This is a genomic window from Klebsiella sp. GB_Kp056 (assembly GCF_040064755.1).
Lineage (GTDB): Bacteria > Pseudomonadota > Gammaproteobacteria > Enterobacterales > Enterobacteriaceae > Klebsiella > Klebsiella quasipneumoniae.
Window position 1 is genome coordinate 228350 of record NZ_JBEAJA010000041.1, and the last position, 40676, is coordinate 269025.

Annotated in this window: 43 protein-coding genes (1 of these 43 cut by a window edge); 16 read left to right on the plus strand and 27 right to left on the minus strand. The window is 59.6% G+C overall.

The genetic code is table 11. From position 1 onward, the window contains the following. The 6 genes in view from arnC to arnF are tightly spaced (each overlapping or abutting the next) and all read left to right on the plus strand, a layout consistent with a single transcriptional unit that may run on beyond the window. Nucleotides 1-568, plus strand: the 3' portion of a protein-coding gene (arnC, locus tag ABLV52_RS09330) for an undecaprenyl-phosphate 4-deoxy-4-formamido-L-arabinose transferase (protein WP_023291263.1). Its footprint begins 416 nt before the window's first position; only the last 568 of its 984 coding nucleotides appear in the window; the start codon falls outside the window, past its left edge; the stop codon is at nt 566-568. Beyond that, the gene (gene arnA / locus ABLV52_RS09335) at nt 565-2550 is read left to right on the plus strand and encodes a bifunctional UDP-4-amino-4-deoxy-L-arabinose formyltransferase/UDP-glucuronic acid oxidase ArnA (protein ID WP_065812650.1); all 1986 of its coding nucleotides are present in this window, start codon (nt 565-567) and stop codon (nt 2548-2550) included. The genes arnC and arnA overlap by 4 nt, the downstream gene beginning before the upstream one ends. Continuing rightward, nucleotides 2547-3449: a 4-deoxy-4-formamido-L-arabinose-phosphoundecaprenol deformylase gene (gene arnD, locus ABLV52_RS09340; protein WP_032454286.1), complete on the plus strand. Its 903-nt coding sequence runs from the start codon at nt 2547-2549 to the stop codon at nt 3447-3449. Before arnA ends, arnD begins: the two co-directional genes overlap by 4 nt. Beyond that, entirely contained in the window at nt 3449-5104 is a 1656-nt protein-coding gene (arnT, locus tag ABLV52_RS09345) for a lipid IV(A) 4-amino-4-deoxy-L-arabinosyltransferase (RefSeq protein ID WP_023291260.1), read from the plus strand. The genes arnD and arnT overlap by 1 nt, the downstream gene beginning before the upstream one ends. Continuing rightward, nucleotides 5101-5439, plus strand: coding sequence for a 4-amino-4-deoxy-L-arabinose-phosphoundecaprenol flippase subunit ArnE (gene arnE, locus ABLV52_RS09350; RefSeq protein WP_135732587.1), 339 nt, complete (start codon nt 5101-5103; stop codon nt 5437-5439). The genes arnT and arnE overlap by 4 nt, the downstream gene beginning before the upstream one ends. Beyond that, nucleotides 5439-5819, plus strand: coding sequence for a 4-amino-4-deoxy-L-arabinose-phosphoundecaprenol flippase subunit ArnF (gene arnF, locus ABLV52_RS09355; protein ID WP_032454284.1), 381 nt, complete (start codon nt 5439-5441; stop codon nt 5817-5819). The genes arnE and arnF overlap by 1 nt, the downstream gene beginning before the upstream one ends. On the opposite strand, the gene ABLV52_RS09360 is transcribed toward arnF, so the two are convergent. From ABLV52_RS09360 to ABLV52_RS09455, 20 genes are all read right to left on the minus strand, one after another. Further along, nucleotides 5816-6865 carry an AI-2E family transporter gene (locus tag ABLV52_RS09360; protein ID WP_004202085.1) on the minus strand — a complete coding sequence of 350 codons (1050 nt, stop codon included), beginning with the start codon at nt 6863-6865 and terminating at the stop codon, nt 5816-5818. The genes arnF and ABLV52_RS09360 overlap by 4 nt on opposite strands. Before the next feature lie 100 nt (nt 6866-6965). Then, entirely contained in the window at nt 6966-7553 is a 588-nt protein-coding gene (gene acpT / locus ABLV52_RS09365) for a 4'-phosphopantetheinyl transferase AcpT (RefSeq protein WP_348890303.1), read from the minus strand. 1 nt (nt 7554) lies between these two features. Further along, nucleotides 7555-8784 (minus strand): beta-ketoacyl-ACP synthase, encoded by a 1230-nt coding sequence (locus tag ABLV52_RS09370; RefSeq protein WP_023291256.1) that lies wholly within the window; start codon nt 8782-8784, stop codon nt 7555-7557. Beyond that, entirely contained in the window at nt 8781-9512 is a 732-nt protein-coding gene (locus ABLV52_RS09375; RefSeq protein WP_050534007.1) for a 3-ketoacyl-ACP reductase FabG2, read from the minus strand. Before ABLV52_RS09375 ends, ABLV52_RS09370 begins: the two co-directional genes overlap by 4 nt. Further along, on the minus strand, nt 9509-9985 hold the full coding sequence (locus tag ABLV52_RS09380; RefSeq protein WP_072413848.1) for a 3-hydroxy-fatty acyl-ACP dehydratase: 477 nt from the start codon (nt 9983-9985) through the stop codon (nt 9509-9511). Before ABLV52_RS09380 ends, ABLV52_RS09375 begins: the two co-directional genes overlap by 4 nt. Next, entirely contained in the window at nt 9982-11151 is a 1170-nt protein-coding gene (locus tag ABLV52_RS09385) for a beta-ketoacyl-[acyl-carrier-protein] synthase family protein (protein ID WP_048298523.1), read from the minus strand. The genes ABLV52_RS09380 and ABLV52_RS09385 overlap by 4 nt, the downstream gene beginning before the upstream one ends. A gap of 1 nt (nt 11152) precedes the next feature. Beyond that, nucleotides 11153-11737: a DUF3261 domain-containing protein gene (locus tag ABLV52_RS09390; RefSeq protein ID WP_348890304.1), complete on the minus strand. Its 585-nt coding sequence runs from the start codon at nt 11735-11737 to the stop codon at nt 11153-11155. Next, a complete protein-coding gene (locus tag ABLV52_RS09395; protein ID WP_348890305.1) occupies nt 11734-14052 on the minus strand; it encodes an MMPL family transporter in 2319 nt (772 codons plus the stop codon). The genes ABLV52_RS09390 and ABLV52_RS09395 overlap by 4 nt, the downstream gene beginning before the upstream one ends. Next, entirely contained in the window at nt 14021-14626 is a 606-nt protein-coding gene (locus ABLV52_RS09400; RefSeq protein ID WP_023291250.1) for an outer membrane lipoprotein carrier protein LolA, read from the minus strand. The genes ABLV52_RS09395 and ABLV52_RS09400 overlap by 32 nt, the downstream gene beginning before the upstream one ends. Continuing rightward, nucleotides 14623-15045: a thioesterase family protein gene (locus ABLV52_RS09405; protein WP_032454265.1), complete on the minus strand. Its 423-nt coding sequence runs from the start codon at nt 15043-15045 to the stop codon at nt 14623-14625. Before ABLV52_RS09405 ends, ABLV52_RS09400 begins: the two co-directional genes overlap by 4 nt. 3 nt (nt 15046-15048) lie before the next feature. Then, complete coding sequence (locus ABLV52_RS09410) at nt 15049-16740, minus strand: glycosyltransferase (RefSeq protein WP_348890306.1); 1692 nt, start codon at nt 16738-16740, stop codon at nt 15049-15051. Further along, nucleotides 16731-17084, minus strand: a complete 354-nt coding sequence (locus ABLV52_RS09415; protein WP_348890307.1) for a hydroxymyristoyl-ACP dehydratase — start codon at nt 17082-17084, stop codon at nt 16731-16733. Before ABLV52_RS09415 ends, ABLV52_RS09410 begins: the two co-directional genes overlap by 10 nt. Continuing rightward, entirely contained in the window at nt 17071-18420 is a 1350-nt protein-coding gene (locus ABLV52_RS09420; protein WP_085551458.1) for an AMP-binding protein, read from the minus strand. Before ABLV52_RS09420 ends, ABLV52_RS09415 begins: the two co-directional genes overlap by 14 nt. After that, nucleotides 18417-18998, minus strand: coding sequence for a hypothetical protein (locus ABLV52_RS09425; protein WP_032454262.1), 582 nt, complete (start codon nt 18996-18998; stop codon nt 18417-18419). The genes ABLV52_RS09420 and ABLV52_RS09425 overlap by 4 nt, the downstream gene beginning before the upstream one ends. A gap of 6 nt (nt 18999-19004) precedes the next feature. After that, the gene (locus ABLV52_RS09430; protein ID WP_023291244.1) at nt 19005-19256 is read right to left on the minus strand and encodes an acyl carrier protein; all 252 of its coding nucleotides are present in this window, start codon (nt 19254-19256) and stop codon (nt 19005-19007) included. 11 nt (nt 19257-19267) lie between these two features. Further along, entirely contained in the window at nt 19268-19525 is a 258-nt protein-coding gene (locus tag ABLV52_RS09435; protein WP_023291243.1) for a phosphopantetheine-binding protein, read from the minus strand. Beyond that, nucleotides 19506-20339, minus strand: coding sequence for a lysophospholipid acyltransferase family protein (locus tag ABLV52_RS09440; RefSeq protein WP_348890308.1), 834 nt, complete (start codon nt 20337-20339; stop codon nt 19506-19508). Before ABLV52_RS09440 ends, ABLV52_RS09435 begins: the two co-directional genes overlap by 20 nt. Then, a complete protein-coding gene (locus ABLV52_RS09445) occupies nt 20318-21040 on the minus strand; it encodes a beta-ketoacyl synthase chain length factor (RefSeq protein WP_023291241.1) in 723 nt (240 codons plus the stop codon). The genes ABLV52_RS09440 and ABLV52_RS09445 overlap by 22 nt, the downstream gene beginning before the upstream one ends. A 20-nt stretch (nt 21041-21060) precedes the next feature. Continuing rightward, nucleotides 21061-22122 carry a class I SAM-dependent methyltransferase gene (locus ABLV52_RS09450; RefSeq protein ID WP_348890309.1) on the minus strand — a complete coding sequence of 354 codons (1062 nt, stop codon included), beginning with the start codon at nt 22120-22122 and terminating at the stop codon, nt 21061-21063. Between the two features lie 62 nt (nt 22123-22184). After that, the gene (locus ABLV52_RS09455; RefSeq protein ID WP_023291239.1) at nt 22185-22580 is read right to left on the minus strand and encodes a hypothetical protein; all 396 of its coding nucleotides are present in this window, start codon (nt 22578-22580) and stop codon (nt 22185-22187) included. Between the two features lie 405 nt (nt 22581-22985). On the opposite strand from ABLV52_RS09455, the gene ABLV52_RS09460 reads away from it, so the two are divergent. Continuing rightward, complete coding sequence (locus tag ABLV52_RS09460) at nt 22986-24206, plus strand: MFS transporter (protein ID WP_065883181.1); 1221 nt, start codon at nt 22986-22988, stop codon at nt 24204-24206. Here ABLV52_RS09460 and ABLV52_RS09465 read toward each other — a convergent pair whose 3' ends face one another. Continuing rightward, complete coding sequence (locus tag ABLV52_RS09465) at nt 24207-24764, minus strand: DcrB family lipoprotein (RefSeq protein WP_023291237.1); 558 nt, start codon at nt 24762-24764, stop codon at nt 24207-24209. Between the two features lie 73 nt (nt 24765-24837). Then, nucleotides 24838-25503, minus strand: coding sequence for a 7-cyano-7-deazaguanine/7-aminomethyl-7-deazaguanine transporter (locus tag ABLV52_RS09470; protein WP_023291236.1), 666 nt, complete (start codon nt 25501-25503; stop codon nt 24838-24840). A 206-nt stretch (nt 25504-25709) separates the two neighbouring features. On the opposite strand from ABLV52_RS09470, the gene tusA reads away from it, so the two are divergent. Further along, the gene (tusA, locus tag ABLV52_RS09475) at nt 25710-25955 is read left to right on the plus strand and encodes a sulfurtransferase TusA (protein ID WP_044524980.1); all 246 of its coding nucleotides are present in this window, start codon (nt 25710-25712) and stop codon (nt 25953-25955) included. 103 nt (nt 25956-26058) lie between these two features. Here the strand turns inward: tusA and zntA are convergent, their stop codons facing one another. Together zntA and ABLV52_RS09485 are read right to left on the minus strand one after the other, a co-directional pair. Continuing rightward, entirely contained in the window at nt 26059-28269 is a 2211-nt protein-coding gene (gene zntA, locus ABLV52_RS09480; protein ID WP_348890310.1) for a Zn(II)/Cd(II)/Pb(II) translocating P-type ATPase ZntA, read from the minus strand. A gap of 78 nt (nt 28270-28347) precedes the next feature. Continuing rightward, entirely contained in the window at nt 28348-28974 is a 627-nt protein-coding gene (locus tag ABLV52_RS09485; protein WP_004173987.1) for a lysoplasmalogenase, read from the minus strand. A gap of 150 nt (nt 28975-29124) precedes the next feature. Between ABLV52_RS09485 and ABLV52_RS09490 the strand changes: the two genes are divergently transcribed. Then, complete coding sequence (locus ABLV52_RS09490) at nt 29125-29475, plus strand: DUF2500 domain-containing protein (protein WP_023291234.1); 351 nt, start codon at nt 29125-29127, stop codon at nt 29473-29475. 13 nt (nt 29476-29488) lie between these two features. Here the strand turns inward: ABLV52_RS09490 and ABLV52_RS09495 are convergent, their stop codons facing one another. After that, complete coding sequence (locus tag ABLV52_RS09495) at nt 29489-29764, minus strand: DUF1145 family protein (RefSeq protein ID WP_004202092.1); 276 nt, start codon at nt 29762-29764, stop codon at nt 29489-29491. Then, nucleotides 29754-30350, minus strand: coding sequence for a 16S rRNA (guanine(966)-N(2))-methyltransferase (rsmD, locus tag ABLV52_RS09500; RefSeq protein WP_023291233.1), 597 nt, complete (start codon nt 30348-30350; stop codon nt 29754-29756). Before rsmD ends, ABLV52_RS09495 begins: the two co-directional genes overlap by 11 nt. Before the next feature lie 182 nt (nt 30351-30532). Between rsmD and ftsY the strand changes: the two genes are divergently transcribed. The 4 genes from ftsY to rpoH all read left to right on the plus strand — a co-directional run bounded on the left by ftsY (nt 30533) and on the right by rpoH (nt 34908). Further along, nucleotides 30533-32065 carry a signal recognition particle-docking protein FtsY gene (gene ftsY, locus ABLV52_RS09505; protein WP_023291232.1) on the plus strand — a complete coding sequence of 511 codons (1533 nt, stop codon included), beginning with the start codon at nt 30533-30535 and terminating at the stop codon, nt 32063-32065. Nucleotides 32066-32067: 2 nt separating this feature from the next. Beyond that, nucleotides 32068-32736, plus strand: coding sequence for a cell division ATP-binding protein FtsE (ftsE, locus tag ABLV52_RS09510; protein WP_004202097.1), 669 nt, complete (start codon nt 32068-32070; stop codon nt 32734-32736). Further along, on the plus strand, nt 32729-33784 hold the full coding sequence (gene ftsX, locus ABLV52_RS09515) for a permease-like cell division protein FtsX (RefSeq protein WP_348890311.1): 1056 nt from the start codon (nt 32729-32731) through the stop codon (nt 33782-33784). Before ftsE ends, ftsX begins: the two co-directional genes overlap by 8 nt. A gap of 269 nt (nt 33785-34053) precedes the next feature. Next, nucleotides 34054-34908, plus strand: a complete 855-nt coding sequence (gene rpoH, locus ABLV52_RS09520; protein WP_002920815.1) for an RNA polymerase sigma factor RpoH — start codon at nt 34054-34056, stop codon at nt 34906-34908. A 45-nt stretch (nt 34909-34953) separates the two neighbouring features. Here rpoH and ABLV52_RS09525 read toward each other — a convergent pair whose 3' ends face one another. After that, a complete protein-coding gene (locus ABLV52_RS09525; protein WP_032454254.1) occupies nt 34954-36477 on the minus strand; it encodes a PLP-dependent aminotransferase family protein in 1524 nt (507 codons plus the stop codon). Between the two features lie 118 nt (nt 36478-36595). On the opposite strand from ABLV52_RS09525, the gene ABLV52_RS09530 reads away from it, so the two are divergent. The 3 genes from ABLV52_RS09530 (at nt 36596) to livJ (ending at nt 40614) form a co-directional block, all read left to right on the plus strand. Then, a complete protein-coding gene (locus ABLV52_RS09530) occupies nt 36596-37861 on the plus strand; it encodes a 4-aminobutyrate--2-oxoglutarate transaminase (protein ID WP_348890312.1) in 1266 nt (421 codons plus the stop codon). 147 nt (nt 37862-38008) lie between these two features. After that, entirely contained in the window at nt 38009-39253 is a 1245-nt protein-coding gene (locus ABLV52_RS09535) for an amino acid permease (protein ID WP_023291229.1), read from the plus strand. A 257-nt stretch (nt 39254-39510) separates the two neighbouring features. Continuing rightward, nucleotides 39511-40614 (plus strand): branched chain amino acid ABC transporter substrate-binding protein LivJ, encoded by a 1104-nt coding sequence (gene livJ / locus ABLV52_RS09540; protein WP_002920812.1) that lies wholly within the window; start codon nt 39511-39513, stop codon nt 40612-40614. The last annotated feature ends 62 nt before the right edge of the window (nt 40615-40676 follow it).

The following is a 40676-nucleotide window of genomic DNA, read 5'->3' on the forward strand; positions in this document are numbered from 1 at the left end:
CGCCTCGAAGATGATCAACCGCCTGATCCAGCGCACCACCGGCAAAGCGATGGGCGACTACGGCTGCATGCTGCGCGCCTACCGTCGCCACATTATCGACGCGATGCTCAACTGCCACGAGCGCAGCACCTTTATCCCGATTCTGGCGAATACCTTCGCCCGTCGCGCGGTGGAGATCCCGGTGATGCACGCCGAGCGTGAATTCGGCGACTCCAAATACAGCTTTATGCGCCTGATCAACCTGATGTACGACCTGGTGACCTGTCTGACCACCACGCCGCTGCGTCTGCTCAGCATTTTCGGCAGCGTGATAGCCCTGCTGGGCTTCGCCTTCGGCCTGCTGCTGGTGGTGCTGCGTCTGGCCTTCGGCCCGCAGTGGGCGGCGGAAGGGGTGTTTATGCTCTTCGCCGTGCTGTTTATGTTTATCGGCGCTCAGTTTATCGGTATGGGCCTGCTCGGGGAGTATATCGGACGCATCTATAACGACGTGCGCGCGCGTCCCCGCTACTTTATTCAACGTGTTGTTCGCCAGCCGGAAACGGCATCTAAAGAGGAAGATCGTTCATGAAAGCCGTAGTCTTCGCTTATCACGATATGGGCTGCACCGGTATCCAGGCTCTGCTGGACGCCGGGTATGATATCGCTGCTATTTTCACCCACCCGGATAACCCTGGCGAAAACCATTTCTTTGGCTCCGTGGCGCGCCTTGCTGCCGAGCAGGGCATTCCGGTGTGGGCGCCGGAAGACGTGAACCATCCGCTGTGGATTGAGCGTATCCGCGAGATGAAGCCGGACGTGCTGTTCTCCTTCTACTACCGCAATCTGCTGGGCGATGAGATCCTCCGTCTCGCGCCGAAAGGGGCGTTTAACCTGCACGGTTCGCTGCTGCCGAAATATCGCGGCCGCGCGCCGCTGAACTGGGTGCTGGTCAATGGCGAAAGCGAAACCGGCGTCACCCTGCACCGGATGGTGAACCGCGCCGACGCGGGGGATATCGTCGCCCAGCAGGCCGTGGCGATTGGCCCGGATGACGCCGCCCTGACGCTGCACCGCAAGCTGTGCGCCGCCGCCACTGGGCTGCTGGGCCAGGCGCTGCCGGCGATCCTCGCCGGAACCACCGATGAACGTCCGCAGGATCACAGCCAGGCGACCTATGTGGGGCGTCGTACCCCGGAAGATGGCCGCCTCGACTGGGAGCAGCCGGCGCAGACCCTGCACAATCTGGTGCGCGCGGTCTCCGATCCGTGGCCGGGCGCCTTCGGCTACGCCGGCGCGAACAAGTTTATCGTCTGGAAATCCCGCGTCCGTCATGATCTGCCGGCAGCTAAGCCGGGTACCGTTATCTCCGTTGCGCCGCTGATCGTGGCGTGCCAGGAGGGGGCGCTGGAGATTGTCACCGGCCAGACCGAACGCGGGGTGTACATGCAGGGCGCCCAGCTGGCGCAGGGGCTGGGCCTGGTGTCCGGGGCGGTGATCAGCAGCAAACCGGTGGTGGCGGTTAAGCGTCGCACCCGGGTGCTGATCCTCGGCGTCAATGGCTTTATCGGTAACCATCTGACCGAACGCCTGCTGCAGGACGACAACTATGAGATTTACGGCCTGGATATCGGCTCCGACGCCATCAGCCGTTTCCTCGACTGCCCGCGTTTCCACTTTGTGGAAGGCGATATCAGCATTCACTCCGAGTGGATCGAATATCACATTAAGAAATGCGACGTGGTGCTGCCGCTGGTGGCCATCGCCACCCCTATCGAGTACACCCGCAACCCGCTGCGCGTCTTCGAGCTGGATTTCGAAGAGAACCTGAAGATCATCCGCGACTGCGTGAAATATAATAAGCGCATCATCTTCCCGTCGACCTCGGAAGTGTACGGCATGTGCACAGATAAAAACTTCGACGAAGACACTTCCAATCTGGTGGTCGGGCCGATCAACAAACAGCGCTGGATCTACTCGGTCTCCAAGCAGCTGCTGGACCGCGTGATCTGGGCCTACGGCGATAAGAATGGCCTGAAGTTCACCCTGTTCCGTCCGTTCAACTGGATGGGGCCGCGTCTGGATAACCTCAACGCCGCGCGTATCGGCAGCTCCCGCGCCATCACCCAGCTGATCCTCAACCTGGTGGAAGGCTCGCCGATCAAGCTCATCGAAGGCGGTAAGCAGAAGCGCTGCTTCACCGACATCAGCGATGGTATCGAAGCGCTGTTCCGCATCATCGAGAACAAAGACGGCCGCTGCGACGGGCAGATCATCAACATCGGTAACCCGGATAACGAAGCGAGCATCAAAGAGCTGGCGGAGATGCTGCTGGCCTGCTTCGAACGCCATCCGCTGCGCGATCGCTTCCCGCCGTTTGCCGGCTTCCGCGAAGTGGAAAGCAGCGACTACTACGGCAAGGGCTATCAGGACGTTGAGCATCGCAAACCGAGCATCCGCAACGCCAAACGCTGCCTGAACTGGGAGCCGAAGGTGGAGATGGAAGAGACCGTTGAGCATACGCTGGACTTCTTCCTGCGCACGGTTGAACTGGTGGACGCTAAACATCCATGAAACAGGTCGGCTTACGCATAGATGTCGATACCTTTCGCGGCACGCGGGACGGCGTTCCGCGGCTGCTGGACCTGCTGGGTCAGCACGGGATCCAGGCAAGCTTCTTCTTCAGCGTCGGGCCGGACAATATGGGGCGCCACCTGTGGCGCCTGGTAAAACCGAAGTTTCTGTGGAAGATGCTGCGCTCCAGAGCGGCCTCGCTGTACGGCTGGGATATTCTGCTGGCCGGCACCGCCTGGCCGGGACGCCGCATCGGCGCGGGGAACGAGGCGGTGATCCGCGCTGCCGCCGAGTCTCATGAAGTGGGCCTGCACGCCTGGGACCACTACAGCTGGCAGGCGTGGAGCGGCGTCTGGCCGCAGGAACGGCTGACGCTGGAGGTTGAGCGCGGCCTGCTGGAGCTCGAACGCATTATCGGCCGGCCGGTCACCTGCTCGGCTGTCGCCGGCTGGCGCGCCGATCAGCGAGTGGTGAAAGCCAAAGAATCCTTCGATTTCCTCTACAACAGCGACTGTCGCGGCACGCGGCCGTTTCTGCCCCAGCTCGGCAGCGGCGTCTCCGGTACGGTGCAGATCCCGGTCACGCTGCCGACCTGGGACGAGGCGGTGGGCACGGCGGTGGAAATCGCCGGCTTTAACCGCTACCTGCTGGACTGCATCCATCGCGACCCGGGCGTGCCGGTCTATACCATTCACGCCGAAGTGGAAGGCATTGCCTACGCGGATCAGTTCAATGAACTGCTGACCATGGCGGCGGAAGAAGAAATTCAGTTTTGCCCACTGAGCCAGCTGTTGCCCGCTGACTTTAGCGAGCTGCCGTCTGGCAAAGTGGTTCGGGGTGAACTGGCTGGCCGGGAAGGCTGGCTCGGACGTGAACAATTACTGACTTCGGGTGTTTGATGAAAAGCATTCGCTATGGCGTCTCTCTGATTGCGCTGTTTGCGCTGTATTACCTGCTGCCGCTTAATTTCCGTTTGCTCTGGCAACCCGATGAAACCCGCTACGCGGAGATCAGCCGTGAAATGCTGGCCACCGGCGACTGGGTGGTGCCGCATTTTCTCGGATTGCGCTATTTCGAAAAGCCGATTGCCGGTTACTGGATCAACAGTATCGGTCAATGGCTGTTTGGCCATAATAACTTCGGCGTACGCTTTGGGTCGGTCTTCGCCATCACCATGACCGCCGTGCTGGTGGCCTGGCTGGCGTGGCGCGTCTTTCGCGACAAAAAGGTAGCTGTCCTGTCGCCGGTGATTTTTCTCACCGCGATGCTGGTGTATGCGATTGGCACCTATGCGGTGCTGGACCCGATGATCACCCTGTGGCTGGCGCTGGCGATGTGCAGTTTCTGGGGCGCGACGCAGGCGCAGAGCCGCAGCGGCAAAATACTGGGTTACGCGCTGCTGGGCGTCGCCTGCGGTATGGGGGTGATGACCAAAGGCTTCCTTGCGCTGGCGGTGCCGGTGGTGGGCGTTCTGCCGTGGGTGATCGCCCGTCGACGCTGGCGTGAAGTGCTGACCTACGGTTGGCTGGCGGTGGTCGTCTGTACGCTGGTGGTGCTGCCCTGGGGGCTGGCTATCGCCCAGCGCGAGCCGGACTTCTGGCGCTACTTCTTCTGGGTCGAGCATATTCAGCGTTTCGCCGAAAAAGACGCCCAGCACAAAGCGCCGTTCTGGTACTACATCCCGTTCCTGATCGCCGGCAGCCTGCCGTGGCTGGCCCTGCTGCCGGGGGCGCTGAAGCGCGGTTGGCTTGAGCGCGATGAGGCCCGCGGCGCGCTGTATCTGTTAGGCTGGGTGGCGATGCCGCTCCTGTTCTTCAGTATCGCCAAAGGCAAACTGCCGACCTATATCCTGCCGTGCTTTGCGCCGCTGTCGATCCTGATGGCGCGCTACGCGCTGGAGGCGGCGAAGACCGGCGCGAAAGCGTTACGGGTCAACGGGATGATCAACCTGGGCGTCGGCCTGCTGGGGCTGATCGCCGTGCTGGTGGTCTCGCCCTGGGGCGTGATGCATAAGCCGGTGTGGACCAAGATTGAGCTGTATAAATGTCTGCTGGCGGCGATCGCCTTCGCCGTCTGGGCGCTGATGGGCTGGCTGGCGATGAAAGACGCTGGCCGCCGCTGGAGCCTGGCGGCGCTCTGCCCGCTCGGCCTGGCGCTGCTGGTGGGCTTCGCCATCCCGGACCGGGTTATCGACAGCAAACAGCCGCAGTTCCTCGTGGATATCGTCAGCGAATCCCTGCAGCCCAGCCGCTACGTCCTGACCAACAACGTCGGGATCGCCGGCGGCCTGGCCTGGGAGCTGAAGCGAAGCGATATTATTATGTTCGACAAACAGGGTGAGCTGAAGTACGGTCTCGACTGGCCGGACGCTCAGGGAAGCTTTGTCAGCCAGGCCGGGTTTGCCGACTGGCTGGCCGCGCATCGTCAGCAGGGGCCGGTCTCGCTGGTGCTGTTGATGGATAAAGGAGAGAGTATGCTCGACTTACCGTTACCGAAACCCGATAACGCTTACGAGCTGGGGCGGGTCGTTTTCCTTCAGTATCTGCCGCAATGAGCGTCTGGATCTGTCTGGTGTTCGCCAGCCTGCTGAGCTGCGCCGGACAGCTGTGCCAGAAACAGGCGACCCGCCCGTCCCGTCGCGGACGGCGGAGTCGTCATATACTTTTCTGGCTGGGGATGGCGCTGTTATGCCTCGGCTGCGGCATGCTGCTGTGGCTGAGCGTCCTGCAGTCAATTCCGGTGAGCATCGCCTATCCGATGCTGAGTCTGAACTTCGTCTGGGTCACCCTCGCGGCTTGGGGCATCTGGCATGAGCCGGTCGCTCCCCGCCACTGGTTTGGCGTCGGGTTGATCGTCGTGGGCATTGTCATTCTGGGGACCAGCGTCTGATGGGCTTTCTCTGGGCATTATTCAGCGTCGGCCTCGTCAGCGGCGCGCAGCTGCTGCTGCGCAGCGCCATGGTGGTGTTGCCGCCGCTGACCGATATTCTGGCGTTTCTCCAGCATCTGTTGCATCTCCAGCCCGGCACCTTCGGCCTGTTTTTCGGCCTGCTGGGCTACCTGCTGTCGATGGTCTGCTGGTACTTTGCCCTCCACCGTCTGCCGCTGTCGAAAGCGTATGCGCTGCTGAGCCTGAGCTATATCCTCGTTTGGGCCGCCGCCATCTGGCTGCCCGGCTGGCATGAGCCGTTCCACTGGCAATCGCTGCTGGGCGTGGCGATTATCGTCGCCGGCGTATTGACCATCTTCTGGCCGGTGAAACGCCGCTAGCCGGGGAGCCGGCTTTTGGGGCGCCCCGGGCCGAGCAGGATCGCCAGCTTGCTGCCCCCGACGGTGGTCTCCATCCAGATTTTACAGACGCTGGTTAACGGCACCGAGAGCAGCATTCCCACCGGCCCCAGCAGCCAGCCCCAGACCAGCAGCGACAGGAACACCACCAGGGTCGACATCCCCAGCCGGTGGCCCATCATGCGCGGCTCCACCATGTTGCCCAACACCATATGCACCACCAGGAACAGCGCCCCGACCAGCAGGCACTCATAGATGCCGCTGAACAGCAGCGCCTGCAGCATGGGCGGGATGGCGGAGATGGCGGATCCGATATTCGGCACATAGTTCAACAGGAACGCCAGCACCCCCCACATCAGCGCGAACTGCACCCCCATCGCCAGCAGCCCCAGCCAGACAATCAGGCCGGTCCACAGGCTGATCAGCGTTTTCAGCGCCAGATAGTGGGTGACGCCTTTCAGCGCCCGGTGCAGCCCGGCGATATGCAGGCGAGGGTTATTGAGGGCAAAACGCAGTTTGTAGGGCAGGTGGCGAACCTCAAACAGCATAAAGATCACCGTCATCACCAGCAGCACAATGCTGGCCATCGCCCCGGAAAGCTGGGTCATCAGCGTTGTGGCCCAGGTCATCAGCCGTTCTGAATCCATACGTCGCAGCATGCGCTCCGGATTGATATGCAGGTTGAGAAAGGGGAGATACTCCTGGAGCTGGACGATCTTACGCGTCAGGGCGCGGTTGAAATCGGGCAGCATGGCGACAAAGTCATTGAGCGACGCCGCCAGCACGCCAAGCAGCGCGGTCAGCATGACCAGCATTGCCGTCACCACCAGCGTAATGGCGAACGGGCGCCGCACCCCGCGGCGAATGAACCAGGTGACCAGCGGGTTGAGGACGATAGCGAAAAACAGCGCCAGCAGGAGCTGCACCAGAATATCGGCGGCGGCGTGGATCCCGGCGAGGATAATCACCAGCGCCGCCAGCTTAAGTAAAATATGGAGCCCGGCTTTATCAGCCTGCGGAGGGGACATAGGTATTCCTTTTGTGAGTCGCGCCTGATAAGTGTAGCGGTTCGCTGGCTGCCAATATTCCGAAAGGCGAGCGGCTTTTCCGCCATCATCTTTTGATCGCTTAAACCACGCCGCTGAAATGTTGAATGCGCGCGTCCGTCAGCGTGAACGGCGTCGGCGTACAGACCGCAATACTTAACCCATCGTGCAGAATCTGGCTGAGCGACAGCGGGTCGTGACAGGCGCTGTCAACGGAGGCCATCTGCCAGGCGCTGCCGCCGCGCTGTTTCACCAGCGCCTCTTTGCGCGTCCAGATACGCCAGAAGACCGTGAGCTGCTGCGCCGGCGAAGCCTGCGCCAGTTCCTGGTGCTCGCTTTCGCTGAACAGGGCGTTAGCCAGGCGGCGCCAGCCTTCGCGCGGGCGAATCACTTCGATGTCGCAACCCACCTCGCCTTTATCGCTGAGCAGCAGGGCAATATCGTCGCCGCTGTGGCTAAGGTTAAACCACAGCCCGCGCGCGACGGGGAAGGCAGGCTTGCCCTGTTCGCCAAGCTGAATATCCGTCAGCGGGGCAGCCGCCTGCGCCAGCAGCGCGCGGCCGGCAAGCCAGCTGGCTCGTCGCGGTCCGTCCGGCGCCTGCGCCATCAACGCAGGCGGTAACGGCAGGGCGCTAAGGGCGGAGATCTTACCCAGAAAAAGCTGATACATTTCAAGGCCAGCGTCGAATAATGATTGAGGTGTTAATGCCGCCGAAGGCGAAGTTGTTGCTCTGCAGGAATTCACACTCCAGTTTGCGCTTTTCCCCCATGATGTAATCCAGTTCGCCACAGTTGGCGTCCGGTTTATGGAGATTCAGCGTTGGCGCAAACCAGCCTTCGCGCATCATCTGCAGGCTCATCCACGCTTCTAACGCCCCGCAAGCGCCAAGCGTATGGCCGAAATAGCTTTTCAGCGAAGAGATCGGCACGCTGTCGCCGTAAACGGCCGCCGTTGCCTGGCTTTCCGCGATATCGCCGCGATCGGTGGCGGTGCCGTGGGCCGAAATATAGCCGATATCCCGGGGGCTTAAGCCCGCCATGTTTAGCGATTGTTCCATGCAGATCTGCATGGTTTCGCGCTGCGGCTGGGTAATATGGGCCGCATCGCAGTTAGTGGCGAACCCGACGATTTCACCGTAGATGGTTGCGCCGCGCGCTTTGGCATGCTCGAGATCTTCAAGGATCAGCGTGCCGGCGCCTTCGCCAATCACCAGACCATCTCGCTGTTCATCGAACGGAGAGGGGGTGAGGGCCGGTTCGTCATTGCGTTGGCTGGTGGCGAAGAGGGTATCGAATACCGCGGCTTCCGAAGGGCAGAGCTCCTCGGCCCCGCCGGCCACCATCACCGTTTGGTAACCATGGCGAATGGCTTCCCAGGCGTAGCCAATCGCCTGGCTGCCGGAGGTGCAGGCGCTGGAGGTGGGGATCACGCGCCCCCGCAGACCGAAGAATAATCCGGTATTCACCGCGGTAGTATGCGGCATCATCTGCACATAGGTAGTGCCGGTGATATTGTTGGTATGTTTCTCCGTCAACATGGTGGCGAACTCGCTCACCGGACCGGTACTACCGGTTGACGAGCCGTAAGCGATGCCGGTTTGGCCGTTGGTCAGCACGGTGTCGCCGATAAGCCCGGCCTGCTCCAGCGCGAGCTCAGTGGCGCGGGTGGAGAGTCGCGATACCCGCCCCATCGCGCGGATACGCTTGCGGGTATAATGCTCCGGCAGGGTGAAATCGTCGATTGGCGCCCCCAGCAGCGTATGCAGTCCGTCATACGCCAGCCATTCCGGCATCTTACGCACCGCATTTTTATATTCCCGCAGCCTGGTGGCGACATCCTGCCAGTTTTCGCCAAACGCGGTCACCCCGCCCATCCCTGTAATGACCACCCGGCGTATCATAGCATCCCCCCGTTGATGGAAATGACCTGGCGGGTGACGTAGCCCGCGATATCCGACATTAAATAGCTGGCAAGCCCGGCCACCTCGTCGGCCTGACCCATGCGTTTCATCGGGATCATGGTCATCGCCTCTTTCAGCGCGTGCTCTTCCATGTCAATCATCCCGGTGTCGATAAGACCCGGCGCAATACAGTTAACGGTGATTTTGCGTTTTGCCAGTTCTATCGCCAGCGCTTTGGTGGCGCCGATAATGCCCGCCTTGGCGGCGCTGTAGTTGACCTGGCCGCGGTTGCCCATGACGCCGGAAACCGAGGAGAGGGTGATGATACGTCCGCCCTGGCGTGCGCTAATCATCGGCATGATGCAGGGATGAATGACGTTATAAAAACTGTCGAGGTTGGTGTGGATCACGGCGTCCCAGTCGTCATCGCCAAGCGCCGGGAAGGCGCCGTCGCGGGCGATGCCGGCGTTGCTGACAATGCCATACCATGCGCCATGGTCGGCCATATCCTGCTCCAGTACCTCGCGGCATTGCTGACGATCGGCGACGTCAAAACTCAGCAGCCGGCCGTCGCCGCCGGCGGCGGTTATCGCCTCCAGCGTCTGTTGCGCCCCCGCGCGGTCGCGATGAAAGTGGACGCCCACCACAAAACCGTCCGCTGCCAGCTGGCAGGCGATAGCGCGACCGATGCCTTTGCTGGCGCCGGTAACCAAAACTGAACGACTCATTCTGACGCTCCTTGTTGAAATAAAGTGCTAAGTTCTTCTGTTGTGGGCTGGAAGGTGTTGACCCGCCCGCTGGCCAGGACGTCATCGTCCACCATAATGGTGCCTTCGAAGCTGCCGAAACGTTCATCCTGCATCAAGAGCTTCACGCTGATGGACAGCGTCTTTCCGCCCGGCAGGCTCCCGGCCGCGCAAACCAGTTCGCGCGCGCCCAGCACCATGCCTAAAGCGAGCGATGTTTGTCCTTGCTGCTGGCGGTGCCAGCCGGACCAGACGCCGACGGTCTGCGCCATTAATTCAAGGGCGAACCAGCCGGGAAGATCGCCGTTGGTATCGAGAAATGGCTCCAGAACGCTGCCGGGTGAGACCGCGACGCGGCAGGTGGCGGTGTCGGCAGTCACCGCCTCGACCTCTTCCAGCAGCAGCATCGGCGCGTCGTGCGGCAGGTAACTGCCGGGTGATAAAAAGTGGCTCATGACATTCTCCCGAGCAGGATGCTGGTGTTATTGCCGCCAAAGGCAAAAGAGTTCGACAGGATAACTGGCCGCGACAGCGGCTGCGGATGTTCAATGAGCCCGCACGGCGGTAGCGTGTCATCCTGCGGAGACTGACTGAAATCCTGTGCCGGTAACAACAGATTGCGCTGCAGGATCAGCATGCCGATGGCGGCCTCGGTGATCCCCGCCGCACCCAGCGTATGTCCGGTCAGATGTTTGGTGGAACTACAGGGCACCCTTTCGCCAAACAGCGCGTTGATCACCCGGGCTTCTATCTGGTCGTTAAGCCGCGTAGCGGTGCCGTGCAGGTTAATGTAACCCACCTGCTCCGGCATGATGCCCGCGTCGTCCAGCGCCTGCTGAATGGCGCGCATCGCCCCTTCTCCTTGGGGGTGCGGGGCGGAAATATGCCAGGCGTCGCTGGATTCGCCGATACCCAGCAGCGCGATGGGCTGCGGCTCGCGGGTCAGCAGCATCAGCGCCGCCCCTTCGCCGATGGTGATCCCGCAGCGGTCGCGGCTAAACGGCTGGCACTGCGTCGTGGAGAGCGACTCCAGGCTGTGAAAGCCGTTGATGGGCATCCGGCTAAGGGTATCCGCGCCGCCGACGATCGCCACATCCGCCAGCCCCGCCTCAATGAGCCGCCGTCCGCTGATTATCGCCCGCGCGCTGGAGGAGCAGGCGGTTGACAGGGTATATGCCGGACCATCCAGCGCCAGCCAGCGGCTGAGAAAACGCGACGGGTCGCCCAGCTCCTGCTGTGGATAGCGCCAGGCCTCGCTCGCCTTGCCGTTAAGCGTCAAATTAACGTGTACGTCGCCTTCATCCAGCCCTGACGTACTGGTGCCCAACACCACGGCGACCCGAGCCCGGCCATAGCGGGCGATGGCGCGATCCACCTGCGGCTGGATCTGCGCCAGCGCCGCCAGCAGCAGCTGATTATTGCGCGAACGATGGTCGCGAAAGGTATCGGGAATGGCGGGTAGTTCGCCGTCCACCCCCGCGAAAATCGCCTGCGGATGCCCCTGTAACCACCCTTCACGCGGGCGCATGCCGGGCGCTATACCGCGGGCCAGATTGGCGGCGATTTCATCATTATCGCGTCCCAGGGCGTTAATCATGCCGACAGCAGAAATGAAGATCATCTCAGTCACCCAGGTATTGAATGGTGATGTGGTATTTAAAGACGTGCTGCTCGATGCTAATCGGCACGCGCTTGCCTTTGCGGTTGATATAGGTGATGTCGGTGACCAGTTTTCCGCGCGCGTTACGCAGTTCGCGTTTGTCGCCGCGGTCGGTTAGCGTCCAGCCTTTCGGCAGCTGCGGCAGCCATGCGCTAAGCGGCCAGTGGCTGAGCATCACATCGGCCAGCACCTGGCTGGCGGGCGGCAGTTGCGGGATCACCATCGACTGTTCCGCGCGCAGCCCTTGTTGATCATAGGTCACCAGGAACAGGCGGATACCGACGGACGACAGGCCCGCCAGCGTGAGCTTTTTATCATCGGCATTGAGCAGCACCAGCAGCGACTGGGTTTGGCCGTTGAAGCGGCCGGTCAATAACTGCTGGGAACTGATGGCCGGCGAGATGCCCGGCGGCGGCAACGTGACGCGCGTACCCGGCTCCAGCCACGCCTGCGGACGGCCTTGCGGCTCCGGCGGCGAATAACTGCAGCCGGCCAGCAATAAGGCGGCGAAGAGCGCGAAGGCGCGCCAGAATGATGGTCTTCTCATCGTCTTTTTTTCTCTTTTTTGCTCGGCATCGCCAGCGGCGACAGCAGGAAAGCGGTGAAAATACCGCTGACCAGGACAGTGCCAAAGCTGCTGATGGCCTGGGTGGCGCTAAACACCAGCATGCCAAGCGTTAATAAGGTGGTCATCATCGCCAGGGTAACCGCCAGCAGCGATGTCAGCGGCGTGCCGCGCGGGTTGCTGAAAAACAGGGTGTAGTTGATGCCAATCCCAAGTACCAGCACCAGCGCCAGTAAGGAGAACAGGTTAACGGCGTGGCCGGTGAGCGCCAACGCCCCCAGGCCGCATCCCAGCGACAATACCGACGGCACCAGGCTTATTAAGCCCTTGCGCCAGCCAAGGCGGATAGCGGCGCCGCAGGCAATCACCGCCAGCGCAACGCCCAGCAGCCCGGTTAAAATATGACGGTAGAGCGCGAAAAGCTGGTCGAAATCGCTTTTACGATCGACCCACGCCACGCCAGTCTGGGTTGTGCTGAGCGCCTTCAGCGCCGCGCTATCTTTCACCCCGCTCACTGGCACCAGTACGCCGCTTTCGCCATCCGGCAGCGTCAGCCATAGCAGCCGCCAGCCTTCGCTGGCCGGACTGGCAAGCCAGTCGCCGACTGTCACCGGCATCAGCCGCAGGTCGGGGTGAACAGCGGTGAGTCCGGCGTTATTCAGCGCCTGGCCGATGGCCGGCGCCGCCTGCTTCAGCAGGGCCAGATCCTGCTGCTGGCGGGCCAGTGAATTGAGCGGAATGGCGCGATACCCGCCAAGCATTCCGTCGGTTTGCGCTTTAGCCAGTGCGGGCATAAAGGCTTCAAGCCGCTGCAGCGTTTGTTGCGCCGTGTCGCCGTAAACCACGAACCACTTTTGATCGACGCTTTGGCCAGTGAGCGCGGTGATGGCATGCTCCTGGGAGAGGATATTCTGCGGCAGCGCCTGCAGCTGTGAGATATCGTCATCCACCCGCAGGAGAGCGAGCCCCGTCAGGGAGAAAATGGCCAGAACCACCGGCAGACCGATGGCGAGTTTTTTGTTACGCCGCCATGCCGCGAGCCAGCGCGACATCAGCACCATCGCTGGGACGGGACGCACCGGGAGCCCATGGCACAGCCATGGCTGCCAGAAAATCACCGTCAGGCATGAGGCGCTTAGCCCCACGGCCGCAAATAGCGCCATCTGGCGAATGGCCGGGAAGGGGGCCAGCATCATGATTAAATAAGCCGCCACGGTGGTAAGCAGCGCCAGCAGCAGCGCTTTCCGAACTTTAACAAGGCTTTGCCACGGTGAAGCCGCTGCGCCATGGACCATCCGTTCGGTCAGGTAATAGAGCGTGTAATCTGCGGAAATGCCAATAATGCTCATGCTCATCACCAGGGTCATCAGATGCAGCTCGCCAAACAGCAGCAGCGTGGCAACGGTGCCGGCCAGTGCGCCGATAGCGATAGAGATCGCGCATAACAGCAGCGGACGCAGCGAGCGGAACACGGCCACGATCAACAGGATGACGCCGAACAGGGTGGCCGCGCCGAGAGTGGAGATATCGCGCTTCGCCTGCTGGCTGGCGTAATCACTGTAAAATACGGTGCCGCGCGACAGCAGCTGCGCCTGCGGGTGGCGCGCTTTTAATTCCTTTTCAAGCTGCGCGAGGGTGGTCACCAGGCGGTGCGTCTGTCGCATATCGAACGACGAACCCGCCAGCTCGCCGTGCAGCAGATACCAGACGTTGCCTTGCGCGTCTTTGCTGGTCAGCCACCCGTCCTGCAGCTGCATCCGCTGGCCGCTATTCGCCATCGCCAGCTGTGAGCCGCGCATCAGCATCAGCGGGTCGTTTTGTAACTCTTTACCGCTGACCCCGGAAAACGCCGAATAGAGCTGCGAAAGGATCCACTGGGCCTGCGCTTCGCCGCCCTCCTGCAGACGCGCGCGGGTGGCGGGGTCGATTAACGCATTGCGATGCTGCCAGAAAAACGTTCCCCAGGCCTGCTGACTGGCGGCATCCATTGGGCCTTTGACCTCGGCCAGCGCGTCTGAGGTTTGCAGCAACCGCAGCCAGTCGCGAGCCACCTGCGGGTCGGCCTGTTTACCGGGGCTGACCAGCCAGACCAGCTGGCGATCCAGACGCTGCATAAAGCCGTCGTTCAGCGCGGGGGGGATCGCGCCGAGCGTCTGTTTGGGCAGCATCGCCAGCACGCTGCTGTTGAGCCGGGCCTGCGGCAACAGCGCCAGCAGCGCGCCCGCCAGTATCAGGCAGACGACGCCCCAGATCAGCGCAGGACGTTTACTGGGCGGCAAAGCGTTGGCGTTCGTCATCGGTCAGTTGCGCTGGCGTCAGTTGATGTTGGGAAAGGGCGATATCGGTGCGATCGCCTTGTTTATCGTTGAGTTGAATATGCTCCAGGTAGGTTTTTCCGGCGAGATCGATGCTGGCGAAAATCTTATCCAGCGGCGTGGTGACAGGCGTCAGGCGCAGCGTCCATCGCCCGTCGCCTTTATCGGCGAATTCCACGCGGAAGTTCTCCTCCAGCACGTTACGATCGGCCTGGAACAGCGCGCGCAGCAGATGGTTGAACTGGAACATCTGCGGGTTGTTTTCGGCGGTGACGGTCTGCGGCGGCTGGCCGTTAATCGCCTGCACCATCCGTTTGTCATCCAGCAGCAGTTGCATCGGGAACGGTGAGGTTTGATCCCACAGCAAGCCCTGGTCGCGGGCGATCAACATCCGCCCCTGGGATCGCAGCGGCTGCGGAAGATCCTTTATGGTGCGGGTTTGATCGAAGTGGGCGCGCACCACCGGCTGTTCGCTAAATTGTTTTTGCAGGTCATCGAGCGTCAGGGCGCTAACCAACGGACTGATGAACAGTCCCACCAACAGCAGCAATCTCATGGCGTGACCCCCATGCGTTCAAACAGAACTTGCGGGCTGACAAAACACATCTCGCCGCTTTTTTCGTCCACCGCGACCTGGATGGTGTAGCCGGTGGTGGTGCGTTTGCCGCTCTCGGCGGCAAAAATTTCATAGCCAATGCGCAGGCGGTTTTCGAACTCTTCCAGACGCGCGCGGACGCGAATACGCTGCTCGAAGGTGATAACGTCCCGGTACTTCACGCGGGTATCCACCACCGGCCACAGATAGCCGGAGGCTTTCATCTGCCGGTAGCCGTAGTTGAACTGGTTAAGCAGCGCCTCGCGGGCAATTTCGAAGTAGCGGAAATAGTTGCCATGCCAGACGACGCCCATCATATCGACGTCGTGAAAGGGAATGGTTAGCTCTACTTCAGCAGTAAAACGGGGATCGTTAAGCACCCTTTACTCCTTATCTTTGGGCTCCGGCAAACGCCAGAAATCGAAAAAGTTAAACCAGTCGAGCGGCGACTGCAGCGCGTAATATTCCAGCCGTTCGGCGTAGCGATCGATGATATGTTGCAGTGCCTGCTGGCGATTGGCGCGCGGCAGCGGCAGCGGGTCAGCGAACGGCTCACAGTAAATGCGCAGCTTGCCCTGCTGACGCAGAGCGAACATCAAATTGACCGGGCAGCGCAAAATAGCCGCGAGGATAAAGGGCCCCTGCGGGAAGGGGGCCGGTTGCCCCATAAAACGGCTCCAGCAGACGCGCCACTCGCCGCCGCGCTGCGGATTGACCGCAATACGATCGCCGACAATGGCGATCCATTCTCCGCGATCCAGTTTTTCCTGCAGCAGCATGGCGGTCTCCGGGCCGATATCGGTGACCGGCAGCAGGTTGAGCCCGGCCTGCGGGGCCATCTCCGCCATAATCTGCTTAAAGCGTTGGGCATTGTCGCTGAACACCAGCGCGTTGATGGTCTTGCTGCCCTGCAGCTGCGCCAGCGCACGGCAGGCTTCAACATCGCCGAGATGTGAGGCCAGCAGTAGTTTGCCGCGCGGATCGTCGATATTGAGCGTCTCTTCGGCTCCTGTGGCAAACACCACATCGCGACCAAACTGCAGTTCGCCGCGCCAGCTGGCGATTTTATCCAGCATCGCGTTGCCAAAGCGCAGGAAGTGACGATAGCTACTGAGTTCGCCCGGCTCCGGCAGCTGACGAGCGGCTAACTGGTCGCGCACGCGGGTAAGCCAGTTTTGTGAAGCGCGGCGCGCGGTGCTGGCCGTTAGCCAGTAGACGCCGACCACCGGGTAGAGCAGCAGCGAAAACGCGTGTCGTCCCAACAGCCGCCACACCAACAGCATCAGGCGCATGCCCCATAAGCCTTTGACCTCCTTCTGACGCGCCCAGTGCGGCGAAGCGCGGCGAAACAGCAGCGAGGGGATCCGCGGCAACATGCCGAGGAACAGTCGGGTATGCATCAGCGAGATGCGGCAGTTATCTCTGAGGGCATCGAAATGCGACAAACCGTCCGGCGGATAGGTCACGCGGGTCGGGACAAAGTAGCTGGTGTTCCCCTGCCAGTAGAGGCGCACCATCACTTCGGTATCAAAATCCATCCGCTTGCCGAGGGGCACGCGCTTAGCCAGCTGCAGCGTCGGCGCCAGCGGATAGACGCGAAAGCCGCACATGCTGTCTTTTAGCTGCAGCGATAGCGTTTCAATCCATACCCAGACGTGGGTGATCCAGCGTCCGTACAGGCGCGAGCGCGGGATTGAGTCGTCGTAAACCGGCTGGCCGGAGATCAGCGCCTCGGGATGCTTCTGCGCCAGCGCCAGCAGCTGCGGAATATCTTCGATGGCGTGCTGTCCATCGGCATCGACCTGCACCGCGTGGCTGAACCCGGCTTGCGCTGCGGCCTGTAATCCGCAGATGACCGCGGCGCCTTTTCCGGCGTTCTGCGGTAAGCGGATCAACGTCAGATCCGGGTTTTCCAGCGCCAGTCGCTCCAGCTCCAGCTGTGTGCGACTGTCGCTGCCGTCGTCCACCACGATACAGGGAAGATCAAACGGCTGCAGGCGCGCCAGCACCCGCGACATCATCGCGCCGTGGTTATAGCACGGGATCACCACGCAGGGGGAAAAGGTTAGCGACATAAGCGAATCTTCCCGCTGCTGGCGGTATGTCGTGTTTCGCCATCGTGGCGCTGATAGCTGAAGGTGATGAGCTGACGCGCCTCCTGCCAGCTAAGAATGAGCGTCACGATCGCCCCCGGCAGGAGCGGCGACTGGAATTTCACATTGTGAATATCGTGAAAGCGCCAGCCGGGCGCCAGCAAGGTGGTAGCGTAATGCATCGCCCAGTCAATCTGCGCGACGCCTGGCAACAAGGGCTGAACGGCAAAGTGGCCGCGAAACCAGAATAACGCCGGATCCACCGATAAAATGATTTCAACCCGATCGGCTTGTGGCTGACGGCGCTCAATTTCATGGGGCTGCATGAAATAACTCCTGTAACTGCGCGTAGACACGCTTGTTCATACTATTGACGGGGATCTCGTCGATAACCCGCCAGTAGCGGGGAATGGCGACCGGTTCCAGCAGAGGGCGCAGTGCTTTTCGCCAATGAGTCTCCTGGCTTTTTCCCCAGCGCTGGCGGGCATGGTTATCCAGCACCAGCAATACGCCAATACTCTGACGGCTGCCGCGGGTGATGGGTAACACGGCGGCATCAATGATGCCTTCAAGTTCCAGCAGGCGCTGCTCCACTTCGCTCAGCGATATGCGCTTCTCTTCAATTTTGACCACGCGATCCCGACGGCCTGCCAAATGGAAGTGGCCACTCTCGCGAAAATGCAAAATATCCTCGAGCAGCTGGCCGCGGTTATCGGTAATAAGCGGAGAAAAGAGGCGGAACGCATCGCCTTCTGGCTGAAAGCGGATGCCGGGAAACGGTTGCCATGGCGCCTCATCCTGCACGCGCTGGCGGCAGGCGATGACGCCGCTTTCCGTACTACCGTAAATTTCATCCGGCCAGGTATTGCACCAGCGGGCCGTTTGCACGGCATCCTGCCAAAGCAGCTTGCCGCCTGCGGACACGATCATTTCGATCGGCGGAGGGGTAAGCCGGTGGTCGAGACGTTTGAGGAAGGCCGGACTACTAATAAACAGATAGCGATGCTTCCGGCTTAACGCCGTTAACTGCTCGGTGTACTCCAGCATGTCCGCGTGAAGCGGTAAACCCAACGCCATTGGCAAGAACAGTCGAAACGTCAGGCCATAAAGATGCTGCGGCGCTACGGATGCCACCACCCGACAGCCTGCCAGACGCCCGGCATAGCAGGCGGATAACAGCGCCGCCTCGCGGTCGAGCGATCCGATCGGTTTGCAAATTCGCTTCGGTTGACCGGTGGAACCGGAGGTGAATAACTCAATGCAAGCCTCTTTGCCTGGCGCGGGAAAATGCATCTGGCCGCTCGTTACCGCCATCGTGGACTCGACAATCACCAGCGCGCCATCCCATGCCAGCGCTTTATCGCTGAGAATGCCGTCAAACAGCGCCTTCTGCTCATTTAACAGCGAAATACGGCCGTGGCCGGGAAGGACCGGCGTTTTGCCGGCATGCAGGGTTGCCAGCAGAGCGACGATAAACAAGTAGCTATTTTCAATGCACAACGCCCAGCGCATGGCTGGCTGCTGACGCAAGTGCGTGAGCAGGTGGGCGACATCATGGCGCAGATGTGCAAGCGTCCAGAGGTGCGTGTCATGCCAGGCGATCGGCGTTTCCGGCGAACGCGCGGCGCTGAGCCACTGGTCCAACGGGAGAGGCTGCTTCATGGTTTATCTCGTTTTATCACCCGCTGGCGCACCAGCCACTCGCCGGCCATGAGCGTGCCCATCAGCAGATAGGAAATCATGCCGTTCCACGCCGTCCACAGGGACAGATCGCCATACAGCGCGGTAAAAAGCGCAATGCCACCGTTAATGATGAAAAAGGCGCACCAGATTTGGGTGACGCGCCGGGTATAGCGTACAGCCCGCTCCGGAAGATCCGGTTCACGCAGTCGCGCCAGACGCTCGATTATCGGCATCCTGGACCATAGCGAACCGCCAAACACCGCCAGCATCACGCTGTTCACCACCACCGGGTAAAATAGCAGTAACTGATGGGTTTTCAGCAGGTAGCTGGCAATACACAGCGTCATGCCGGCCACCGCCACAATCTGAGTGACCACGCTCAGCGCTCCCGCCCGTCGCCGGGTCTGACGAAAGCGTAAAAACAACATCAGCGCCATGAGCGGTAACAACCCTTGCAGGCTGTTATGCGCGAGGCCGAACCAGATGATAAACGGCCAGGCCAGCAGCAATATGCCCGTCAGCAATGGCACAACTGGCAGTGAGCGAATGCCCGACACGGTGAATTATTCTTCTTTGAACAGGCGTTCTACCGCATCGACCACATCCTGCACGGTGCGGACAGTTTTGAACTCTTCTGGCTTGATTTTCTTGCCAATTTTCTTTTGCAGATGGACGATCATGTCGATGGCGTCGATACTGTCCAGTTCAAGATCTTCGTACAGGCGGGCCTCAGGCGTAATATCCTGCGGATCGATTTCAAACACGTTCACCAGCAGCGCGGAGATTTCTTCGTAAATGGCTTGTTGTTCATTCATAACCACTCTCCTCAGGCGCGCTGTGCTTGAATAAATGCCGCCAGCGTGGCGACAGAGTAGAAATGCTGACGCATCTCTTCACTTTCAGCCGACAGCACCACGCCGTACTGATTTTTCACCGCCAGACCCAGCTCCAGCGCATCAATTGAGTCCAGGCCCAGACCATCGCCAAAAAGCGCGGCGTCGGTGTCGATATCATCAGCGGACAGCTCGTCCAGGTTCAATGTACTGATGATCAGATTTTTAATTTCAAGATAGAGCGCTTGCATCATTCATTCCTGTTTCAGGGAGAGTGCCTGTTTCTAATTTAAGCAAAATATGACGGTTCAACTGTCTTGCGGCCAGCGCCGGTTCTTGTTTATTGGCATCATAAAACTGATGTATTGGCAGCCGTTCTCCAACCTCGACGGTAAACCGCGGCTTAGTTGGCGGCGCGTCGTACCATTTGCTTTGTTTACCCAGCATATGCTCGGTACAGCGGATGACGACAATGCGTAAATCGCTGCCACAGCGTACCGCGATATTAGCCGCCCCCCGCTGTAGCTGCATTTTTTTCCCCGGCACGGTGCGCGTGCCTTCAGGGAAAATCAAAATCGTATCGCCTTGCTGTAAACGCTGCCGGCTTGCCGGCAGCAGGGCATCGGCCTGATCGTTAATCAGATAATCGGCGGCGCGGATCACGCCGCTGACGAATGGATTTTTCAGCAGCGCGCTTTTTACCATGCAGTCGGTCTCCGGCATCACCGAGGCCAGCATTACGTAGTCAATAAGGCTGGGGTGATTGGCGACCACCAGGCAACCGCGCTCCGCGCGCAAAATATCGCGGCCATCGATACGGTAATCGAGAACGCCGACGCTTTTCACCACGCTGAGGAATACGCGAAAGCTAACGGAAATGCTGCGCCGCGCGATACGGCGTCGGCGGGTTTTATTACGTACCAAAACCAGCAGCAGATTAAACCAGATGAGCGAGAGCAGCAGGCCGCCAATGCCAAACAGTGCGAAGCAGAAACCGGTCATCGCTGCGCGCCAGAGCCGATTAAGCCAGTGGAAAAACAGCTTCATGCGCGGCTCCATTGCCATTGCACGCGATCGCCGGGAAGCGTGAACGTGCGGGCATTCTGCAAATAGTACTGCAAGAACAGTAAACTTTGCGGTAATGGACTTTCAGCAACGGCTGCATGAGGCTGGGCGTGGCATTGCCACTGGCGACCGGGCTCAATCACCCAGGCTGCCGCATAGGGCCAGGTGGTGATACCTGGCGGTAACTGAGCGTGGTAAAACTCAGGGAGAAAACCGTCGAAATCAACCATCAACACGCGCTGATAACCCGCCTGTAGCAGGCCCATCACTTCGTATAATCCCTGCTGAAACGTATCGCGTCCGGCAGAAAGGGATGACGACATAATCGCTTTTTTTGCAGCAATCGTCAGATTACCCACGGCGGAATTATGCACCGATAAGGCGAAATCGGTCGGCGAGATCGCTTGCTCCATAGCCAGCGCATGGAGGATCCGATAGTTGCGCTCCAGTTCGCCGTGACGGCTGGTATAAAGAACGGCATCGATTTCATGGCGACGGAGCATAGCCAGACCGCATTCCACAGCCAGCTTACTTCCCGAGCTGAGTCGGCGTGCGGTCATCATCGGCAATTCGCTGAGTTTGGGTGGCGCCGCGGCGGGATCGATGGCGTGCAAATGCTGTGACCACCGTTGCCATTGCTCGGGGCCACTGACGCCAGGCGCGAAGGCCTGCCAATCAACAATGTTAAATGAAAATGTCATCCACTCGCATCCGCGATCAATCAATTATTCTTGTGGCATATCAACAAGGTATGCCCAACGCCTAAATTATCGTGACGCTGTTCTACTTCGAACCCCGCCATTTCAAGATAGCGGTAAAATTTCTCTACGCTATAGAAACGGCTGTTGCCGTTGGCCATACAGGTAAAATAAAGTGAAGACGCATTCAGACTAAATGATGCTGCTTCAAATTTCTGCGCATCCCAGAACAATTCTAGAATGTACAGGCGGGCGCCAGGTTTCATGACCTGTGCCACGTTACTGAGTATGGTGATGATTTGTTCTGGCGAGAAACAGTCCAGGAACTGACTCATCCACCAGATATCCGCTTCTCCGGGTAGGGGGGCGTCACTCAGCATATCCACAGCATGAAAATCGATGCGATGGGCAAGGCCAGCATTTTCTATATTTTCCCGTGCCAGTGCAATTTGTTGCGGTAAATCTAATAACGTGACCGAGATATTTTCATCGTACTGGCAACAGCGTAGCGCCCATTTCCCGGTATTACCGCCTACATCGTACAGCCTTGCGGGCTGGCTGGCGAATACATAGGGCAGCGCTGCAGTGAAGGCGCCATCGGAATAGTAATGGTCGAAGGCAAACCAGCTTTTGCGCGCCGCGGGTGGTAGCTGTGACAAGGCAGGGTAAATCGTTGGCCACTCACCAAAAACTTTTAATCCTGACGGCTTTCCCTCCTGGAGCGCATTTTCCAGAAAGAATAATCCTTGATAACAAACGTCTTGAGTAAAATCCATATTTACTCGCGTCATCGGATCATGAAGTAAGAAATGTCCTATTTTAGAGAGGTGGTAGCGTTCCTCTTTATAGGTCAGGATACGACCGCTTAATCCCATATCGAGCAAAACGCTAACGGCATATTCTTTTCCGTCGAAAATTTCACTGATGGCTGCAAACGTTGCACCGCGTTTACCTTGTTGGTCCAGATAACCCAGAATACCTGAGTTGCGTAGACATAATGCGGTTTGAAAGAGCATGGGGGCAAAAGCAATACGCTGCGCTTCAGTAATGGCATCAAGTGCGCTGAGAGAATCCTTTTGGTACACGTTCGGTACAACCTTATTACAAATAATCGGCGAAACGGGTCAGTAGTGACCCGTATGTATATTTATTGTTGCAGAGCGGTGTTTGCTGCCAGCGTAACCTGAATATCTTTATCGAGGTTGTGTACCCAGCGGTTATAGTTTCTATGAATTTTTCCGTTGGCGGCCATGAGATTAATGCTACTCACATAGACAATAGAATAACTTGTTGCGGAGTAGTTAATTTTAATATCCGCGACATGGTCGCGATTTTGCAATTTACCTTTTATGACGCCAGGGCCCGCGTCAGACATAATCCATTGGCGCTGAGCACCTGCTTTGATAATGGCATCCTTGACCTGCGCTTCCGTATGGCCGGCGCTCACTATCGCATTGACCTGTTCAATAGGGGCTGTCCGTGCGCAACCGGCGAGCGCACCGACAACCGTAGCGGCAATCATCCAGTGAATAATTTTTTTCATGAATACTCCATGTCAATATATTGGCTACTGGCATTAACTTATGCCACGTAAGAAACTTTTATATAGGCTGATATGCTGTGGTTGTTCTGTCAGGCAATATGTTCATCTGTATTAAAACAGGCCGGAGAGGGAAATATGATGTTATAGAAATATTAACATCATGATAAACAATGAGGCGCTATCAGAGCCGTGAGGAAGTATAAGTAATTTAACCCTGCTCAGGCAATAGCGATAATTATTAATATGTATTTATCCTTCCATTAAGGAAAGTCGAATAATCGTCGCGGCAATTTATGCTGATGAGCGCGGCGATGGCGCCGCTGAGGTTATTGCCATCGGAAGGCTGCTTTTCAACAGAAGTCGTGGTAATAGTGGCTCTGTATAGTACAAATCTGGTGGAACCTGATGCCCGAATCCGTCGCCGAACCGGCGCTCAATGGACTGCGCCTCAATCTGCGGATTGTCTCCGTGGTTATTTTTAACTTTGCCAGCTACCTCACCATCGGCTTGCCGCTGGCGGTACTTCCTGGCTATGTGCATGATGTAATGGGCTTTAGCGCTTTCTGGGCTGGCCTGGTGATTAGTCTGCAATATTTCGCCACGCTGCTTAGCCGCCCGCACGCCGGGCGCTACGCTGACCTGCTGGGGCCCAAAAAGATTGTCGTCTTCGGCCTCTGCGGCTGCTTTTTAAGCGGGCTGAGCTATCTGCTGGCCGCCTGGAGCAGCGGCTGGCCGCTGGTTAGCCTGCTGCTGCTATGCCTCGGGCGAGTCATTCTCGGCATCGGCCAGAGCTTTGCCGGCACCGGCTCGACGCTGTGGGGCGTCGGCGTTGTTGGGTCGCTGCATATCGGGCGGGTGATCTCATGGAACGGCATTGTGACCTACGGGGCGATGGCGATGGGCGCCCCGCTCGGCGTGCTGTGCTATTCGCAAATTGGCCTCAGCGGCCTGGCCGGGGTCATTATGGCGGTTGCGCTGGTGGCTATCCTCTGCGCGCTGCCCCGCGCAGCGGTGAAGGCGGCGAAAGGCAAAGCAATGTCGTTTCGCGCGGTGCTCGGGCGGGTGTGGCCCTACGGCATGGCGCTGGCCCTGGCCTCCGCCGGTTTCGGGGTTATCGCCACCTTTATCACGCTGTTTTATGACGCCAAAGGCTGGGACGGGGCGGCCTTCGCCCTGACGCTGTTCAGCTGCGCGTTCGTTGGCGCGCGACTGCTGTTTCCCAACGCCATTAACCGCCTCGGCGGGCTGAACGTGGCGATGCTCTGCTTTATCGTGGAGATCATCGGCCTGCTGCTGGTCGGCTTTGCCGATACGCCGCTGCTGGCGAAAATCGGCACCTTTCTTACCGGGGCCGGGTTCTCACTGGTCTTTCCGGCGCTGGGCGTGGTGGCGGTGAAAGCGGTGCCGCAGCATAACCAGGGGTCGGCGCTGGCCACCTATACCGTGTTTATGGATTTGTCGTTAGGCGTCACCGGGCCGCTGGCCGGCTTGCTGATGGCGTGGACCGGGATCCCGGTGATATATCTGGCGGCGGCAGGTCTGGTGATGGCGGCGCTGCTGCTGGGCTGGCGGTTAAAAAAACGGCCCCCGGTCAGCGAACCGGAGGCCGTCGCACCAGGCCAGTAATTACTGGATGGTGAGGGTGCTGATGATGCTTTCCGCTTCGGTCTGCGCCTGCTGCTGGTTGTCCGCCGGCAGGGTGACCTGCAGGGTCAGCAGTTTGTCATCCACTTTGCCGAGGAGCACGGAAGACCAGGCGGTCTGCCCCTTGGCGGAGATGATGCTGTCCAGCTGCTGCAGGGTGTGACCTTTGATCTCCAGCGATTTATTGCTTACCACCTGCAGCTGCGGGTCGCGGCTACGCTGCTGATCTTCCAGGCGTTTAGCCAGCACCGCCAGGTCTTCATTGGTGCTGTCGCCGACGATGACGATGACTGCTTTCTGGCCGGTGGCGTCAGAATAGACGTGCATGTTGTTCGCCTGAGTACCCAGTTTGCCGCTCTGGTCGGCCATGCCCGCAGGCAGGGTGAAGCTCAGTTTGCCATCCAGCAGGCTGATCGCCTGGCCGCTGGTGTTGCTCTCCGCTGCTGCCCCAACGGTTGGCGCTTTTGAATCGCTGTTATCGCAGGCGGCAAGCCCCATCACCAGCAGGCCAATACCGACATATTTAACCAAATTGCGCATTGACATCTTCCTTTCGATAAACGGCCACTAATGGCTCATCCGGCTATCTTAACACATCAGCCCGCGAGTACCTTTAACTCGGCTGCAATGCCGACAAATCAGATTTATCCGCCAGCCTTTTCAACAGCATATTTAACAGTACGCCGTACATCGGCAGGAAGAAAATGATGCTGATAAGCACTTTAAAGCTGTAGTCGACGAGGGCGATTTCCCCCCAGTGGGCGGCCATAAATGGATCCGGGCTGCGCCAGAAGGCGATGAAGAAGAACGCCACGGTATCGCTGATGTTGCCGAACAGCGTCGAGGCGGTGGGGGCCAGCCACCAGCGGCGGCTCTGCCGCAGGCGGTTGAAGACGTGGACGTCGAGGATCTGCCCCAGCGCATAGGCCATAAAGCTGGCGATGGCGATACGCGCGACGAAGAGATTAAAGGTGCCCAGCGCCGCGAAACCCTGCCACTCGCCCATGTAAAACAGGGCGGAGATGGCGTAGGAGATGACCAGCGCCGGGACCATCACCGCAAAAATAATGCGTCGCGCCAGCGGTGCGCCAAAAATTCGCACCGTCAGATCGGTGGCGAGGAAGATAAACGGAAAACTGAACGCCCCCCAGGTGGTATGGAAACCAAAGATGGAGATCGGTAGCTGAACCAGATAGTTGCTGGAGGTGATCACCAGCAGATGAAATAGCGAAAGCCAGACGAGCGCTTTTTTGCGCTGTACGGTAGTAAACGGATTCATATTGTGACCTTTTTATGCCCGTCATGCTTCAGGTAAATGAGCAATCGGCAGCGGAACGTTGGGGTGAGGGAACCCAATAAAAAACGGCTGCATGATACTGCGTTGCCGGCGTAATGCAATGGTTGTTTTTCGCGCAAACGTTAACCTGGCTTGCGTACTGGCGAACTGGGGGTAAACTAGGGCCGTTTTGTTGATGTGAGACTAAAATGAGCGAACTTTTCTCCACTCCAGACCACACTCTGGATGCCCTGGGACTGCGCTGCCCGGAGCCGGTCATGATGGTGCGTAAAACCGTGCGGACAATGCCCGTCGGCGAGACGCTGCTGATTATTGCTGACGATCCGGCCACCACCCGCGATATCCCGGGATTCTGCCGCTTTATGGAGCATGAGCTGGTGGCCCAGCAAACCGAAGCTCTGCCGTACCGCTACCTGATCCGCAAAAGCCACTGAGCCTCTCCCGGATGGCGGCGCGTAGCGCCTTATCCGGGCTACCCGACGGTCCGGAATCGTAGCCCTGCTAAGCGTAGCGCGAGCAGGGAAGCCGGTATCTATGCTACAACTTCTTACGCAATAACCGCAGCGCGTTAGCCGTTACCAGTACGGTGGCGCCGGTATCCGCCAGCACCGCCAGCCACAGGCCGGTCAGGCCGAGCAGGGTGGTGACAAGGAAAATCCCCTTCAGCCCTAAGGCAATCGCGATGTTCTGGCGAATATTCGCGTGGGTCGCCCGCGCCAGGGAGATCATCTGCGCCAGGCCGGTCAGACGGTTGTGGGTCAGCGCGGCGTCGGCGGTCTCCAGCGCCACGTCGGTGCCGCTGCCCATGGCGATGCCGATGGTCGCCGCCTTCATCGCCGGGGCGTCGTTGATGCCGTCCCCGACCATCGCCAGCGGCGCATCGGCATTCAGCGCCATCACCGCTTCGACTTTGTCCGCCGGCAGCAGGCCGGCGCGGAATTCCAGCCCCAGTTCGCTGGCGATGGCCGCCGCGGCGCGCGGGTTATCCCCGGTAAGGATCACCCCCTGCACCCCCAGCTGGTGTAAGGCATCCACTGCCTGACGCGCGTCGTCGCGCAGGGTGTCGCGCAGCGCCAGGATGCCGAGAAGCGTCTCGCCGCGCATGACCAGCACCACCGTTTGACCGGCGCTCTCCAGCTGCTGGATCTGCGCCTCATGCTCTGACGGGGCGGCTTTGCTGGCCGCGCAGATCACGATACGGCTGCCGTTGACCTCGGCTTCGATACCGGAGCCGGCCAGCGCCCGCTGGCCGCTGGCCTGCGGAATACTCAACTGACGCCGCTGCGCTTCGCGGACGATAGCCTGCGCCAGCGGATGGCTGGAGCCTTGCTCAACCGCCGCCGCCAGCGCCAGCAGCGTGTTATCGTCATTCTCAGCCGTGGCGATGACCGAGGTCACCTGCGGCTGGCCGACGGTCAGGGTGCCGGTTTTGTCGAACGCCACCTGGCGCACCTGGCCCAGCTGTTCCAGCGCCGCGCCGCCTTTAATTAATGCTCCGCGTCGGGCGGCGACCGCCAGGCCGGAAGTGATGGCTGCCGGGGTGGAGATGACCAGCGCGCACGGGCAGCCGATCAGCAGCAGCGTCAGCCCTTTATAAATCCACGGCAGCCAGGCGCTGGCGAAGAGCAGGGGCGGGACAATGGCGACCAACAGGGCCACCACCATAATGGCTGGAGTGTAGATCCGGCTGAAGCGATCGATAAAACGCTCGATCGGCGCCCGACGCTCCTCCGCCTCTTCAATCAGCTTCAGGATGCGGTCGATGGCGCTGTCGCCCGGTTCGGAGATTACGGTCAGCTGCGCCAGGCGGTCGACGCTGGTGGCGCCCGCCGCTACGCGTTCTCCGGCCTGGCGCTCCACCGGCACCGACTCGCCGGTCAGAGCGCTTTCATCAAAGCTGGCAAATGGCGACAGCAGCTGACCATCCGCCGGCAGACGCCCGCCGGCGGCCACTTCGATCACATCCCCGGGGCGCAGATCGCGCTGGGCGACGGTTTCCCGCACGCCGTTGCGCAGGCGAATGGCGGTGTCGGGCTTCAGCGCCATTAGCGCGCTCACCCCCTGCCGCGCGCGGCTGGCGGCCCAGCCTTCGAGACGCTCGCCGATCAGGAACAGCAGCAGGACCATCGCCGCCTCTGCGGTGGCGCCGATAAACAGCGCCCCGATAGCGGCGACGCTCATCAGCGTTTCAATGGCGAACCAGCTCCCGCTCTTGATCAGGCGCAGCGCCTGGCGGGCAACCGGCCACAGGCCGACCAGGGTGGTGGCAATAAAGGCTAACTGACCGGCAGGGTGGTTGGCCTGCTCCAGCCCCCAGCTCAGGGCCATCATCATGATCAGCGTCAGCAACGGTAAATTGTCGCGCAGCCGCGAGCCCTGAGTTTTCTCTGACGCGGGGGCATCGGCATCGCGCAGCGTATAGCCTGCCTGACGTACCGCCTGCTCAACCTGAGCCCGAACGTCGCCCTCGGCGTTAACCAATAATTTTTCAGTGGCGAACAGCACCTGAACCTGACTGACGCCGGGCACCTGACGAACCGCCGTTTCCACCTTGCGGGCGCAGGCGGCGCAGTCCATGCCTGCAACCTGCCAGCTGTAGCGGGCGTCGCTGAGCGCTTCGGCGGCAGGCGCGCTCTCTGCGGCGCAGGCGTGGTCTGTGCAGCAGCTTTCCGCCGGGGCGGGCGCTGGCCGCATGGTGAATGACGAGAATTGTGGGAATTTTTTATCCTGCGCGTCTGGAGTCGACATGGCACCCTCCGGTAAATGATAATTTTCTCATTAGCCGTAGGATACACTCTGGAGTCGACTCCAGAGTCAAGGACTAAATTACAGGTACAGCGCGCGCACGATGAGGAAGTGGCCGGCAAAGTAAAACGCGGCGGCAATGGCGTTATCGGCGCGGAAACGGCGGCGATAGTGGCTCACCAGCCACACGGCATTGCTCAGCAGCAGCAGAGCGGCGCCGGCGAATCCGGACAGCGCGGTGTTGGTAGGGCGGGCAAACCACAGCTCGCCGGCCAGCCAGACCATCACCAGCGTCATGCCGATAAAGGTCAGCACCGGCATTTTCATCTCTTCCAGCCGGCTCCAGATCACCGCCATCAGCAGGGCGCCGAATACCAGCAGCACCAGCGGCAGCGGCCAGAAGAACGACAGCGTCAGCTGGCTGGCGAACCAGATGGTATACAGCAGATGCGACAGGAAGAAGGCGCCCACCGCGTACATCACCCGCTGGCGCGGCAGCAGGGTCAGGGCGTCGCCGAGCAGTGAGGCGCACAGGCCGGCCAGCACCAGGTAGCTGATGGCATTGAACATCGGCGCCTGCCAGGCCAGCAACAGCAACAGAATCAGGGTGACAGGTTTAAATACCCAGCGTCGCCAGGCCGGCCCGCGATAGGATGCATCGACATAAAGCCATGCGGAGAAACAGACAGCAATAAATGACCAAAGCATAGTAAGTCCCTGTATCTGTTATCATAAGGAAAGTTACGGATGCGTGAAGCTACCACTCAGTGTAGTGGTTTGGCGCAGCAGATGACAATGTTATTCCAGTCGCAGTATGCTGATTCCTGATATTTTTTATGGGTAACCTTAATGAGTAAAATGCCGCTCTTTTTTGTTCTGGTCGTCGCGGTGATTGTGGTGGCGGCTTCGTTTCGCTATGTGCAGCAGCGCCGCGAAAAACTGGCGAACGACGCCGCGCCGGTGTTGCAAAAGCGGGTGATCGTCAGCAATAAGCGGGAAAAAGTGATTAACGATCGGCGTTCGCGGCAGCAGACGGTGACGCCTGCGGGCAGCGAGATGCGCTATGAAGCGAGCTTTCGCCCTGAGAACGGCGGGCTGGAGGTGGTGTTTCGCCTTGACGCGCCGCAGTATCATGCGCTGAGCGTCGGCGATCGCGGGATGTTGAGTTATAAGGGCACAGCGTTCGTGGCGTTCACGCCCGATCCCTGAGCCCTTGTCAGGACTATTTCTTCAGCGTCGCCTTCAGTTTTTTCTGCCAGGCGACGAGCTCAAACACGCCGAAGATAAAAATGCGGATTTGCTCAAAGCGGCCCAGCGGCGGGGCATCCTTCGGCTGCGTCGCCTTGAGCAGCGTCAGCTGCAGACCGTGCATCAGGATCATAAAAATCAGCGCGACGTTGACGAAGATATTCAGCGGCTTCGGGAAGGGCTGAAACAGATTCAATAACAGAAAGGCCCAGACGCACAGCATCAGCAGGCGGCCTAAATTAATCAGCATGGTTCTCTCCTTGGGCCTCACGTTGGTAAAGACGGTACGCGACCTGTCCGGCCACTTTTTCACGATACAGATGCCAGTTCGCCGGTACCGGCGGTAAACCGTTTTCGACTTCGCTTTCGACGTACACCAGGGCCTCGTCGGCCAGCCAGCCCTGCGTTTCCAGCAGGCGCAGCGTCTCCTCCAGCAGCCCCTGACGGAACGGTGGGTCGACAAACACAATCTGATGCGGCGTGCCCGGTTGGCTCAGGAAGCTGAGGGTGTTAGTCGCGATCACCTTGCCGCGATCCGCTTTCAGGGTGGCCAGGTTTTTTTGCAACTGCTGAGCGACGCCGCGCTCCATCTCCAGTAGCGTGGTGCTGGCCGCATAGCGGGACAGCGCCTCAAGCCCCAGCGCGCCGCTGCCGGCAAAGCAGTCGAGGCAGTGCGCGTCAACGATGGACGGCGCCAGCCAGTTAAAAAGGGTTTCGCGAACCCGGTCGGTGGTCGGCCGCAGGCCCGGGCTCTCCGGCACCGGTAATTTACGGCCGCGCCATTGCCCGCCGATGATGCGGATCTGGCCGCTGCCCGCGTGGTTTGGTTTTTTCATCTCTCTGCTCAAGTCTCAACTTCCGGCCTGCTATTCTAGCGATCGACGGCGGTTGACGAAACCTTAATCCGGGGGCGGTGCTGCGAGTTAAGTTAAGTGATAGACTATCCAACTAATTTCATCATTTTTTCAGCTTCTGATGAAGCTGCGCCATGAATAAACAGCGAGGAGTGTGGTCGCAAATGGCAAAAGAGAAAAAACGTGGCTTCTTTTCCTGGCTGGGCTTTGGACAGAAAGAGCAGGCACAGGAAACCGAGACTGAACAAAAAGTAGAAGAACAACAAGCGGTTGCCCAGGAGACGCCGGCGGCGGAAACCCCTGCTGAGCCGAGCGCGCCGAAAGCGGACCCGGAGGCGTTTGCCGAAGAGGTCGTCGAAGTCACCGAGACGGTGGTCGAAAGCGAAAAGGCCCACCTCGCGGAGCCTGCCAGCGCGCCGGAAGAAGAGGCGGCGCCAGCGCCTGCTTTGGTTGAAGAGGCGCCGGTCGTCGCGCCGGAGCCTGCGGTCAGCGAACCGCTGAAGGCGGAGGAACAGCCAGCAGCGGTTGAGTCGCTGGTGGAGGACGTTATCGCCGAACCGGTGGCGGCGGAGGCCGTGGCTGAGCAGCCTGTAGAGGATGTCGTCGCCCAACCTCAGGAGACGGAAGCGCCGGAAGAGGACGCGCCGTTAAGCGATGAAGAGCTGGAAGCGCAGGCGCTGGCGGCCGAGGCGGCGGAAGAGGCGGCGGTGGTGGTGCCGGCGCCAGAGGAAGAGGCGCCGGTGGAAGCGCTGGTCCAGGAGCAGGAAAAACCGACGAAAGAAGGCTTTTTCGCCCGCCTTAAGCGTAGCCTGCTGAAAACCAAACAAAATCTCGGTTCCGGATTTATCAGCCTGTTCCGCGGTAAGAAGATCGACGACGATCTGTTTGAAGAGCTGGAAGAGCAACTGCTGATCGCCGACGTCGGGGTGGAAACCACCCGCAAGATCATTACTCATCTCACCGAGGGCGCCAGCCGTAAGCAGCTGCGCGATGCGGAAGCGCTGTACGGCCTGCTGAAAGAAGAGATGGGCGATATCCTCGCCAAAGTGGATGAGCCGCTGAATGTTGAAGGCAAAACGCCATTTGTTATTCTGATGGTCGGCGTGAACGGGGTGGGGAAAACCACCACCATCGGCAAGCTGGCGCGTCAGTTTGAGCAGCAGGGCAAATCGGTGATGCTGGCGGCGGGGGATACCTTCCGTGCGGCGGCGGTGGAACAGCTGCAGGTCTGGGGCCAGCGTAACAATATCCCGGTGATCGCCCAGCACACCGGCGCCGATTCCGCCTCGGTGATTTTCGACGCCATTCAGGCGGCGAAGGCGCGCCATGTTGATGTGCTGATTGCCGATACCGCCGGGCGTCTGCAGAATAAATCGCACCTGATGGAAGAGCTGAAGAAGATCGTCCGGGTGATGAAAAAGCTGGACGTCGACGCGCCGCATGAGGTGATGTTAACCATCGACGCCAGTACCGGGCAGAATGCCATTAGCCAGGCCAAACTGTTCCATGAAGCGGTAGGTTTGACCGGGATCACCCTGACCAAGCTGGATGGCACCGCCAAAGGCGGCGTGATCTTCTCGGTGGCCGACCAGTTCGGCATTCCGATTCGCTATATTGGCGTCGGCGAGCGTATTGAGGATCTGCGTCCGTTTAATGCGGGCGACTTTATTGAGGCACTTTTTGCCCGAGAGGATTAAGAATGATTCGCTTTGAACAAGTCAGCAAAGCCTATCTCGGTGGGAGACAAGCGCTGCAGGGGGTGAACTTCCACCTGCAGCCGGGCGAGATGGCGTTTCTGACCGGCCACTCCGGCGCAGGGAAAAGTACCCTGCTGAAGCTTATCTGTGGTATCGAACGGCCCAGCGCCGGGAAAATCTTCTTCAGCGGTCATGAAATCAGCCGCCTGAAGAGCCGTGAGGTGCCGTTCCTGCGCCGCCAGATCGGCATGATTTTCCAGGACCACCATTTGCTGATGGATCGTACCGTGTATGACAACGTGGCGATCCCGCTGATTATCGCCGGCGCCAGCGGCGATGACATTCGTCGCCGGGTCTCGGCGGCGCTGGATAAGGTCGGGCTGCTGGACAAAGCGAAGAACTTTCCGATTCAGCTCTCCGGCGGCGAGCAGCAGCGCGTGGGGATCGCTCGCGCGGTGGTCAACAAGCCGGCGGTGCTGCTGGCGGATGAACCGACCGGTAACCTCGACGAGGCGCTCTCGGAGGGGATTTTACGTCTGTTTGAAGAGTTTAACCGCGTCGGGGTGACGGTACTGATGGCTACGCACGATCTGGGGCTTATCTCCAGCCGTCCGTACCGCGTGCTGACGCTCAGCGACGGCCATCTGCATGGAGGCATTCGGGGTGAATAAGCGCGACGCAATGAACCAAATCCGCCAGTTCGGCAGCAAGTTCGATCGCCTGCGCAACGCGGCGGGCGGCGGCGGCGGCGGGCGCAATGCGCCAAAACGGCCGAAAGCGGCGCCTAACCCGGCCTCGCGTAAGAGCAACGTGTTCAACGAGCAGGTGCGCTACGCCTGGCACGGCGCGCTCCAGGATTTAAAAAGCACGCCGCTGGCGACCTTCCTGACGGTGATGGTTATCGCCATCTCGTTGACCCTGCCAAGCGTCTGCTACATGGTCTACAAAAACGTCAGCAGCGCGGCGTCACAGTACTATCCCTCGCCGCAGATCACCGTGTATCTGGAAAAAACGCTGGATGAGGATGCCGCGGCGCGGGTGGTCGGCCAGCTGCAGGCGGAGCAGGGCGTCGACAAGGTGAACTATTTGTCACGTGACGAGGCATTGGGTGAATTCCGTAACTGGTCCGGCTTTGGCGGCGCCCTGGATATGCTGGAAGAGAACCCGCTGCCGGCGGTCGCCATCGTGGTGCCGAAGCTGGATTTCCAGAGCACGGAAGCGCTGAACACCCTGCGCGATCGGGTATCGCGGATCCAGGGGGTCGATGAAGTACGGATGGACGACAGCTGGTTTGCCCGCCTCTCCTCGCTCACCGGGCTGGTGGGCCGCGTGTCGGCGATGATCGGCGTGCTGATGGTGGCGGCGGTGTTCCTGGTGATCGGCAACAGCGTGCGCCTGAGCATCTTCGCCCGCCGCGATACCATTAACGTGCAGAAACTGATTGGCGCCACCGACGGCTTTATCCTGCGTCCGTTCCTCTACGGCGGGGCGATGCTGGGCTTCTCCGGCGCGTTTTTATCGCTGATCCTGTCGGAGATTCTGGTGATGCGCCTCTCGTCGGCAGTGACCGAGGTGGCGAAGGTGTTCGGCACCCAGTTTGAGCTGAGCGGCTTAGGCTTTGACGAGTGTCTGCTGATGCTGATCGTCTGCTCGATGATCGGGTGGGTGGCCGCCTGGCTGGCGACAGTGCAACATTTACGTCACTTTACTCCCGATTAAAAAAAGCGTGATATAATCTTTCCCTGCTGCAATGAGTTCCTGTTCGCAGGGAAAGATACCGCAAGCTTGTTCTCCTTTTCCTGCCCTCACTTTTTCATCGTGGTGTCACATTTTGTGCGTAATTTATTCACACCGTTGCAGGGAACTTGTGGATAAAATCACTGTCTGATACTAATGTGAGTGATATTCTCGTTGCTCATGAATGCTGGCATGCTTGTTGCCTGATGGGGACAAGACCACGTCAGAAGATATCAATTGAGAGGATTTGAATGACCAAAGAAATGCAAACTTTAGCTTTAGCCCCCGTTGGTAACCTGGAATCGTACATCCGGGCAGCTAACACTTGGCCGATGCTGTCGGCTGATGAAGAGCGGGAGCTTGCTGAAAAGCTGCATTACCAGGGCGATCTGGAAGCAGCGAAAAAGCTGATTCTGTCTCACCTGCGCTTTGTTGTTCACATTGCTCGTAACTACTCGGGCTATGGCCTGCCGCAGGCGGATCTGATCCAGGAAGGCAATATCGGCCTGATGAAAGCCGTGCGTCGCTTCAACCCGGAAGTGGGTGTGCGCCTGGTCTCCTTCGCCGTGCACTGGATTAAAGCCGAAATTCACGAATACGTGCTGCGCAACTGGCGTATCGTGAAGGTCGCTACCACCAAAGCACAGCGTAAGCTGTTCTTTAACCTGCGTAAAACCAAACAGCGTCTGGGTTGGTTCAACCAGGATGAAGTGGAAATGGTGGCCCGTGAGCTGGGCGTGTCGAGCAAAGACGTCCGCGAGATGGAATCCCGTATGGCGGCCCAGGACATGACATTCGACATGTCGTCGGACGATGAATCCGACAGCCAGCCGATGGCGCCGGTTCTTTATCTGCAGGACAAAACGTCAAACTTTGCCGACGGCATCGAAGACGACAACTGGGAAGAGCAGGCGGCGAATAAGCTGACTGACGCGATGCAGGGCCTGGACGAGCGTAGCCAGGATATCATCCGCGCCCGCTGGCTGGACGAAGACAACAAGTCCACGCTGCAGGAGCTGGCTGACCGCTACGGCGTCTCCGCAGAGCGCGTGCGTCAGCTGGAAAAGAACGCCATGAAAAAACTGCGTGCCGCGATCGAAGCCTGATACGCCACCCCTGCCTGACGCCAGGCACCCCGATAACGCCCCGCCTCAGGTTGGGGCGTTTTGTTTTTCTGCGCCATCCATGGGCAGCAGTACCTCTGGACAGTGCGTCCGTAGGCAGCCTATCAGCACGCTGAACGCCGGCGCCATCTGCTCCTCGGGCTGGCTGGCAAATCCCATCAATAATCCTTTCTTACGCGCCGCCGTCAGGTAGTAGCGCGAGAGCGGCCGCACCAGAATGTGGCGCGCATTGGCCTCGCGGGCGATCGCCACATCGTCCGCCTCCTCCGGTAAATTGAGGATCAAATGCAGTCCGGCATTATCGCTGAAGTCCGACAGGGCGTCGGGCATACAGTGCCGCTGAATCAGCTCGGTTAAAAAGGCGCGACGACGGCTGTAGAGCAGCCGCATGCGGCGGATATGCGCCGAGTAGTGACCAGCGGTAATAAACTCCGCCAGCGCCATCTGGATCAGCGAATGGCCGCCGCGATAAAGCTCGGCGTGGGCGTGCTTCAGATCGCTGACCAGCGGGCGGGGGATCACCACATAGCCCAGGCGCAGGCCGGGATAGAGCGTCTTGCTGAAGGTGCCGATATAGACCACCGGCGCATCAGCCACCAGCCCCTGCAGGGCGGGGATGGGCTGCCCGGAAAAGCGAAACTCGCTGTCATAATCATCTTCGACGATCCAGCTGCCCTGCTGGCGGGCAAGCGCCAGCAGCCGCTGACGGCGTTCAAGGCTCATCACCGCGCCCAGCGGATACTGGTGAGAGGGGGTGACGAAGATGAGCCGCGGCGCATCGTCAACCGTTTCCGGCGGGCACAGCCCATTGGCATCGACGGTGATGGGGGCCGCCCGGACGTCGTTCATCGCCAGCACATGGCGAATGCCCCAGTAGGAAGGCTCCTCCACCCACGCCAGATCGCCGTTGTCGCACAGCATGCGAGTGACCAGGTCAATCGCCTGGTGGATCCCCTCGGTGATAAGAATTTGATCTGCCTGACAGTGGACGCCGCGCGATACCCGCAGATAATCCACCAGCGCCTGCTGTAGCTCCGGGGTACCGCCGTTGCAGCTGTAGCTGAGCCGCTCCGGCTTTGGCCGACGGCTGATGCGGGCCTGGATCTTGCTGAACAGCGGATGGGGAAAGGCGTTAACGTCCGGTACGCCGGGAATAAACGCTCCCCACTGGCGTGGGCTGGCGCTGACCTGGCCGAGCAGGTGCTGGCCGCGGCGTGAAAGATGCGCCGTCGATGTCGCGATACTGCTGTTTTCCCGCTTCCCCTTAGCGGTCAATGAACTTTCAGGCGCGGTTTGGGCAACGAATGTTCCGCTTCCCCGACGGGAAACCACATATCCTTCCGCCAGTAATTGTTCATAAGTTGTTAATATGGTGTTTCTTGATACGCCGAGTTCTCCCGCCAGGTCCCGCGACGGCGGCAGGCGGCTTTGCGGCGCCAGCGAACCGTCAAGGATCGCGCGGCGAAGCGCGTTGTATAAGCGTTTGTGCAGAAGAGGGTCGCGCTCTTCCTGCAGACGGACCAGCACCAGGTCACCCACCAGCGAACGCAATTGGATCCCTCAGATATTCAAAATTGGTACTCGATTATAGGGCCAACTCCTGTGTAAATAAACGACATCGTTTCTAATTTGTTGCGATAACGTGACATACACGACAGGAGATTCGCAGGTGAAAAGCTCAGAACTGAATCAACGTCGCCAGCAGGCGACGCCGCGCGGCGTAGGCGTAATGTGTAACTACTTTGTCGAGAAGGCGGAGAACGCCACGCTGTGGGATATCGAAGGCAATGAGGTGATCGATTTCGCCGCCGGTATCGCCGTGTTAAATACCGGTCACCGTCATCCGAAGGTGGTTGCCGCGGTCGCTGACCAGCTGCAGGCGTTCACCCACACCGCCTATCAGATTGTGCCGTACGAAAGCTATGTCACGCTGGCGGAACGTATCAACGATCTGGCGCCGATTGACGGGCCGGCAAAAACGGCCTTCTTCACCACCGGCGCGGAAGCGGTCGAGAACGCGGTGAAAATTGCCCGCGCTTACACCGGCCGTCCGGGGCTGATTACTTTCGGCGGCGGCTTCCACGGCCGTACCTTTATGACCATGGCGCTCACCGGTAAGGTCGCGCCCTACAAAATCGGCTTCGGGCCCTTCCCGGGCTCGGTGTATCACGGTGTCTACCCGAATGCGGCGCACGGTGTCTCTACCGCGGATGCGCTGAAAAGCCTGGAGCGCATTTTCAAAGCGGATATTGCGCCGGACCAGGTCGCGGCCATCATCCTCGAGCCGATCCAGGGAGAAGGCGGCTTTAACGTCGCGCCAGCCGATTTCATGCAGGCGCTGCGCGATCTGTGCGATACCCACGGCATTCTGCTGATCGCCGATGAAGTGCAGACCGGTTTCGCCCGCACCGGCAAGCTGTTCGCCATGCAGCACTATGATGTGAAACCGGATCTGATGACGATGGCGAAAAGCCTCGCCGGCGGTTTCCCGCTGTCGGGCGTCGTTGGTCGCGCCGAGGTGATGGATGCCCCAGCGCCAGGCGGCCTGGGCGGAACCTATGCCGGTAACCCGCTGGCGGTAGCCGCGGCGCACGCGGTGCTGGATGTGATTGCTGAAGAGCAGCTGTGCCAGCGCGCTGAACAGCTGGGTAGCCATCTGCAGGAAGTGCTCAACCAGGCGCGGGCCACCTGTCCGGCGATTGTCGATGTCCGCGGTCGGGCGTCGATGGTGGCGGTGGAGTTTAACGATCCGCAAACTGGCGAGCCGTCGCCGGAGTTCACCCGCCAGGTGCAACAGAAAGCGCAGGAGAACGGCCTGCTGCTGCTGAGCTGCGGCGTCTACGGCAACGTGATCCGCTTCCTCTATCCGTTGACGATTCCGGACGCCCAGTTCTCGAAAGCGCTGGATATTCTGGCGCGCGTACTGAAGAGCTAACGTCTCCCCGGTGGGCTGCGGCGGCAGGGAAGCCGAACAGAAACAGGAAGCCGCAGCCGGCTGTTCATGCTCAGCGTGAGTGGTTTATCACCCTGATATCACCTTTTTTCCGGCGGAGAAAACCGCCGGAGTAAAACGGAAAGTATTATGTCTGAAAACTCCACCTTTTCTCCCGTCCTCACCGGCCGGGAACGTACGGCTGTCCCTGCAAAATCTCTGAGCTTCGTCGAAGGGGTATCGATGATTGTCGGTACCAATATCGGCGCGGGTGTCCTCTCCATCGCCTATGCGTCAAGCAAAGCGGGCTTCTTACCGCTGCTGTTCTGGCTGGTGCTGGTGGGCAGCCTGACCACGGTGACCATGCTCTATGTCGCGGAATCTACGCTCCGCACGCGTAAACATCTGCAGCTCAGCGGATTATCAAAGCGCTACGTCGGCGGCTTTGGCGCGCTGATGATGTTCCTCTCCGTCTGCGTCAACAGCGTCGGCGCATTGACGGCTTATATGACCGGCAGCGGCAAGCTGCTCTACTCCCTGTTTGGCATTTCGCCGGCGCTGGGCAGCGTGCTGTTTTTCGTCCCGGCGGCAGGGGTGCTTTATCTGGGGCTGAAGGCGATCGGCCGCGGCGAGAAATTTATCAGCATCGGTATGGTGGTGATGATCTCGGTGCTGGTGATTGCCACGCTGTTGAAAGAGACCACCCGCGTGGGCTATCTGCTCGACGGCAACTGGCTGTATATGGTTCCGGTCTTCAACGTCGTGGCGTTCTGCTTCTCGGCACAGTATATCGTCCCGGAAATGGCGCGAGGCTTCGCCGACAAACCGGAAAAATTGCCTAAAGCCATTATGGTCGGTATGGCGCTGACCTTTACCCTGCTGGCGCTGGTGCCGCTGTCGGTGATCTCGCTTAATGGCCTGGACAATATTTCGGATGTGGCCACCATCTCCTGGGGGAGGGCGCTTGGCGAATGGGCCTTCTTCTCCGCCAACCTGTTTGCGCTGTGCGCGATGTTGACCTCCTACTGGGGACTGGGCGGCAGCTTCCTGACCAATATCTTCGATCAGTTCCGCCTGGGGAATGATGAACAGCCCGCCCGCCGCTTGATGGTGCTGCTGGTGGTGGCGATCCCGCCGTTCGTGCTGGCCTACAGCGGTATGGTCTCTTTCGTCAACGCGCTCTATTTTGCCGGGGTGTTCAGCGGCGTTATTTTATCGATTATGCCGATCCTGATGCTCAAGGGCGCCCGCCAGCGTGGCGACCTGACGCCGGGCTGGACCTGTCCGGCCTGGATGACCCATCCGCTTATCCAATGCTTCATTGTGTTGTTGTATCTTTGCAGCGCCGTCTACGCGGTAGCGTCCGCGGTAGGCTACCTGCCCGCGGGCTGGTAATCAGGGCCTGTTTTGCACCGCGTCCGGTTCATGCTGGCGCGGTTTTTTTATTTGTCACTTATCTGTTACATAGCCCGCAATTTAGTCGTTTCAAATTCCTCAGAATGACGGTATGTTTAGCATAGTGTGCTGCAAAAGCGCGAGCAGCCCCCGGTTGGTTAGCTATCATATGCTTTTCCTATCGATATAAACAAAATAATGCGCTAACAAACAACATCACAACAAATGCAAAAACCATAATAATGGGGAGCCTCAGGATGAATATGAAGGGTAAAGCGTTACTGGCAGGATGTATTGCCTTAGTTATGAGCAGCGCGGCGCTGGCGGAAGATATCAAAATCGCGGTAGTCGGGGCGATGTCCGGCCCGGTGGCCCAGTACGGCGATCAGGAGTTTACCGGCGCCGAGCAGGCGGTAGCGGATATCAACGCGAAGGGCGGCATTAAGGGCAATAAGCTGCAGATCGTAAAATATGATGACGCTTGCGACCCGAAACAGGCGGTAGCGGTCGCCAACAAAGTGGTCAATGACGGGATCAAATACGTTATCGGCCACCTGTGCTCCTCTTCCACTCAGCCGGCGTCTGACATCTATGAAGACGAAGGCATTCTGATGATCACCCCCGCTGCGACCGCGCCGGAGCTGACCGCGCGCGGCTATAAGCTGATCCTGCGCACCACCGGTCTGGACTCCGACCAGGGACCAACCGCGGCGAAATACATTCTCGACAAAGTGAAGCCGCAGCGTATCGCAGTCGTGCATGACAAACAGCAGTACGGCGAAGGTTTGGCCCGTGCGGTGCAGGATGGCCTGAAAAAAGGCGGGGCGAACGTGGTCTTCTTCGACGGGATCACCGCTGGTGAGAAAGATTTCTCAACTCTGGTGGCGCGCCTGAAGAAAGAGAATATCGACTTCGTCTACTACGGCGGTTACCACCCGGAAATGGGCCAGATCCTGCGTCAGGCCCGCGCTGCCGGTCTGAAAACCCAGTTTATGGGCCCGGAAGGCGTAGCGAACGTCTCCCTGTCTAACATCGCCGGCGAGTCGGCGGAAGGCCTGCTGGTGACCAAGCCGAAGAACTACGACCAGGTGCCGGCGAACAAACCGATCGTGGATGCGATCAAGGCGAAGAAACAGGATCCGAGCGGCGCCTTCGTCTGGACCACCTACGCGGCGCTGCAGTCGCTGCAGGCGGGCCTGAATCAGTCTGACGATCCGGCGGAAATCGCTAAATACCTGAAAGGGGCGACGGTAGACACCGTGATGGGCCCGCTGTCGTGGGATCAGAAAGGCGACCTGAAAGGCTTCGAGTTCGGTGTCTTTACCTGGCATGCTAACGGTACGGCGACCGACGCCAAATAATTTAACCGGCGCCTTTCACGCTGCAAATGCGTTGTCTGCGCCCCTCAACCCCGGTCACTTAC

What these genes read in the sequence shown, in the direction of transcription:
- ABLV52_RS09390 (WP_348890304.1), bottom strand. Translation starts at nt 11,737, where the DNA reads ATGAGAAGACCATCATTCTGGCGCGCCTTCGCGCTCTTCGCCGCCTTA.
- ABLV52_RS09470 (WP_023291236.1), bottom strand. Translation starts at nt 25,503, where the DNA reads ATGAATCCGTTTACTACCGTACAGCGCAAAAAAGCGCTCGTCTGGCTT.
- ABLV52_RS09375 (WP_050534007.1), bottom strand. Translation starts at nt 9,512, where the DNA reads ATGAGTCGTTCAGTTTTGGTTACCGGCGCCAGCAAAGGCATCGGTCGC.
- ftsY (WP_023291232.1), top strand. Translation starts at nt 30,533, where the DNA reads ATGGCAAAAGAGAAAAAACGTGGCTTCTTTTCCTGGCTGGGCTTTGGA.
- arnA (WP_065812650.1), top strand. Translation starts at nt 565, where the DNA reads ATGAAAGCCGTAGTCTTCGCTTATCACGATATGGGCTGCACCGGTATC.
- ABLV52_RS09495 (WP_004202092.1), bottom strand. Translation starts at nt 29,764, where the DNA reads ATGCTGATTAATTTAGGCCGCCTGCTGATGCTGTGCGTCTGGGCCTTT.
- ABLV52_RS09485 (WP_004173987.1), bottom strand. Translation starts at nt 28,974, where the DNA reads ATGCTTTGGTCATTTATTGCTGTCTGTTTCTCCGCATGGCTTTATGTC.
- ABLV52_RS09465 (WP_023291237.1), bottom strand. Translation starts at nt 24,764, where the DNA reads ATGCGCAATTTGGTTAAATATGTCGGTATTGGCCTGCTGGTGATGGGG.
- arnF (WP_032454284.1), top strand. Translation starts at nt 5,439, where the DNA reads ATGGGCTTTCTCTGGGCATTATTCAGCGTCGGCCTCGTCAGCGGCGCG.
- ABLV52_RS09415 (WP_348890307.1), bottom strand. Translation starts at nt 17,084, where the DNA reads ATGCAGCCCCATGAAATTGAGCGCCGTCAGCCACAAGCCGATCGGGTT.
- ABLV52_RS09370 (WP_023291256.1), bottom strand. Translation starts at nt 8,784, where the DNA reads ATGATACGCCGGGTGGTCATTACAGGGATGGGCGGGGTGACCGCGTTT.
- ABLV52_RS09445 (WP_023291241.1), bottom strand. Translation starts at nt 21,040, where the DNA reads ATGACATTTTCATTTAACATTGTTGATTGGCAGGCCTTCGCGCCTGGC.
- ABLV52_RS09420 (WP_085551458.1), bottom strand. Translation starts at nt 18,420, where the DNA reads ATGAAGCAGCCTCTCCCGTTGGACCAGTGGCTCAGCGCCGCGCGTTCG.
- ABLV52_RS09460 (WP_065883181.1), top strand. Translation starts at nt 22,986, where the DNA reads ATGCCCGAATCCGTCGCCGAACCGGCGCTCAATGGACTGCGCCTCAAT.
- ABLV52_RS09435 (WP_023291243.1), bottom strand. Translation starts at nt 19,525, where the DNA reads ATGCAAGCGCTCTATCTTGAAATTAAAAATCTGATCATCAGTACATTG.
- ABLV52_RS09490 (WP_023291234.1), top strand. Translation starts at nt 29,125, where the DNA reads ATGCCGCTCTTTTTTGTTCTGGTCGTCGCGGTGATTGTGGTGGCGGCT.
- ABLV52_RS09455 (WP_023291239.1), bottom strand. Translation starts at nt 22,580, where the DNA reads ATGAAAAAAATTATTCACTGGATGATTGCCGCTACGGTTGTCGGTGCG.
- rsmD (WP_023291233.1), bottom strand. Translation starts at nt 30,350, where the DNA reads ATGAAAAAACCAAACCACGCGGGCAGCGGCCAGATCCGCATCATCGGC.
- ABLV52_RS09385 (WP_048298523.1), bottom strand. Translation starts at nt 11,151, where the DNA reads ATGATCTTCATTTCTGCTGTCGGCATGATTAACGCCCTGGGACGCGAT.
- ABLV52_RS09395 (WP_348890305.1), bottom strand. Translation starts at nt 14,052, where the DNA reads ATGACGAACGCCAACGCTTTGCCGCCCAGTAAACGTCCTGCGCTGATC.
- ABLV52_RS09430 (WP_023291244.1), bottom strand. Translation starts at nt 19,256, where the DNA reads ATGAATGAACAACAAGCCATTTACGAAGAAATCTCCGCGCTGCTGGTG.
- zntA (WP_348890310.1), bottom strand. Translation starts at nt 28,269, where the DNA reads ATGTCGACTCCAGACGCGCAGGATAAAAAATTCCCACAATTCTCGTCA.
- arnE (WP_135732587.1), top strand. Translation starts at nt 5,101, where the DNA reads ATGAGCGTCTGGATCTGTCTGGTGTTCGCCAGCCTGCTGAGCTGCGCC.
- ABLV52_RS09380 (WP_072413848.1), bottom strand. Translation starts at nt 9,985, where the DNA reads ATGAGCCACTTTTTATCACCCGGCAGTTACCTGCCGCACGACGCGCCG.
- arnT (WP_023291260.1), top strand. Translation starts at nt 3,449, where the DNA reads ATGAAAAGCATTCGCTATGGCGTCTCTCTGATTGCGCTGTTTGCGCTG.
- ABLV52_RS09400 (WP_023291250.1), bottom strand. Translation starts at nt 14,626, where the DNA reads ATGAGATTGCTGCTGTTGGTGGGACTGTTCATCAGTCCGTTGGTTAGC.
- tusA (WP_044524980.1), top strand. Translation starts at nt 25,710, where the DNA reads ATGAGCGAACTTTTCTCCACTCCAGACCACACTCTGGATGCCCTGGGA.
- rpoH (WP_002920815.1), top strand. Translation starts at nt 34,054, where the DNA reads ATGACCAAAGAAATGCAAACTTTAGCTTTAGCCCCCGTTGGTAACCTG.
- ABLV52_RS09440 (WP_348890308.1), bottom strand. Translation starts at nt 20,339, where the DNA reads ATGGCAATGGAGCCGCGCATGAAGCTGTTTTTCCACTGGCTTAATCGG.
- ABLV52_RS09360 (WP_004202085.1), bottom strand. Translation starts at nt 6,865, where the DNA reads ATGTCCCCTCCGCAGGCTGATAAAGCCGGGCTCCATATTTTACTTAAG.
- acpT (WP_348890303.1), bottom strand. Translation starts at nt 7,553, where the DNA reads ATGTATCAGCTTTTTCTGGGTAAGATCTCCGCCCTTAGCGCCCTGCCG.
- ftsE (WP_004202097.1), top strand. Translation starts at nt 32,068, where the DNA reads ATGATTCGCTTTGAACAAGTCAGCAAAGCCTATCTCGGTGGGAGACAA.
- livJ (WP_002920812.1), top strand. Translation starts at nt 39,511, where the DNA reads ATGAATATGAAGGGTAAAGCGTTACTGGCAGGATGTATTGCCTTAGTT.
- ABLV52_RS09535 (WP_023291229.1), top strand. Translation starts at nt 38,009, where the DNA reads ATGTCTGAAAACTCCACCTTTTCTCCCGTCCTCACCGGCCGGGAACGT.
- arnD (WP_032454286.1), top strand. Translation starts at nt 2,547, where the DNA reads ATGAAACAGGTCGGCTTACGCATAGATGTCGATACCTTTCGCGGCACG.
- ABLV52_RS09410 (WP_348890306.1), bottom strand. Translation starts at nt 16,740, where the DNA reads ATGTCGCTAACCTTTTCCCCCTGCGTGGTGATCCCGTGCTATAACCAC.